Source organism: Limosilactobacillus reuteri (assembly GCF_002254085.1).
Classification (GTDB): domain Bacteria; phylum Bacillota; class Bacilli; order Lactobacillales; family Lactobacillaceae; genus Limosilactobacillus; species Limosilactobacillus reuteri_K.
Genome location: NZ_NGPY01000022.1, coordinates 1 through 57671, shown reverse-complemented (window position 1 = coordinate 57671; position 57671 = coordinate 1). Strand labels below are relative to the sequence as shown.

42 protein-coding genes, 1 tRNA gene and 8 pseudogenes (1 of these 51 running past the window's edge) are annotated in these 57671 nt (G+C 40.9%); 35 read left to right on the top strand and 16 right to left on the bottom strand.

The genetic code is table 11. The features are described 5' to 3' along the window. Window positions 1-102 carry the start of an HAD family hydrolase gene (locus CBG10_RS05305; RefSeq protein WP_094511900.1) on the bottom strand. Its footprint begins 555 nt before the window's first position, so only the first 102 of its 657 coding nucleotides appear in the window; the start codon lies at window positions 100-102; its stop codon lies beyond the left edge, outside the window. A 131-nt stretch (window positions 103-233) separates the two neighbouring features. On the opposite strand from CBG10_RS05305, the gene CBG10_RS05300 reads away from it, so the two are divergent. Then, a complete protein-coding gene (locus CBG10_RS05300) occupies window positions 234-1661 on the top strand; it encodes an APC family permease (RefSeq protein ID WP_094503849.1) in 1428 nt (475 codons plus the stop codon). Window positions 1662-1719: 58 nt separating this feature from the next. Here CBG10_RS05300 and CBG10_RS05295 read toward each other — a convergent pair whose 3' ends face one another. The 4 genes from CBG10_RS05295 to CBG10_RS05280 form a co-directional block, all read right to left on the bottom strand. Further along, the gene (locus CBG10_RS05295; protein WP_094511898.1) at window positions 1720-2187 is read right to left on the bottom strand and encodes a Dps family protein; all 468 of its coding nucleotides are present in this window, start codon (window positions 2185-2187) and stop codon (window positions 1720-1722) included. A gap of 145 nt (window positions 2188-2332) precedes the next feature. After that, entirely contained in the window at window positions 2333-4996 is a 2664-nt protein-coding gene (locus CBG10_RS05290; protein WP_094511896.1) for an HAD-IC family P-type ATPase, read from the bottom strand. A 235-nt stretch (window positions 4997-5231) separates the two neighbouring features. Beyond that, window positions 5232-6143, bottom strand: coding sequence for a proline-specific peptidase family protein (locus CBG10_RS05285; RefSeq protein ID WP_003669047.1), 912 nt, complete (start codon window positions 6141-6143; stop codon window positions 5232-5234). A gap of 100 nt (window positions 6144-6243) precedes the next feature. Then, window positions 6244-8646: a Xaa-Pro dipeptidyl-peptidase gene (locus tag CBG10_RS05280; RefSeq protein ID WP_094502175.1), complete on the bottom strand. Its 2403-nt coding sequence runs from the start codon at window positions 8644-8646 to the stop codon at window positions 6244-6246. A gap of 139 nt (window positions 8647-8785) precedes the next feature. On the opposite strand from CBG10_RS05280, the gene CBG10_RS05275 reads away from it, so the two are divergent. From CBG10_RS05275 to CBG10_RS05255, 5 genes are all read left to right on the top strand, one after another. Continuing rightward, window positions 8786-9877 carry an ABC transporter ATP-binding protein gene (locus tag CBG10_RS05275; RefSeq protein ID WP_094502177.1) on the top strand — a complete coding sequence of 364 codons (1092 nt, stop codon included), beginning with the start codon at window positions 8786-8788 and terminating at the stop codon, window positions 9875-9877. Continuing rightward, a complete protein-coding gene (locus CBG10_RS05270) occupies window positions 9877-10683 on the top strand; it encodes an ABC transporter permease (protein WP_003669044.1) in 807 nt (268 codons plus the stop codon). The genes CBG10_RS05275 and CBG10_RS05270 overlap by 1 nt, the downstream gene beginning before the upstream one ends. Next, complete coding sequence (locus CBG10_RS05265; RefSeq protein ID WP_094502179.1) at window positions 10683-11501, top strand: ABC transporter permease; 819 nt, start codon at window positions 10683-10685, stop codon at window positions 11499-11501. The genes CBG10_RS05270 and CBG10_RS05265 overlap by 1 nt, the downstream gene beginning before the upstream one ends. Next, window positions 11498-12571, top strand: coding sequence for an ABC transporter substrate-binding protein (locus CBG10_RS05260; RefSeq protein ID WP_035153646.1), 1074 nt, complete (start codon window positions 11498-11500; stop codon window positions 12569-12571). Before CBG10_RS05265 ends, CBG10_RS05260 begins: the two co-directional genes overlap by 4 nt. Before the next feature lie 112 nt (window positions 12572-12683). After that, window positions 12684-13976 (top strand): hypothetical protein, encoded by a 1293-nt coding sequence (locus CBG10_RS05255; RefSeq protein ID WP_019251536.1) that lies wholly within the window; start codon window positions 12684-12686, stop codon window positions 13974-13976. Window positions 13977-14056: 80 nt separating this feature from the next. Here CBG10_RS05255 and CBG10_RS05250 read toward each other — a convergent pair whose 3' ends face one another. Together CBG10_RS05250 and CBG10_RS05245 are read right to left on the bottom strand one after the other, a co-directional pair. Then, the gene (locus tag CBG10_RS05250) at window positions 14057-15361 is read right to left on the bottom strand and encodes an MFS transporter (RefSeq protein ID WP_019254197.1); all 1305 of its coding nucleotides are present in this window, start codon (window positions 15359-15361) and stop codon (window positions 14057-14059) included. Window positions 15362-15542: 181 nt separating this feature from the next. Then, a complete protein-coding gene (locus CBG10_RS05245) occupies window positions 15543-16934 on the bottom strand; it encodes an APC family permease (RefSeq protein WP_094511894.1) in 1392 nt (463 codons plus the stop codon). Between the two features lie 128 nt (window positions 16935-17062). Here CBG10_RS05245 and CBG10_RS05240 point away from each other — a divergent pair, with 128 nt between their 5' ends. The 5 genes from CBG10_RS05240 to CBG10_RS05220 are packed head-to-tail and all read left to right on the top strand — an operon-like array spanning window position 17063 to window position 19930. Next, the gene (locus CBG10_RS05240) at window positions 17063-17473 is read left to right on the top strand and encodes a bis(5'-nucleosyl)-tetraphosphatase (RefSeq protein ID WP_003664837.1); all 411 of its coding nucleotides are present in this window, start codon (window positions 17063-17065) and stop codon (window positions 17471-17473) included. Between the two features lie 6 nt (window positions 17474-17479). After that, the gene (locus tag CBG10_RS05235) at window positions 17480-18052 is read left to right on the top strand and encodes a guanylate kinase (protein WP_094501340.1); all 573 of its coding nucleotides are present in this window, start codon (window positions 17480-17482) and stop codon (window positions 18050-18052) included. Window positions 18053-18092: 40 nt separating this feature from the next. Beyond that, window positions 18093-18530: a Fur family transcriptional regulator gene (locus CBG10_RS05230; protein WP_003664834.1), complete on the top strand. Its 438-nt coding sequence runs from the start codon at window positions 18093-18095 to the stop codon at window positions 18528-18530. A gap of 59 nt (window positions 18531-18589) precedes the next feature. After that, a complete protein-coding gene (locus tag CBG10_RS05225; RefSeq protein WP_094511892.1) occupies window positions 18590-19072 on the top strand; it encodes a hypothetical protein in 483 nt (160 codons plus the stop codon). Window positions 19073-19090: 18 nt separating this feature from the next. Further along, window positions 19091-19930: a DUF6681 family protein gene (locus CBG10_RS05220; RefSeq protein WP_019251542.1), complete on the top strand. Its 840-nt coding sequence runs from the start codon at window positions 19091-19093 to the stop codon at window positions 19928-19930. Window positions 19931-19984: 54 nt separating this feature from the next. Here CBG10_RS05220 and CBG10_RS05215 read toward each other — a convergent pair whose 3' ends face one another. Then, window positions 19985-20236 carry a PspC domain-containing protein gene (locus CBG10_RS05215; protein WP_094511891.1) on the bottom strand — a complete coding sequence of 84 codons (252 nt, stop codon included), beginning with the start codon at window positions 20234-20236 and terminating at the stop codon, window positions 19985-19987. A 308-nt stretch (window positions 20237-20544) separates the two neighbouring features. Between CBG10_RS05215 and CBG10_RS05210 the strand changes: the two genes are divergently transcribed. The 5 genes from CBG10_RS05210 (at window position 20545) to CBG10_RS05190 (ending at window position 25901) form a co-directional block, all read left to right on the top strand. Further along, window positions 20545-21081, top strand: coding sequence for a TetR/AcrR family transcriptional regulator (locus CBG10_RS05210; protein ID WP_003664827.1), 537 nt, complete (start codon window positions 20545-20547; stop codon window positions 21079-21081). Between the two features lie 36 nt (window positions 21082-21117). Next, window positions 21118-23985 carry a YhgE/Pip domain-containing protein gene (locus CBG10_RS05205; RefSeq protein ID WP_094511889.1) on the top strand — a complete coding sequence of 956 codons (2868 nt, stop codon included), beginning with the start codon at window positions 21118-21120 and terminating at the stop codon, window positions 23983-23985. A 253-nt stretch (window positions 23986-24238) separates the two neighbouring features. Then, on the top strand, window positions 24239-25231 hold the full coding sequence (locus CBG10_RS05200; RefSeq protein ID WP_094508338.1) for a D-2-hydroxyacid dehydrogenase: 993 nt from the start codon (window positions 24239-24241) through the stop codon (window positions 25229-25231). Between the two features lie 218 nt (window positions 25232-25449). Continuing rightward, window positions 25450-25647 carry a CsbD family protein gene (locus tag CBG10_RS05195; RefSeq protein WP_003675030.1) on the top strand — a complete coding sequence of 66 codons (198 nt, stop codon included), beginning with the start codon at window positions 25450-25452 and terminating at the stop codon, window positions 25645-25647. A gap of 2 nt (window positions 25648-25649) precedes the next feature. Then, complete coding sequence (locus tag CBG10_RS05190) at window positions 25650-25901, top strand: GlsB/YeaQ/YmgE family stress response membrane protein (protein WP_003664819.1); 252 nt, start codon at window positions 25650-25652, stop codon at window positions 25899-25901. Between the two features lie 46 nt (window positions 25902-25947). On the opposite strand, the gene hflX is transcribed toward CBG10_RS05190, so the two are convergent. The 3 genes from hflX to CBG10_RS05175 form a co-directional block, all read right to left on the bottom strand. Beyond that, on the bottom strand, window positions 25948-27225 hold the full coding sequence (gene hflX, locus CBG10_RS05185) for a GTPase HflX (RefSeq protein WP_094501324.1): 1278 nt from the start codon (window positions 27223-27225) through the stop codon (window positions 25948-25950). Window positions 27226-27255: 30 nt separating this feature from the next. Continuing rightward, window positions 27256-27909 carry a histidine phosphatase family protein gene (locus tag CBG10_RS05180; RefSeq protein WP_019251547.1) on the bottom strand — a complete coding sequence of 218 codons (654 nt, stop codon included), beginning with the start codon at window positions 27907-27909 and terminating at the stop codon, window positions 27256-27258. A 72-nt stretch (window positions 27910-27981) separates the two neighbouring features. Then, window positions 27982-28632 carry a DedA family protein gene (locus CBG10_RS05175; RefSeq protein ID WP_094511887.1) on the bottom strand — a complete coding sequence of 217 codons (651 nt, stop codon included), beginning with the start codon at window positions 28630-28632 and terminating at the stop codon, window positions 27982-27984. Between the two features lie 220 nt (window positions 28633-28852). Between CBG10_RS05175 and helD the strand changes: the two genes are divergently transcribed. From helD to CBG10_RS05160, 3 genes are all read left to right on the top strand, one after another. Beyond that, window positions 28853-31159, top strand: a complete 2307-nt coding sequence (gene helD, locus CBG10_RS05170) for an RNA polymerase recycling motor HelD (RefSeq protein ID WP_094511885.1) — start codon at window positions 28853-28855, stop codon at window positions 31157-31159. Window positions 31160-31252: 93 nt separating this feature from the next. Next, on the top strand, window positions 31253-32596 hold the full coding sequence (locus CBG10_RS05165; protein ID WP_094511883.1) for an FAD-dependent oxidoreductase: 1344 nt from the start codon (window positions 31253-31255) through the stop codon (window positions 32594-32596). 96 nt (window positions 32597-32692) lie between these two features. Next, window positions 32693-34051, top strand: a complete 1359-nt coding sequence (locus tag CBG10_RS05160) for an FAD-dependent oxidoreductase (RefSeq protein WP_094511881.1) — start codon at window positions 32693-32695, stop codon at window positions 34049-34051. Window positions 34052-34087: 36 nt separating this feature from the next. Here the strand turns inward: CBG10_RS05160 and CBG10_RS05155 are convergent, their stop codons facing one another. Further along, on the bottom strand, window positions 34088-34957 hold the full coding sequence (locus CBG10_RS05155) for a DMT family transporter (RefSeq protein ID WP_094511879.1): 870 nt from the start codon (window positions 34955-34957) through the stop codon (window positions 34088-34090). Window positions 34958-35167: 210 nt separating this feature from the next. On the opposite strand from CBG10_RS05155, the gene CBG10_RS05150 reads away from it, so the two are divergent. Continuing rightward, window positions 35168-37264, top strand: a complete 2097-nt coding sequence (locus CBG10_RS05150; RefSeq protein ID WP_094501308.1) for an LTA synthase family protein — start codon at window positions 35168-35170, stop codon at window positions 37262-37264. Window positions 37265-37454: 190 nt separating this feature from the next. Beyond that, window positions 37455-38378, top strand: coding sequence for a type I pantothenate kinase (gene coaA / locus CBG10_RS05145; RefSeq protein WP_094508348.1), 924 nt, complete (start codon window positions 37455-37457; stop codon window positions 38376-38378). Here coaA and CBG10_RS05140 read toward each other — a convergent pair. Further along, window positions 38375-39565 carry an ATP-binding protein gene (locus tag CBG10_RS05140; RefSeq protein WP_094508350.1) on the bottom strand — a complete coding sequence of 397 codons (1191 nt, stop codon included), beginning with the start codon at window positions 39563-39565 and terminating at the stop codon, window positions 38375-38377. The genes coaA and CBG10_RS05140 overlap by 4 nt on opposite strands. A 513-nt stretch (window positions 39566-40078) precedes the next feature. Between CBG10_RS05140 and guaA the strand changes: the two genes are divergently transcribed. From guaA to CBG10_RS05120, 3 genes and pseudogenes are all read left to right on the top strand, one after another. Further along, window positions 40079-41632 (top strand): glutamine-hydrolyzing GMP synthase, encoded by a 1554-nt coding sequence (gene guaA, locus CBG10_RS05135; protein WP_094511878.1) that lies wholly within the window; start codon window positions 40079-40081, stop codon window positions 41630-41632. Window positions 41633-42110: 478 nt separating this feature from the next. Continuing rightward, window positions 42111-42611 carry a thiol peroxidase gene (tpx, locus tag CBG10_RS05130; protein WP_094508354.1) on the top strand — a complete coding sequence of 167 codons (501 nt, stop codon included), beginning with the start codon at window positions 42111-42113 and terminating at the stop codon, window positions 42609-42611. Window positions 42612-43166: 555 nt separating this feature from the next. After that, window positions 43167-43885: pseudogene (locus tag CBG10_RS05120) on the top strand (reverse transcriptase domain-containing protein); the annotation flags it as partial. A gap of 178 nt (window positions 43886-44063) precedes the next feature. Here CBG10_RS05120 and CBG10_RS05115 read toward each other — a convergent pair. Then, window positions 44064-45002: a LysR family transcriptional regulator gene (locus CBG10_RS05115; protein ID WP_094511876.1), complete on the bottom strand. Its 939-nt coding sequence runs from the start codon at window positions 45000-45002 to the stop codon at window positions 44064-44066. Window positions 45003-45131: 129 nt separating this feature from the next. Between CBG10_RS05115 and metE the strand changes: the two genes are divergently transcribed. From metE to CBG10_RS11815, 6 genes and pseudogenes are all read left to right on the top strand, one after another. Next, complete coding sequence (metE, locus tag CBG10_RS05110; protein ID WP_094501810.1) at window positions 45132-47396, top strand: 5-methyltetrahydropteroyltriglutamate--homocysteine S-methyltransferase; 2265 nt, start codon at window positions 45132-45134, stop codon at window positions 47394-47396. After that, complete coding sequence (gene metF, locus CBG10_RS05105; RefSeq protein ID WP_094501812.1) at window positions 47397-48242, top strand: methylenetetrahydrofolate reductase [NAD(P)H]; 846 nt, start codon at window positions 47397-47399, stop codon at window positions 48240-48242. It abuts the gene before it with no gap. Between the two features lie 11 nt (window positions 48243-48253). Beyond that, window positions 48254-49088: pseudogene (locus CBG10_RS05100) on the top strand (bifunctional 5,10-methylenetetrahydrofolate dehydrogenase/5,10-methenyltetrahydrofolate cyclohydrolase). Between the two features lie 209 nt (window positions 49089-49297). Beyond that, window positions 49298-49370 (top strand) — tRNA-Asn (locus tag CBG10_RS05095). A 254-nt stretch (window positions 49371-49624) separates the two neighbouring features. Further along, window positions 49625-50845 carry an IS110 family RNA-guided transposase gene (locus CBG10_RS05090; protein WP_094501814.1) on the top strand — a complete coding sequence of 407 codons (1221 nt, stop codon included), beginning with the start codon at window positions 49625-49627 and terminating at the stop codon, window positions 50843-50845. 252 nt (window positions 50846-51097) lie between these two features. After that, a pseudogene (locus CBG10_RS11815) lies at window positions 51098-52729 on the top strand (IS1182 family transposase). Between the two features lie 91 nt (window positions 52730-52820). On the opposite strand, the pseudogene CBG10_RS05080 reads toward CBG10_RS11815, so the two are convergent. Continuing rightward, window positions 52821-52973, bottom strand: a pseudogene (locus tag CBG10_RS05080) (IS200/IS605 family transposase); the annotation flags it as partial. Between the two features lie 275 nt (window positions 52974-53248). Between CBG10_RS05080 and CBG10_RS05075 the strand changes: the two are divergent. From CBG10_RS05075 to CBG10_RS05060, 5 genes and pseudogenes are all read left to right on the top strand, one after another. Then, a pseudogene (locus CBG10_RS05075) lies at window positions 53249-53470 on the top strand (IS30 family transposase); the annotation flags it as partial. 138 nt (window positions 53471-53608) lie between these two features. Next, complete coding sequence (locus CBG10_RS05070; RefSeq protein ID WP_094511874.1) at window positions 53609-54481, top strand: TrmH family RNA methyltransferase; 873 nt, start codon at window positions 53609-53611, stop codon at window positions 54479-54481. Window positions 54482-54642: 161 nt separating this feature from the next. Then, window positions 54643-54930, top strand: a pseudogene (locus tag CBG10_RS11180) (phosphorylase family protein); the annotation flags it as partial. Beyond that, window positions 54925-55369, top strand: a pseudogene (gene pnuC / locus CBG10_RS05065) (nicotinamide riboside transporter PnuC); the annotation flags it as partial. The pseudogenes CBG10_RS11180 and pnuC, both read left to right, overlap by 6 nt. After that, window positions 55369-56568 (top strand): annotated as a pseudogene (locus CBG10_RS05060) (phosphopentomutase). The pseudogenes pnuC and CBG10_RS05060, both read left to right, overlap by 1 nt. Before the next feature lie 38 nt (window positions 56569-56606). Here CBG10_RS05060 and CBG10_RS05055 read toward each other — a convergent pair. Beyond that, the gene (locus CBG10_RS05055; protein WP_094501818.1) at window positions 56607-57185 is read right to left on the bottom strand and encodes a TIGR01440 family protein; all 579 of its coding nucleotides are present in this window, start codon (window positions 57183-57185) and stop codon (window positions 56607-56609) included. Between the last annotated feature and the right edge of the window lie 486 nt (window positions 57186-57671).

Here is a 57671-nt window from a genome sequence, read left to right as displayed (position 1 = left end):
TAACGTATCAATCATTGCTGGCATATACATATCAATAGTATCAATTAAAGTACCGTCAATATCAAAAATAAAATTCTCAATCTTCTGTGCCATTTTATTCATCCTTTATAAAATATAAGTACGTTCTTAATTGTATAACAATTTCAGAAAAGATTGAGATTAGAATAGCTGATAATTTACCTTTTTATTTGAAAAAGACTATAATATAAATGGAATTATAAAATTTATGTGGGGTGGTCATTATCAGTAATCAAAAATCAGTACCTAAAAAGCTGTCTTTCATCTCAATTTACTTTTTAGGGATTAATGGAGTAATTGGCTCAGGAACATTTTTACTGCCATCTGTTATTTATCGGTACATGAACTTATCGGCTGTAGCAGTTTTGCTATGTACAGCAATAACCGTCTCATTGATCGCCCTATGTTATGCCGATCTTTCTAGTCGTTTTACCGGCTCAGGGGCAGCATGGCTTTATTCTTATCATGCATTTGGAAGATTCACCGGTTATGAGCTAGGAATTTTTACCTGGTTCTTAGGCTGCTGTACTCTTTCAGCGGAAATTGTTGCTTTATTAACTACCCTCAAGAGTTTTTTGCCAATCTTTAATCGGCCGCTTATCTATGGGGTTGCTGCTTTTGGCTTAATTGTACTCTTTGCGGTTATTAATTTCTTCGGCCGCGGTCTTGTTAAACTGGTTAATAATGTATCAGCGGCTGCGAAGATTCTTACGCTGATCATCTTTATTGTCGTTGGGGTCTTCTTCATCCATAAAGCTAACTTCTCACCAGTGATTCCCCAAGCAGCTTTAAAGGGACCGATGCCATTTATTCATCATTTTGGTGAAGCCTTTACCCCGATCTTTTATCTTTTTACTGGTTTTTCATTTTTACCAATTGCTGCTAAGCAAATGAAGAATCCAGAAAAGAATATTCCTCGGGTGTTAATTGCAGTCATGGTTAGTGTAACTATTTTGGATGCATTGATGATGACCGTTGCCGTTGGACTTTCCGGGACTAAATTAGGCGGGTACTCGACACCACTAGCTAATGCGTTGGGAGGTGCCCTTGCGAAGGGACTCGGAACCACTATTGGTAAGTGGGGATATGCCTTTATTATTTTTGGGATGCTTGTAAGTATCTTTGGGGTTGCCTTTTCAGCTTCGTTTAACACGCCATCGTTAATTGCTTCAATGGCCAATGAGCACGGGATGTTGCCAAAGTTTATTGGGAAGAAGAATAAGCATGATGCCCCATGGGTCGGAATTTTATTAACATCCATCCTTTCTGCTTTATTCGCTACCCAGAGTTATCTCTTCTTGGTTAGTTGTACAGTCTTGGCCTCATTCATTCAATATGTTCCCTCGATTCTTGCCGTCATTAAATTTGAACATAGTAACGAATATCCAACACACGGTTTCAAATTACCCGGGAAATATCTTATCCCCAGCTTTGCATTGTTAGTTTCTTGTTATATGGTTACCAATTTTACGGCTAAGACCCTGCTTGTCGGAACTGTCATCGCCATTCTTGCCGCGGCGGCATACTTCTTTATCAAGAAAGATCGTAGTTATGAAGAAAAGCATATGAAATGGCTTGAGGATTTAAGAAATCGGGATAAGAAAGAAGAGCAACTTAATAAGTCATCGGTCCAGAAAAATTAACTGTTTAAAAATATGGGAGGCTGAGAGAAAATAAAAGTTTTCTCTTAGCCTCCTAGTATTAATTATCAATTTCTGGTGCCTGATCTAATTCTGCTTGCAGCATCCAGATTTTCTTTTCAATTGCTGTCTTAAACCCAATGAAGATATCTTGGGTCGAATAATCTTTTTCAATATCAGTCACTTCAATTCCATGCTGATAAAGGTCCTCAAGATAACGATAACCAGTGACTAAATGCGCAAGCCGTTCTGGCGTTGTTTTATCAAAGTTTCCTGGCCAGTCTTTAATTTTCGTATGGGTTGCGATTTCTTTAAGGGTCGAATAAGGTTCACCGTCGAGAGTTAATAATCGTTCAGATATTACATCAAGTTGATCGTTGATTTCATCCATAAATTGGTCCATTAATGGGTGAAGCTTTAGAAAGTTAGTGCCACGCATATACCAGTGAGTTTGATGAATTATCATTGCCATTTGACTCAGATCAGCAACTAATTGATTAAGTGTTTCTTTGGTTTCTTGATATTTCATGATATGAGACTCCTTTTCTATGTGTTAGGTGTATCATATCAAATTGCGGAATGCGCTTACATAGATTTGATCAAAACATTACGAAAACTTACGAAATAGAAAAACGACACTGAAGAAGATGAAATCTAATTCAGTGTCGTTAATTTTACCGTCGATTTAGACGGAAACGAATCATTTTATCGGATTCAGTACATAAGAAGATTAAGCAAGAGAAGACAATTACTGCTAGCCATTCCAGCAAACTAATTCCGGTCACGTGGAAGGCCGCCTGCATAAATGGAACGTAGGTAAAGATCAATTGGAAAAGAATCATCAATCCAATAACGCCCCAGGCTTTCTTGCCAATATTTCCAACTTCTTTTAGTCCATATCGTTCAGTTCGAATGCTGAAGAAGTAGAAGGCCTTACTAATAACAATGGTATTAACCATCATTGTTGTAGCATTGACAACGTCTGCCCCAGCACTGATGAACCATTCGTAACCAATTAAGGTGAACAGCGCCATTAAGGCTGAGACATAACCCATCTGGATTAAATCATGCCGATTCATTAATCGTTGGGTCACTGGACGAGGATTGCGATCCATGATGCCCTTTTCTGCTTTTTCAAAGACGAACGCAAACTGGATAGTGATTGCGGCGATTAAGTTAATCCACAATAACTGCGCCGGTTGGAGGGGAACTTGCTGGCCGGTAAGAATGGAGAAGGCAACCACTAATCCTTCCGCAAAGGAGGTTGGTAATAAGAATAAGATACTCTTTTTGATATTATCGTAAATTCGCCGACCTTCTTTGATAACAGCCGCCATTACCGCAAAGTTATCATTTCCTAAGATCATGTCAGCAGCATCTTTAGCGACGTCCGTTCCCTTGATCCCCATTGAAATCCCAATATCGGCTTTCTTTAAGGCGGGGGCATCGTTAACTCCATCCCCAACCATCGCGGTGATCTTTTGCCGGTTTTGGAGCGCTTCAATAATTTCAAGCTTGTTTTGTGGAGTTGTCCGCGCAAAGACTTGGTTGTTTAAAGCAGCCTCTTCTCGTTCACTGGCAGAAAGTTTATCCCATTCTGCACCTGTGATTGCGTTGATTGGACCGGTTGATAAGCCTAGTTGTTTACCGATTGCACGGGCAGTTTGCGGGTCATCCCCTGTTATCATCTTAACGGAAACACCAGCACGGTTCATTTGCTTTAATGCAACGATCACTTCTTCACGCGGGGCGTCTTGAAGAGCAGCTAAGCCAAGTAAGTGAATTCCTTTGTAGAGGTGGTCATGTTCGACTTCCATTAGGTTTTCGCCATTAACTGGTTGGTAACCGACAGCAATAACTCGTTTTCCGGCTTTGGACCAGTCATCTACCCGTTGTTGCCACTTAGCAGTATCAAATTGTGGATCTTCCTTTGTGGCCATTTCAAAGAGCTTATCTGGCGATCCCTTAACAAAGATAACTTGCTGCTTATCTTCCGGATCACGAGTTAATTCAGCGATATAACGGTAATCAGAATCAAATGGAAGGAGGTCAACTGCTTTATATGGCGATTGATATTTAGCCCCAAACGCTTTGTGGTAAAGAGTTAAGAAAGCTCCATCAGTTGGTTCACCATTAATATGCCAGGTGCCGTTTTCATCAGTTAAAACCGTATCATTTGCTTGGTATCCAGCTTCTAAGAAAAGTTTGAGTTGATCTGTCAGTTGAGCTGGTTTACCATCTAAGAGAATCTCACCATTAGGAGCATAACCAGTTCCGGTAACCGTGTAGTGTTTATCGCCCACCCATAACTCAATGGCGGTCATTTCGTTTTTGGTAAGAGTTCCTGTTTTATCAGTAGCAATAACATCGACCGAGCCTAATGTTTCAACAGCAGGCATTGATTTGATAATCGTCTGATGCTCTTTTGCCATTTTGCTAATACCAAAGGCTAAGATAACAGAGGTGATTGCAGGCAAACCTTCTGGGATCGCACCAACCAACATTGCCACGACTGCGAGCGCAAGGGCAGGCAAGGAGTAAATTTCGAGGAAGAAGCCGACAATGAAAACAATCACTGAAGCAGTAATCGTAATATAAGAAACGACCTTTCCAACATGGTCAATTTCTTTAGTTAATGGGGTCTTCTTTGGCTTGATTTGCGCAACTTCTTGGGAAATCTTACCAATTTCGGTTTGTTCACCAGTTGCGACTACAACTCCTAGGCCACTTCCGCTTGTAACTGAAGTGGAAGCATATGCCATATCAACACGATCAGCGAGAGGAACGTCTTGGTCGGTAATTGCTTCATCAGTTTTGATAACTGAATTGGTTTCACCGGTTAAAGCCGATTCCTCAATTCGTAAGTTATCAGCTGAGACGATCCGTAAGTCAGCTGGTACATTATCACCGGCTTCGAGGAAAACAACATCCCCACGGACAAGATCCGCGGCATCAATATCTTGTCGTTTCCCATCACGGTAGACGGTGGCATGTTGCGCCATCATCTCTTTAATTTTGGCGAGGGCATTTGCTGCACTTGATTCTTGGAAATAACCAATGAGCGCGTTTAGAATGACAACCGCACCGATAACAATCGCATCAGTATAGTGACCGATTAAAATGGTCAATAAAGTAGCGGCTAATAAAATGTAGATAACAATATTGTTAAACTGGCGTAAGAAGAGTTTCCACTTTGGCGTTGGTTTTACTTCAATGATATTACGTCCTTCATCAGCAAGCCGTTTTTCGACAGCTTGGGTTGATAAACCTTGAGTAAAATCAGTTAATTGGTATTCTTTCTTTATTTCGTCAGTTGTTAGTTGATAATTTTCTTTCATTTTTCCCCTTAAATATATAAATTGAGTAAAGTAACTAATGCTTAAAGGTCCCACACCTTAAGCGAACAACATCAGTGAAGCCGTATTAAGTTTTTGCTTTAATCATTCCTTCGTATTTATCGTATAAATATCGTACCATATTCATTTAATATTTTAGTTCTAGTTAAGATATTTTTAAAATATGATTCATGAATTATTAATAAAAAGACCGAGAAACATTTCCCCGGTCTTTTTATTAATTATTAAACGTATTATTTTCAACATTCCGAATAAAGTCAGCGAGGTGCTTGTAATATACATCGGGGTTATCTACCATGTGGTGGTGACCACCATCGGGAGTAGTAACTAGCTGTGAATTTGGAATGAGACTATTCATTGTCTTAGCAGTTTCGATTGGCATCGTTTCGTGTTCACCAAATGTAATTAAAGTTGGCACCTTAATGTTCTTCAATTGGTCACGGAAATGCCAGTCTTTAAGCTTACCGGTAATCACAAATTCGTTATCACCTTGGAAGACGTTGTAAACCGCTGTACCGCCAAGGTCTTTAAGATGATAAAGCTTGGATGGTTGCTTCCGGTCAACGTATTGTTCATTCATTACTTGAACGTATTCTTGATACTTAGGATTACTGTAATCGTTCTTGGCTTCGCATTCTTTCATAAAGGCAACTGCTTCTGGAGAAAGAGTCTTTTCCCGTAATTCATTAACTCGGTCGACATATTCGTCAATCTCGTCAACCATTGAAGAAATAATTGCGCCTTTAAGATGTTGACCATACTTAACAGCGTATTCTTGAACTAAAAGGCCACCCCAACTTTGACCGATAAGATAGAAATTGTCTAAGCCAAGCTTTTCTCGTACTTCATCTACTTCATCAAGGAAATATTCGTAAGTAAGGTACTTCTTCGCAATCTCAGGGTCAGAAAAATCAGGTTGATCAGAATAGAGTGAACCTAATTGATCGTACATTGTTACTTGAACGTTAAGACCTTGCTTCTTTAATTGTTCAGCAGCGTCTTCCCAGTATTCATGATTGCCACCAGGACCCCCATGTAAAGCCAATAAATGAATATCACCTTCACCTTGGGTATTCGTCCATAGATGATAGCCGTTATCAAGGGTAATAATTTTAGTGCCTTGTTTCATTCTCGAATCTCTCCTTTTTATTGGTAATACTAACTATTTTACCGCAATTAGCTGAATTCTGCTAAAACTAGTTTCTATCCGCTGTCTTTTTAGTGAGCATTTAGTTCAAAATAGTAACACCTGGAATACTAAGATGACAGCCACTCAGCGCTAATTGATACTCAATCCGTTCGTTGCCACGAAGCGTGTATTCGTAATCAGTACTATAAATAATGATCCCTAATTGATGGCCAGCTACAATTCGGTGGAAAATTGGTTGAAGATCAAACTTAACAGTGACAAATTGATTAACGGCTAATTCTTCAACTTGTGCTGGATTATTTCGATTTTGCAAATTAATATGTCCACTTGCGATTACCTTATAATTAGTTGCTTCTTTTGCTAATTTAAATTCACGAAGGTCATCTGTCTTCCAGTGATAGCCTAGCTCAAGACCATTACGATTAAACAGAACAGGCGACATTGTAAGGCGTTTGCTGCTGCCAAGATCAACAAGCCGGGCGCTAATCATTCCATAATTTTTCGAAGAAGCTACTTTTAATGTGACAGCCGGTGTTCCGCGGAGAAGCGTATCATCATTAAATACAGCAGTTACAAAGCGCCGACTAAATTGCCCGTTATCATTCACGAGTGCCTTTGCCCATGCTTCGGGGTGTTTACACCATTGAAGGTACTTTTCTTCTGGTTGTTGGTCATTAAAGCTTTGGATTCCTAGTCCGGGCAAATTCGTTAGGCGATGGTCGTTAAATTGGTACTGTTTCTGCTCGCCCGCAGTCCATTGGTCATATGCGGTCCAAGTTTCAGGGGTGGTATTGTCTTGCACAAGAACGCTTGGTAACGTATCATCAGCCTGATTTTCTTGTCCCCAGAGCTTATTAGCAAGCCAGAGATTAACCATGTCAGAGAAATCTAATGAACGAAAGGCATTGATATAAATATGTTGTCCCTGGTGAAGGATGAGTTTACTTGTAATCGGCAGACTTTGAATGCCGTCATAAAGCGCTTTAACGTTACTAGGACGGACATTGGTATCATTAAGGCCATGCACCATCATCACGGCAGCTTTGATATTTTCGAGATCATGCCGGTAATTGCGGTGGTCCCAGAACTCATTATAATTACCAGTCGTCCGATCCATTGCTCCTTGCATTTTAGCAATATATTTATCATTTACTTTTTCAATTCGGCGATAGTCTGCGGGGCGCTTAGTTCGACTAAATGTTTCGTCAGCTAAAACATCGGCGTCTTCTCCTTGAAAGCCACCCGGTGCGCGGACAAGGCCATTTTCTCGGTAATAGTCATACCAACTAGAAATGGCCGCTTCACTAATAATTGCTTCGAGGCCTGGTACACCAGTGGTTGCGACAGCGGTGGCTAGCGTACCGAGATATGAACGCCCAGTCATTGCGACTTTACCATTACACCAGGTCGCCTTGATTGTGGTACCGCTATGACGGTCAGTAAAGGCTTGGCGATCACCATGAAGCCACTCGACGACCGCCTTCATCGCATCAGTCTGTTCTGGAGAACCACACGTTTGCAGGCCATCCGAATCTTTAGTACCGATTCCGGCTGAATAAACAACCGCATAACCACGAACAGCGAGGTAATTATTTAGCGTGTATGCTGGCGTGGTGCTAAATGTTTCTGTTGCATGTTGGCTTTCACCAGTAACCTTTTGTCGGGAAAAATTAGTCGGGAATGTGTCTTCAGTTGGGGCCTGATAATCAGGATCCTTATGCTTCAAAGGAAGGTTGACGTTATGTGTTGCTTTTTCGCCCCATTCGTCGTTTGTTCCTTGATTATAAGGACTGGCAGTAAAGACAACGGGAACTTTTAAGCCATGGTCTGACTCAATTGGCCGCATGATTTCCGCTTTAACTAAATCTGCTTTACCATCAAAATCGGTATCCATATCGGTCTCAATATAAACAACCTCACGAATGAATTTGGCAGGATCAAAACTGGCAAGCGGCTTCCCGTTGAAAAAGAGTGGTTTTTGTTCAGCTGGAAGCTGGTAACTCCAAGCCATAAAGCCCTCTGCCGTTAAATGATCAATAAGCGATTGACCGGTTTTGTTGTGAGTATTTAAAAGAAGGTAAAAAGCATCGATAACGTTGGCGGTTGTCCATTTTTGATGTGATTCGACTGGCAAACCAATTTTCTTAACTGTAGCAAGGGGATCTGTAATATCAAAATCAACTGCGGCCTCAAAATCGAGTAGTTGGAGGACGACGAGGTAAAATACTTCATCAGTTAATATCTGATTCTGGTCAAACCAATCATCAAGAGCAAGGTCAGGAGTAGCTAAGAGGTCATGAAGCCACTGTTTAGTGACGATCGGCTGGGCACTTGCCATATGAATGCGTGCTAAGAAGGTTTCAAACATTGCGTTTGGTGTTAAAGTTTGTTCTTCGTTTTTCCGCAGCAAGTGAATCTGCATTAATTCTTGGCGCCGTGCTTGTGGTGTAGTTGAAGTAATACTAAATTGATTGATTTTCATCTGGAACACCTCGTATAAAATTTGATATATTAATTATCGCACTTTTATTATAATTTGCTTAGGATAAACAGTGTTGCGATTTAAGGCGTATACTTTATACTAAGACTTAGTTTAAAAAATGATGATTGGGGAAACGCTGATGGTAAAAAACATAATGGAATTTCAGCATGTAAGCAAACAGTATGATGATAACGTTGTGTTGCGTGATATAAGCTTTGAAATTGAGACCGGTAAATTCTATACCTTATTAGGACCATCGGGATCAGGAAAGACAACAATTTTACGCTTGATTGCTGGCTTTGATCATCCTAGTAGTGGGAAAATTTATTTTGATGGAAATCAAATCAATGATATTCCAGCCAATCAACGGCAAGTCAATACCGTCTTTCAAGATTACGCCCTTTTCCCTCATATGAATGTGGCAGAAAACGTTGCCTTTGGATTACAAATTAAGGGTGTCAAAAAAGCAGAAATTAAACAACGCGTAAAAGAAGCTTTGCACCTGGTTCAATTAGATGGCTATGATGATCGGGAAATCACCGCAATGTCTGGTGGACAACGACAGCGAGTTGCCATTGCCCGGGCAATAGTTAATAAGCCGAAAGTACTATTGTTGGATGAAGCCTTGTCTGCGTTGGACCATAAGTTACGAGTTCAAATGCAGACTGAATTGCGGCAATTGCAACGGCGACTGGGGATTACTTTTATCTTTGTTACCCATGACCAAGAAGAAGCACTAGCGATGAGTGACCAAATTATGATCATTAATGACGGTAAGATCCAGCAAAGTGGGACTCCCGTTGATATTTACGATGAACCGCTTAACCATTTTGTGGCTGATTTTATCGGCGAAAGCAACATTGTCCCGGGCATTATGAAAAAAGACTATGTAGTTTCAATCAATGGTCAAGATTTTGATTGTGTTGACGCGGGGATGAAACCAAACGAAAAGGTTGAAGTTGTCATCCGACCAGAAGACCTTGACATTACGACAGTTGAAAAAGGAAAATTAGTCGGCACTGTTGAAACCCAGCTTTTCCGTGGCGTTGATTATCAAATTACGGTGATTGACCAACGTAACCATAAGTGGAAGATCAATTCTATTCATAAAACAAAAGTCGGAGCTAAAGTAGGGATTACATTTGATCCCGAAGATATTCACGTTATGCGGTATAACGAAAGTGAAGAAGATTTTGATGCTCGCCTTGATAGCTACGAGGAGGGGGACTAATGCGGCAAAAAGCGATGTTTATCGTCCCATATGCATTATGGATTATCCTATTTGTGATTGCGCCATTGGTATTGATCCTTTATCAATCATTTTTTAATATCAATGGTCAGCTGACCCTTAATAACTATGCTGAATACCTGACATCAGGTGTTTATCTTAAGATGACGCTTAATTCGGTCTGGTATGCCTTTTTGATTACCCTTGTGACATTGGTGATTAGTTATCCGACAGCCTATGTTTTGAATAGATTGCCTAATAAGCAGTTTTGGCTATTGCTGGTGATTTTGCCAACATGGATCAACTTGTTATTAAAGACGTATGCGTTTATCGGCTTGTTTAGTCGAACGGGGACAATTAACGGTTTCCTCCAGTTTATGGGTCTTGGGAGCCACCAGCTTTTGTTCACGGATGCTAGTTTTATGTTTGTGGCTGCTTATATTGAAATTCCGTTTATGGTTTTGCCCATTTTTAATAACTTGGCCGAAATTAATCCATCCCTAATAAATGCCAGCTATGACTTAGGCGCTACTCATTGGCAAACCTTTCGCCGTGTGATTTGGCCTCTTTCTATGCCAGGAGTAAAAGCTGGGATTCAAGCAGTCTTCATCCCATCACTTTCACTCTTTATGATTACCCGCTTGATTGGTGGAAATCGCGTAATTACTTTAGGGACTGCAATTGAAGAACATTTCCTCACAACGCAAAATTGGGGAATGGGTTCAACGATTGGGGTCGTTCTGATTATCGCAATGTTTATTATTATGTTTATGACTGGTGATAAGAAACAGAAAGGAGGACGCCATTAATGAAAAAGCAACGATGGTCATGGGGAAAAGCATACCTCGCGTTAGTTTTTGTGATCTTATATGCGCCAATTTTGTATTTAGTTATTTTTTCCTTTAGCAGTGGCCAAACAATGGAAAAATACCATGGCTTTTCTTGGCAACACTATGCGGATTTGCTTGCGGATACGCGAATAATTACCATTGTTATCAATACCTTGTTAGTAGCATTTTTGGCGTCACTATTAGCAACGATTATCGGTACATTAGGAGCCTTAGCAATTAAGGATGCACGACGCCCATGGAAGAATAGTTTGTTATCCTTGAATAATGTTTTAATGGTTTCGCCCGATGTAATTATTGGGGCAAGCTTTTTAATCTTTTTCACCATGCTGGGGGTAAGACTAGGCTTTGTCTCAGTCCTCTTAAGCCATATTGCCTTTTGTATCCCGATTGTTGTTTTAATGGTGTTGCCAAAATTAAATGAAATGTCCCCAACATTAGTAGATGCTGCCTATGATTTAGGAGCCAGTCGCTGGCAAGTCCTTTCCCAGGTAATCCTTCCATCAATTGCCCCGGGTATTTTTGCGGGCTATTTTATGGCTTTTACTTATTCACTTGATGACTTTGCTGTGACCTTCTTTGTTACTGGAAATGGCTTCTCAACGTTATCGGTGGAAATATATTCCCGGGCACGACAAGGAATTAACCTTGAAATCAATGCCCTCTCTACGTTGATGTTTATTGTTTCGCTTCTGTTAGTAATTGGCTATTACCTTATTAGTAAACGGGGCGGTCGACGGACACGGATTGTGGCTGTTAAAGAGGGGGATGCTCAATGAAAAAGATATTTACTGCATTCCTCGCAATTGTCGTTATTTGTATCTTGTTAGCGCTTGGGGACGTCGCTCTCAACCAGCAAAAAACTGGTGGTGGTAAACAAACACTGACCATTTACAATTGGGGAGACTACATTGATCCAGCATTGATAACGAAATTTGAACATCAAACAGGCTACCATGTTGATTATGAAACCTTTGATAGCAACGAATCAATGTTAACCAAGATTCGGCAAGGTGGGACTAATTATGATGTCGTTGTGCCAAGTGAATACACCGTTCAACGGATGAAAAAGGAGCATTTAATTGCACCCCTTAACCATCGAAAATTACCTAACCTTAAGTATATTGATCCGCAATTCTTAAATCGTTCTTTTGACCCTGATAATCATTATTCTGTGCCATACTTTTGGGGAACGTTAGGTATTATCTATAATGACCAAAAAGTAAATGGCAAAGACGTCCAACATTGGGAACAACTTTGGAATCCGCGTTTAAAGAATAATGTCATGCTGATTGATAGTGCGCGGGATGTGTTTGCGGTTGCCCTTATTACCCAGCATCATTCTGTTAATACGACTAACTACCATCAATTGAAGCTTGCGCAGGCCCATTTAAAGCAGTTGACGCCCAATGTAAAAGCGATTATTGCTGATGAGATGAAGATGTATATGGAGCAAAACGAAGCAGCAGTGGGTGTGACCTATTCTGGTGACGCGCGCGAAATGATGAATATTAATCCGCACCTTCACTATGTTGTGCCAAGCGAAGGAAGCAATATATGGTTTGATAACATGGTGATTCCTAAAGCAGCGCGTAATAAAAAGGCGGCTTACGAATTTATTAACTTTATGTTAGACCCCCAAAATGCGGCTCAAAATGCTCAATACGTTGGATACGCGACACCAAATAAAGCGGCTAAAAAAGAATTACCCAAAAAAATTACCGATGATAAAGCTTTCTATCCTCCTGAAACAACGATGAAGCATTTGCAAGTATATCGTGATTTGCCATTACGCGTTTTAGGTGAATACAATGATTTATTTTTAGAATTTAAGATGTTTGCTAAATAAAAAGCTACTAGGACTTCTAGCATTAAAAATCATGTTAGGAGTCCTATTCTTTTTCTTTTATAAGGGGATGTGGTTTACTAAAAATAAAAGGCAAAGTGATCGGAGGCTGCTTATGAAGAAAATTTTAGCAATTAACCATGAATTTGTTGCTCGAAGCTATATTCTATTTCCAACGTTGCTATTTGCATTCTCTATCATTGCCCATGCAAATATAATTACATTTGTTTGGCCGTTCATTTTTGTTTACACCGTTGAAAAAGTAATGCCCTTTATTCTCGATGGGCGCCTAAATTTAGCTTCTTGGTCAGGTGTTACTAAGTTTTGTTCAATCATTGCTTTTGTTGGGGGAGTCCTTGCTTCGATTGGAATTTATTTTCGCTTTGAGTGGCTTGCTAGCTTGGCGGCGATCTTGATCGGTTTTGGTGTGACGGGGTTAAAATTGCTCGGTGATCCTAATAAGGAAATTTCTGGGATTGATTTGAAGCGAGTAAATGTTATCGCGGGCTTTAGTGTAATTATTGGACTGATTGCCCTTGGAATTTTGCTGATGAAGTTGCCGTTAGTTGTCGGTTTTGTTTTTTATACTTTTTTCCTGGGCCTTGAGGTTATTTACGCTTACGTTGTTGTTAAACGAGATAAGACACCGCTGGATTTAAAATTCTCTTTTAATTTAAAAACGGCTTTCCCTGCCATCGCCGTGCTTACCGTGGTTTTTATTATTAGTTTCTTTAAGAAGACGGGGCGAATTTCTGATTTTAGCTGGGCCCTAATCGTGCTCGCAATTATTGGGATTATTCTTGAACTACGAAATATTCTGGGACAACCCTTTAAACTATTTCGTATTTGGCTCGGAGCGATCAAGAATTATGTCATTATCTATACTTTACTATTTGCTTTTCAACAGAATAAAGCTTATTGGATTTTCATTGTTTTTATCGAATTGATGCTATCGGGAATGTTAGTGGGTGCATTGAGTGCTAAATTGCAAAAGATTCCATTAACTACTCGCTATAAAACTACCCTTATCTTTCTTACTCTTGGCTTATTCTTAACGTATACCGACTACCTATATTTGCTTGGGACCGCTATAACAGTCTTTTGCGCTATCTTATTAGGGAAGTGGGCACGAGAACAAGTTCCCGATAAATATAGCAGCATTGATCAAAAACTATCCGTATTTGGTTCGCTTTGTAATCAAATTATTTTATTTGGTGCTTTGGAATTAATTTCATATTTTCAACTTGATAATAAGAGTGCGCTCCTTATCCCGTATATCGATCACCAACAGGAGCTGCAATATAGTCGCGAGATGTTTTACTTGCGAGTTAGCATGATTACTTTATTTGTTATTACTGGTATTTTTGTGATTTATCATGACCGCAAGTATTTATTTGTTAAAAATTGATTAGTCTATTGGATTGATGTTTAAAACTAAAAATGGTCGGTGAAAAATTTGAAATTTTCCCGACCATTCTATTATTAATGTTAAATATATTTTGGTGAAGTTTCAGGTGCCCATAAAAGACAGATAGTACCACCTATAAGTAAAACAAGAGTACAAATTAGCATTGCTAAAATTGGACCACCAAGATGAGTTAAGATTGGTAATAAGAATGTTCCACTAGCAGCCCCAAAACGACTGATAGTGATACAAGTACCAACCCCACTAGCGCGAACCTTAACATCAAATAGTTCTGTTGGATATGGATAATCAAGGACAAGTCCTGAGGATAAGACTATCGCAAAGATCGCAAAAACGCTAATTTGGAAGAAAGGTGAAAAGTTATTGCCAATTATTAATAAAATAAGGGCTGCTGCTGAAAGGAAAAATGTTCTTACCAAAAACATCCGCCTACTAAGAATCTTGAAGATTAAACTACCGAAAATTACACCGATAAGGACGCAACTATTATAGATAATCCCAGAGAGGTTGTTATTACCAAGATTCATACTTTTTAGGAGAATTGGTAAGAAGATACTGATACCGAAAAATGAAAATGCCTGACAAGCATAGAATAGTCCACCAACAATGGTTTTTCGGCGATAAGGGGGATTAAAGAGGGTCTTAAGAGAGACAGCTTTTGGTTTTTTACTACGAATTTGTTTTAATGATAATCCCCATTTTTTCCCAAGGTGTTTTTGAATTAGTTTTTGAGCAGTTTTATTCTTACCTTGACTTGCTAACCAGCTCGGGGATGCCGGAATCCGGAAGATTGACCGATAGATTGCAGCCATCAGTCCTGGAACGACACTTGATGCAAGGATAACTTGCCAATTATGAGCGCCAAATCCCGTTATTAGAATTCCAGCAATATATGAAGTAATAAAGCCAATTGTCCAGTAAACGATTAGTTGGCTCTGTAGGCGGCCGCTTTCTTTTGCTGGTAACCATTCTACCAATAGAGCATTCCCTACAGTATAGTCAATAGCAATCATTAAACCGATTAAAATCCGTAAGCTAAACAGGATAACAAGATTCATTGTTGCTAATTGCAAAAGAGAAAATATAGAAAAAAGATACATATCGAGCATCAACATTCTTCGTCGGCCAAATTGGTCAGCGATTTTACCCATTAAAGCACTCCCAGCAAGTCCAATTAAACTCCCAGCACCAATTAGGCCAACCCAAAAGTCGGGGATATTGATATAATCAGTTGCTTGGGAAAGGGCGGTTCCACTAATTCCAAGAGCAAAACCACAAGCAATTTGTCCAAGAGCGAGGGCAAAATATATTCGAAAGTGAATTGATGATAAAGGTGCTTTTTTGTAATTCTTCTTTGTATATTCCATAAAAAATTAGGCATATGTGATCAAAATTTGGCCTAACTAATTGATTCCTCCTTGTGAATAAAAAAGTAAGTAATACTACCTTAACAAAAAAATGGTATTTAATGCAAATTGCTATCTTAAATAAAAAGGGAGTGGAAAAATAATTTTCTCACTCTCTACATAACTCTTAAATTTTTTGCTATTAATTTTTCTCTGCTAACTTACTGTGCCAGTAGCCGTAAGTGAAGTAGATGATAATTCCGATTCCAAACCAAATCGCTGCTCCAATGTATGTTTCTTTTTGCAGTTGGGTCATCATGCCAAGGCAGGCAAGACCAGAAAGAATTGGAAGGACCGGATAAAGAGGGACCTTAAAGCCACCGCGATTACCAATATCCTTGCGCTTACGAAGAGGAATAATCCCAAATGAAACAAGCATGAAGGCAAACAAGGTTCCAATGTTAACTAAACTTGTAAGTTGATCAAGAGAAACAAGTCCGCCCATGATAGCGATAATAATTGCCACAATCCATAATGCTACTTGTGGCGAGTGACTCTTTTCATCAAGCTTGCCTAAGAATGAAGGAAGCAGACCATCACGACCAATTGCATAGATCAAACGAGAACTAGAATAGATCATTGAAACCATCATTGTGAACATTCCGATCAAAGCCCCAATTGATAATAATTCTGCCAACCAGTCTTGATGAACCATCTGTAAGGCAAACGCCACTGGATTAGCAACATCAAGCTTGGTGTACTTAACCATTCCAGTTAGGACTACGGCAACACCAGTATATAAGATTGTTGCAACAGCAAGTGTTCCGATAATTCCCAGAGGCATATTTCGTTTAGGATTCTTAACTTCGGCAGCCGAACTGGAAACACAGTCGAAACCAAGGTAAGCAAAGAAACCGATTGTTGCCCCGTGAATAACACCCTTCATGTGGTATGGAAGGAATGGATGGTAATTTTTTGGCTTAATGAAGAAGAAACCAACAATAATAAAGATCAAGATAATTGCAATTTTAAGGAAAACAGCAATGTTATTGATACGCAGTGAGGATTGCATCCCCCGTGCAAGCATTACTGTAATCAAAAGAACAATTACAACCGCCACGATATTTATGTAGGTGCCATGAGCTGGATCAAAGGGACCCGATAGTACTTTAGGAAGGTGAATACCAACTCCTTCAAGCAATGTATTGAAGTAGGCTGCCCAACCTGTTGAAACAGACGCAACAGCTAACATGTATTCAAGAACCAACGCCCAGCCCAGCAACCAGCCAAGGAATTCACCAAACACTACATTTCCGTACGAGTATGCACTCCCAGCAACTGGTAATGCAGAAGCAAACTCGGCATAACACATTGCAGCTAGTGCACAGACAATCGCTGAAAACAGAAATGACAATGACACTCCTGGTCCAGCTGAATTTGCGGCAATTGTTCCAGGGAGAATGAAAATCCCGGTACCAATAACAGTACCGATCCCAATTGCCATGAGATCACGAGCATTCATTGATTTAACGAAAAGCTTGTCTTCACCAAGATACCGATCAAGACTCTCTTTTCGCATAATGTTTAAGCTCATCTTTAACCCACCTTTGCTATAATAAATTGTACGTGCCGAAATGGTTCGTCACGTTTATAATTAATAATAATACCTTAGTTAATATTAAAAGTAAATTAGAGGAATTTAATTACAAAAGAGGGATAAAAATGGCAATAGAAGTTACTAGTGGAGCAGTTGTATATCGTCAAGGCGAAAACGGGATCGAGTATTTACTCTTAGAAAGTCAAAATAAGGGACACTTCTGGGGCTTTCCTAAAGGTCACGTTGAAGGCAATGAATCATTAGAGGAAACAGCGATTCGTGAAATAAAGGAAGAAACGCAATTAGAATTACCGATTGATACCAGTTTTAAGGTGTATACCGAATACGACTTACCAAATGGCAATCATAAGCAAATGACCCTTTATACTGCCGAGTTAGATAATAAGGAAGACATTCACCTGCAAGCAGAAGAGATTAAGAACTGTGGATGGTTCAATTATCAAGATGCTCGTGAACGGTTAACCTACGAGAATTTAAAAGAACTGTTAGATCAAGTTAACGATCATTTAAAATAAACAATGATGAAAAATAATAAGTATGTGTTTATTGTGACAGGGGCAACGGGGTCCGGCAAAACAACGGTCGCTAATTACCTTCAAGATCATTATGATATGCACCGGGTAGTCACCCATACGACCCGACTGCCACGTCCGGGAGAACAAGATGGGGTAGATTATCATTTTGAAACACCAACTTCCTTGAAGAAACTCCATTTGCTTGAGCAAGTCACTTATGATCAATTTCAATATGGTTCTTCATTAGAAGGCTTAGCAGAAGGATGGGAACAAGGAAAGAATGACGTGATTGTTCTTGACACAGCTGGCGCGATTACTTACCATCAACAACTTGGTGCCCAAGCAGTAATTATTTTCTTGACTGTTACCCATATGGCTTCTTTAGCAAAGCGAATGACACTGCGGGGCGATAAATTGAGTGCAATTCGTTCCCGTTTACATAGCAAAGAGTACCACCGTGATCTTGCCCTACCAGCGGCTTTAAAAGGGATCGCGCATGTCGTAGTTAATGACCAGTGGAAAAATACCAAACAACAAATAGATATAATTGTTAGGCAGATATTATCCAAAAAGAACTAAAATATGTTACAATATCATCTCTAATCGGGAGGGAAAAATATTGGAGAAATTAATTGATCAAGCACAGACCATTATTAAAGACCATCATTTGCGGTGGACTAAGCAACGTAAAATGATGATTGAATCAGTTGCACGGCATCCTGATCGTTACTTTAATATTGTAGAAATTGACCAATATCTTCGAGAACAATTCCCTGGATTAAGTCATGATACTATTTATCGAAATTTCAAAGAATTTGAGAAACTGGGTATTGTCGAATTGCGTCAACATCATGATCAGATGCAGGTTAAATATTCATGTGATTTTACCCATCATCATCATTTTATTTGTGATATTTGCGGACGAGTTCAAGAGATTCAAATGCCACCAATTGATAAGGAATTCTTTGAAAAGCAGTTGCCAGGAGTTAAAATCACTGGGCATCGTTTTGAATTGCACGGAATATGTGCCCAATGTCAGAAAAAATCTTTACAATAAATTCATATTTATTGGGCCGGTTTTCGTGTATTATATACTCTGGAAAAGGAGAATGAGACATGGGAGCAAAGATACCGCCATTAGTAACCCCCTTTGCACTTGTATCATTGGTACTTGCGTTGGGTGCCACCAATGTAGTGGTTAATAAGGCAACGCATACTTCTGAAGGTGCAAAAGTAACATCAGTATCAACAAGTCGCCAATTTCAGCAATCGGGTGATGACGAAAGCAATCAATCAAGTCGGACTTCACAAAGCGATCGTGATGATGATAATGATGAAAGTGCAAGTAGCTCTTCAACTACCCGGACGAGTAATAACAATGATACAACAGATAATGATACTGGGGATACTAATCAAACTACACGGTCAGCAGGAAACACTGGCACAGAAACATCGACAAATCGATCAGCAAATACAAATGAAAGTACAAGTGCTAATCGAAACAGTACCTCACAATCAACGGGTACAACTACTAACAATAATACAACGACACAGGACACGATTGGTGGTAATACTACCGGAACAACTACGACTGAATGATAAGGAGGCGGGTTATTAATGTTTAGTTTTCTTGATATGATTAACTCGTCATTGAGTTACTTTAACCTTGATGTAAAGTTAAAGAGTCGTATTTATATCATTATTGCTTCACTAGGCGATATTTATTTAGTTTATGTTACGTTCCGACTCTTTATGAATCATGTTTGGCTACGGGCATTGTTATATTGCTTAGCAGTGATTGGATTAACATATTTTATCTATCTTAATTTCGTCTTTTACTTTCTTGAAAAGACTTCACGATTTGATTTTATTTCACCGCGTGTCGCAAAGATTACTGGTCAAAAATTTGAGGACGGCAAGGCTAAGACCCCTCTTGATGCACAGCAACGACTAGCAGCAGAATTGGCAAACCGGTCGAATGGCTTGTTTGCTAATGCCGACACGATTCCAGCAGCAGTAGCAATTGACGAACATGAACAGCATAATTTACAACGTGTTGTTGACCAACTATTAATGGAGGGTGTGTTTGTTAACGGCTATGATGGCCTGAGTGAAAAAGAAATTGTTGAACAATATCAGGCAACTGAAAAACCAGTTACAGCTTTGAATTCACAATCTGTTCCACCGTACTTTGAATTAGTTCATGATGAATTGCAACGCCGTCTTGAAATCTACATCGGGATGAACCAAATGGAACGGCGCCCAGTTGGCCATATTACCAAAATTGGCTTAACGGATGTCCATACTGCGCATGATAAGTATCAATTATATCTTGCGACAGTAGTTGTTACTGGGGGCCCGAATAAGATTGCTGGACGAAGTGGTTCAACAATTTTAACGGAAGAAGATTATGGACTACAGGTTCAAGTAGCTTATAAACAACGAAATAATGCTTAAAAAAAGCTGAGATAGGAATTTCTACCAACCTCAGCTTTTTTGCTGCAATCAATATTATTTTTCTCTGAATTCACCGTCGACGATATTATCATCATTATTAGTCTTATTATCATCGTATTCAGGCATTACGAGGGCAGCTAAGAGGTAGAAGACTCCGAGCGGGAAAAAGCCGGTAAAGACGAAAATAAGAATACCGATTACTCGGACGAGAGTTTCATCCAGACCAAAGTAATCAGCGATACCCCCAAAGACACCAAGAAATACTTGATCTTTTGATTTAGTTAAATGCTTTTTATTTTTTGCCATTATGAAGCCTCCAATCACATAGCTTTGATACTTTTATTATACCGTATTTTAGAGAAGAGATTTAGCAAGTTAATAATTATTTTATTTATGAAAGACCCATAAAGTTATTGACAACACGCTTGACCAGTTAAATTTAGGAGCATATTATAGTTTTCGTTTGATTAAGGGACAAACAAGAGTCTATTTATGAACTAATAACCATTTTTGTCTTATTTTGAAATGATTATCTTTAATTACCCCTGTTGTACTGAATTGCAACAAGTTAGAATAATCATGTTAAATTTGTATTATTTGGGGAGGGAAGAGTTATGCGTGTTACGAGAACTATTCGTGACTTTGAAAATGCATTGATAACGTTATTAGAGAAAAATTCTTTTGAAAGTTTGACGGTTGATCAAATTTGTAAAGAAGCATTGATGCACCGGAGCAGTTTTTATCGCTATTTTAGTGATAAATATGACCTCTTGGAGCAAACGTTAAATGCACAAATTAATAAATTGACGGAGAATACAGATTCTGAAGATGACATTATTAAGCAATTATTATCATACATTGATAAAAATAAGGATGTTATCCGTCATTTAGCACCTAATAGTGCACGAAGCTCTTTGTATACCGAAATTTTAAATATTTTAAGTCAGGTTCTTTTAGAGCGGCGTAATCTTGAGACTAATGATCCAATTGTAACGGCGCTGCAAAAGTCTGATAATCCTGAGATGCTTGCTTATGTATTGAGTGGGGCTATTATCGGGACCTTTTACTGGTGGCAAGGCAATAATTATGACGTACCAACTGAGGACGTTATTAAGTTTGCAAGAGCAGCTACCAAATCACTAACAAACTAAAATTATGAAAGGATAAATTTTGAGGTGAAGTATTAAATGTGGAGCATGATTAAAGGCGAATTTCGTCATATTATTCATAACCGATTACTGCTTTTATCAGTAACGGTTATTTGCTTCATACCTTTCCTATATAGTATTTTCTTCTTAAAATCAGTATGGGACCCGTATGGAAGTACACGTAACTTACCAGTTGCGGTGGTAAACAAGGACATTCCGGTTGAATACCAAGGTCGGAAAATGGATGTTGGGAAACAGACCGTTAATGAATTGAAGAAAAATCATCAATTAAAGTGGGAATTCGTATCCGCTAAAGAAGCAAAGTATGGGATGAGCCATCGTAAGTACTATGCGGTGGTTACGATTCCTAAGGATTTCTCTGAAAATGCAACGACTGTTTTGCAAAAGCATCCTAAGACGATGCAGTTACATTACCAAACTAATGGTTCCTTGAACTACATTGGACAGGTAATTGCCCAAACAGGGATGACACGGCTAAATGAAAAAATTCGTGCCCAGGTTACTAATGCTTACGCAACGGTAATGTTTAAGCAATTACATGTTGTAGGTAAGGGGATGAACAAGGCCGCTGATGGTGCCCAACAAATTGGTACCGGAATGGTGACCTTGAGTGATGGTGTAAACCGTTATGTTGCAGGAGTTTCCCAAGTAAATAACGGGGTTCAAACCTTGCGTGTTAGCGTTGCACCATTAGCTTCTGGGGCGCAACAACTTGCTACCGGGAGCCAAACCTTAGCAAATGGGATCATGCAATATACCGGTGGTGTTAGCCTCCTCGGCAATGGTGTTGGTCAATTAATGGCTAATTCCGGTGCACTTAATTCCGGAGCTAACCAGTTGAGCAGTGGATTAAGTACTTTGATGGCTAACTCTGGTGCGTTAAATTCAGGGGCTAGTCAGTTGAATGCTGGGTTAAATACTTTAATGGCTAATTCTGGTACGTTGAGCTCAGGGGCTAACCAATTAAGTAGTGGTTTGAATACGTTAAGTGGTAATTCGGCTAACTTAAGAAATGGTTCAGGTCAATTAGCATCGGGTGCTAATCAGTTGAATTCAACCGTTAACAGTCAATTAGGAAACATTAACTTTAACGGGATTATGGGGGCCATGGATCAAGCACAAAATCTTCAGCAAGGACTAGGTCAACTCCAGACCGGTTTGGCAACTGCCAAGAATGCTCTTGCTGGTGTTCAAAGTAGTGCGGCTAGTCTTCAACAGGCTTCCGGAGCGTTATCTGGTGCTGCTGGTGCTGGTGACAAGCTTAAAGGCGTTGCCGCTAATGATGGTCAAATTGCTGGATTGGCACAACAAATTCTTAGCGATGATAAAGCTAGTGAACAATCCAAGCAGGCGGCTCAACAAATTGCGCAAAAAGCCGGTGCTAATGTTTCTACTATTCAAGGATTAAGTGGAACCCTTGGTCAATTGAGCAAACTTCAAGGAAGCTTGAGTGGTATGCAACAACAATTAGGTCAGCTTTCACAAATGTCTGCTGTGTTAGATAATGCAGATGGAACTATTCGTCAAGCTAACTCATTATTAGCAACCTTAAATGGCTATAAAGGGACATTAGCTGCAATGCCAGGTGCTGTCGATCAACTTAAACAAGCCACAAGTCAAATTTCCACTGGAGCAAGTACGCTTAATAGTGGTGTAAATCAATACACTAATGGTGTTGATAGTGCTGCCGCCGGTGCTGGTACGCTTAATTCAGGAATCGGTCAATACACAGCTGGAGTCGCTCAAGCTGGAGCTGGTGCTAATCAACTAGCTAGTGGAATCGGTCAATACACAGCTGGGGTCGCCCAAGCTGGAGCCGGAGCTGGTCAATTAGCTAGTGGAGTCGGTCAATATACAGCTGGTGTTGGTCAACTAGGCAGCGGAATTGCCCAGCTTAACGCTAATAGCGGGGCCTTAAACTCTGGCGCAGCTCAATTAGCTGGGGCGCTTGGTCAACTAAACGGTCAAGTTCCTGCTCTTGTTGCCGGTGTAAACCAATTAGCTGCTGGGACTCAACAACTTCAAGACAATTCTCCTGCTCTTATTTCAGGAATTGCGCGGTTGAATGCTGGTGCTTCTCAACTGGCCACATCTCTTGAAGGTGGTGCAAAGCAAATCAATGGTATTAAGACTTCACCTCGGACTGCCAAGATGTTTGCAGAACCAACTGCTCTTAAGCACACAGATTACAGTTATGTACCAAACTATGGTCACGCCTTAGCACCATACGTTCTGTCATTAGCAATCTATGTTGGGGCACTTGTATTTAACTTTGTTTACCCAATTCGCCGGGTTGCTGAATTTGGTAAAGCCCCAATCGCTTGGTGGGCAAGTAAGGTAACAGTTGGATCACTGGTAGTAACTGCAATGGCAATCGCCGAAGATGCAATTATGATGGCTTGTGGACTTACAGTTATTCACCCAGTTGCATTCTTTGCGACAACCATATGCTTTGGGTTAGCTTCAATGGCAATTGTTATGTTCCTTTCAATGCTCTTTGATAATCCTGGTCGATTCTTTGCCATGGTTCTCTTGATGCTTCAATTAGGTGGATCTGGTGGTACCTTCCCAATGGAAATTACAATGAAGTTCTATAACGTAATTCACTGGTACTTACCAATGACTTACTCAATCTTAGGACTCCGTGATTCAATTTCTGGTGGTTTGGGAGCACATTACACGATGTTCTGTAACACTGTTCTTATCATAATCGCAATTGTCTTCTATGCATTGTTACTAGTCGGTATGATTTGGTTACAACATCATCACTATGCTGGTCGCTCAGAATTGGATAATAACCAAGAACTGCTTGGACCAGAAGGCGATTATGACGGTATGCACCTTCAACAACGTCGCCCAAACCAAGGAGATAACGGTGAACAATAATTAAAGATAACAGAGGGAGCGAGACAGAAGTCACTCGTGACTTCGTTTTCGAGCCCCCGCAAGCAATAATAGGCCTCTAACGTTCGGTTTTACCGGGCGTTGGAGGCCATTGTTGTACTGCGCCATTTGTCTTTTATGAAAGTAACTTGGCTTAAGTCACAGACCATTTTTTGTTACTAAAATACTGATGATTAAGTAAAGGAGTGCTAAGCTATTAATGTAAGCAGTTTTTAGGAAAGGAATGGGAAAACTGATGAAATTAATTATGTATAGCGTTCGTGACGCTGAAAAACCTTATGTTGAGGCATGGACGAAGAAGACAGGCAATGACGTCAAGATGGTCACTGAACCATTAAATGCTGATACAGTTAAGCTTGCAGAAGGATATGATGGGGTATCTCTTCAACAGACAACAAAATTGGGGGATAAAAAACTATATGAGCAATTAGCCGCCATGGGAATTAAGCAATTAGCTGCTCGAATGGTTGGCGTTGATATTTTTGATTTAGATGCTTGTAAAGCAAATGGCATCATTGTAACGAATGTTCCTATCTATTCACCACGAGCAATTGCAGAAATGGGTGTCACACAGGCGATGTACTTGTTACGACGAATTGGTGAATTCGAACAACGTATGAGTCATGGTGACTTTCGGTGGAGCGATGATTTAATTAGCAATGAAATTTACAATTTAACCGTGGGAATTATCGGCCTTGGTAACATTGGTGGGGCCACTGCTCAGATTTATAAGGCACTGGGGGCAAAAGTTCTTGCATATGACCCGTCTTACAATGTCGAATATGAACCATACGTTGAATATACCGATTTCGATACTGTTGTTAAGAATGCGGATATTTTATCCTTACATACGCCGTTATTACCAAGTACCGAAAATATAATTGCAGCACCACAATTTAAGATGATGAAGGATAGTGCTTACTTGATTAATATGGCTCGTGGAAAATTGGTAAATACCGCGGACTTAATTTCTGCCTTGGAAAATAAAGAAATTGCAGGTGCTGGCCTAGATACATTAGCTGACGAAACTTCTTTCTTTGGGAAGCAAGTTACACCAGATCAAATTCCAGATGATTACAAGAAATTAGCGGCAATGCCAAATGTTCTTGTTACACCCCACGTTGCGTTCCTAACCGAAACATCTATTCGCAATATGGTCGAGATTAGTTTGAATGATGCTGTTACGATTTTAGAAGGCAAGCATTCACGAAATGAAATAAGAATGTAATTAAGTTCAAGAATAAAAAGAAACTCTACCAATTTATGAAGGTAGAGTTTCTTTTTAATTAAGACATAAATAAAATTATTAAAGAAAACGTAAGTAACCTATTAAGATATCGCTTTCTTGTTGGGAGACTGTTAAACTTAAAACTGTTGAAAGCACTAGTCATTATAGAAGGGAGCGAAGTTAATAAAATGTTGTCAGCCACTAGTAGCCAAGAATAGATGAAAGGACTGATGATATTGGCTAGCGATAAACATGGAATTAAAGATAAAGTAGTGGGTAAATTAAAAGAGGTTGAAGGTAAAATAACCAACGACAAGACCCGCGAAACTGAGGGAAAGTTGCAGAAAGCTAAAGGAAAAGCTAAGGATAAAGCAACTGATCTTAAAGAAACGTTGGAAGATAAAAAGGAGGGATAATTATGCATTGGATTTGGGTTTTAATTGTTGGTGGATTGATCGGTCTTGCTGCTGGTGCATTAACCCGTCGCGGTGGATCGATGGGTGTTATCAGTAATATCGTAGCTGGACTGGTTGGCTCGTCAATCGGTGAAGCAGTGTTAGGTGCATGGGGACCACAAGTAGCAGGAATGGCAATTATTCCATCTATTATTGGAGCAGTAATCTTAGTGATGATTGTCTCCTTGATTTTCGGAGTAAAAGCAGAGAGATAGACTAACATAAAAAGCAGCGGCCAAAAATTGATCGCTGCTTTTTATGTTAGTTCTTTTCATACTTTCCAAACCGATGATAATCTTGAACTGACATTTCTACTGTTAATAATGTTCCATCACTTTCATAAGTAGTATCTAAAATATTAGTGTGTTCATTGAGGTAAGAAACGACGTACCCATCAGTAAATGGAATTAAAAGCGTGGTAGTAACATAGTCTTTAAAGAGATGCTTCTTAATAACGTCAACGAGAAGATCTAATGAAGCATCCTGCTTTGCTGAAATAACAACTTGATCGTCACCTTCGAGAATAGGAAATTCTATTTCAGTTTTATCTGCTTTATTGAACACATTGATCATTGGGATATCAGTAATTCCAATTTGTTTTAAAGTCTCGTTAGTTGTTTCCATCATTTCCTTGTAATGTGGATCGGAATAATCAATAACTTGGATTAACAAGTCGGCATTAGCGGCTTCTGCAAGCGTGGATTTAAATGATTCAACAAGGTGAGTAGGCAGCTTGCTGACAAAACCGACCGTATCACTTAATAAGAAGCGTTTTTGATCTGGAAGCGTTAGTTGTCGGACACTTGTATCAAGGGTCGCGAATAACATATTCTTTTCAAAAACGGTTTTTTCTTCAGCAGCTCCGTATCTTCTCACAAGACCATTCATGATAGTTGACTTACCAGCATTGGTATAGCCAACGAGAGCTGCTGTTGGAATGGCGCTTTTTGCTCGCTGCTTTCGCTTTGTCTGTTCAGATTTATCAATGGCTGCTAATTCGTGACGAAGGTGGGAAATTTGATGTTGGATAGTTCGACGATCCATTTCAAGTTTAGTTTCCCCGGCTCCCCGGTTAGTAAAGCCGCTTCCTCCACCAGTTTGCTGGTCTAGGCGCTCACTTGCACTAGTTTGCAAACGTGGTAATCGATATTGAAGTTCAGCGATTTGCACCTGGAGTTTTGCTTCTTTAGATTGAGCACGAGTTGCGAAAATCTCTAAAATAAGAGCGGTTCGGTCGAGAATACGACATCCAGTTCCTTCTTCAAGATTACGTAATTGACTTGGTGATAATTCATCATTAGTAATAATAGTAGGAACGTGATTAGCATCAGCCACGTCGCGAATTTCTTCTACTTTACCCTTTCCAAAGTAGGTAGCGGGATTAGGACGATCGATGACTTGATCAATCCGATCGATAACCTCCATGTGATTTGCTTGTGCTAGTTCAGCGAGTTCAACCATTGAGTAGTCAAAGTCTTCTTGACCAGTATTTAATCCAGTAATAATTACTGGTTCTAAAGTTTGTATGTTAGTCTCCATTGAAGAATAGTGTTCCCCCTTTTATGGATATTATTCTGGTAATTCAAGTTTATTGTAAAAGTCAACAGTAGTATTATTTTTATCTAAAGTGAGTTTAGTGATGCTGCCATTACGTGGTGAATCACCTGGATCGTAAGCGTCAGAATACCGTTGGACAATTGAGCGAATAGTGGCTCCATGTGAAACTACTAGTACTTCTGCCCCATCTGGTAATGCCCGTAAGCGATCAAAGCCTTTATCAACCCGTTTCCAGAAAGCAACGTGGTCCTCAGCAGTACCATAATTATCCGCTGCTGCAATCTTATCTTTTAATTTGTCTGGTCCCCAACCGGCAACCATTTCTGCAAAACTGTGATAACCCTCTGGCCCACCAAGAAAGTCAGCGAAATGTTGGCCATCTTCTCCTTCAAAGTAGCCAAAGAATTCTTCACGAAATGCTGGCTCTGGAATTGGCTTGGGATTATTGCCAGGATGTTCAGCAAGCAAGAAACGGGTAGTTGAAGCTGTTCGTGCAAGGTCGCTGCAAAATACATAATCAAATTGAATAGGAGCAAGCGCCCGTCCTACTCGTTTGGCGTCTTCTTCACCCTTTGGCGTTAGCGGACCATCAGCCCAACCTTGCATACGATTGTAGAGATTAAGATAGGTTTGTCCGTGGCGTACAAAATAAACGTTGATTGCCATAGTTACAGCACTCCTTTAAGCGAAATAAAATACTTATTATATTTTAACATGATTTTGCTGAAGAAAAAGCAATTATAGCATTCGGTTTCGCTTAATAATTCGTTGACGAATCGCTTTGATAAGTGCTAACAAGCCAACTCCTAACAGTGAACACACAACAAATGCTAAGAAGATAAGTGAGAAGTGATGACGGACAAACGGAATTGTTCCAAAGTAATATCCGCATCCAGCACCAATCGCTACCCATAATGTAACGCCAATAATATTACCAATTGTGAAACGGTGAAATGGAAACTGCATTGTTCCAGCAATTAAGGGGACAAAGGTACGAATGAGCGGTACAAATCGCCCTAGTGCAACAGCTTTGATCCCATGACGGGCTAAAAATTCTTGTGCTTTCTCAAAGCGGGGACCGGCCATTCTTTTTTTGAGCCATTGCCAATGAGAAAGGGAATGACCAATATAATAATTAACTGTGTCACCAATTAGCGCCGCGAAAAAGAAGACGGGGATGACGATTTCCATTTTTAAGATCGGGTTAAAAGCGATAAAAGAACAAGTTAAAAAGACAAGTGATTCACCAGGAAGCCAAGGAAAAATTACTAATCCGGTTTCCATAAAAATTAGGATAAAAAGGAGAACGTAACTCCAAGCACCCATCCACTCAAACATGGGAATGATTGTTTCCGCAATATGAGTTAGAAAATAAAAAAGATGGCTCATTGTAGTTTTCCTCCTCCTGTATCATGGTTTCAATATATTGTAGCGTTATTATTAGTGGTTTTGATGATCTTGGGATTAAAATTAAACGACATTTAATAATTGGAAAAATAGAAGGCGGAAAGTTAACAGACTAATTAGCGAAAATGATATAATAATTGGATGATTTTAAGATAAATTATTAAACTAGGTCGACCTGAAGATGAAAGGTAGGGAGTATGGAATGTCTACAAAAACTGAAAAAGAATTAGAACAAAAGTACCTTGATAATGTGATCGATAAAGTAAAACAGGCCGAACAAAAAGCAGAAAAAAAGATTAAAACGGCTCAACATGATATTAAGGACATCAATAAGCAAATTGATGATATCCACTTAAACACTACTACTTATTCAGGCATGATGGATACGGCCATGTCTTTTCGTGCTCAACAGCAGATGTTAGATGAACGTCAAAATAGTTGGCAACATGCGGCAGACCGGCTAGCGACTTTACAGCGACTTGAAAAGAAACCTTACTTTGCCCGCATTGATTTTCGTGAAAAAGGGGCTGACGAATCTGAAAGTGTATACATTGGACTAGCTTCCTTTACCGATAAACCAGATCACTTTCTGGTTTATGACTGGCGAGCCCCGATTTCGTCTGTTTACTATGAAGGAAAGCTTGGGAAAGTTAAATATCAGACTCCGGTAGGTGAGCAAGAGGTTGATCTTACTCTTAAGCGCCAATTCCAAATTAAGGATGGGGTAATTGTAACCATCTTTGATACTGACGAACAAGTAGGTGACCAGATGCTCCTTGATGCTCTTGGCAATCATTCTAGTACCAAGATGAAGAGCATTGTAACGACAATTCAACGGAAACAAAATGAAATTATTCGTGATACGAAAAACGAGTTGTTGTTTGTTCAGGGGGCTGCTGGATCAGGTAAGACAGCGGCAGTTCTCCAACGGGTTGCCTGGCTTCTTTACCGTTACCGCGGCAATTTGACATCTTCGCAAGTTGTTCTTTTTTCACCTAACCAATTATTTAATGACTACATTGATCAAGTCTTGCCGGAATTGGGTGAGCATAACATGGTCCAGATGACTTACTTCCAGTTCGCTAATCGGCGAGTGCCAAAGCTTCATGTTCAGAACTTAGAACAACGATTTGAAAGTCACCAAGATAAAACAGCTAAGAATGCGCAACAATTATTAACTAGCTTGCAATATTTCAAAGCAACAGAGCGTTATGCCAATCATCTTGGTCATGCTAATATGCGTTTCCGCAACCTCATGTTTAATGGAAAAGTCTTTTTGAGCAAAGAGAAGATTAAGGAAATTTACTATTCATTTAATAACAACTATAACCTGGGAAATAGATTAGATGGAACCAAGGAAGAATTGATCAAATACCTTAATCACCGGGTAAGTACTGAAATGCGCAATAAATGGGTTGAAGATGAAATCCAAAGCTTAAGTAAAGAAGAAATCGATAACCTATTTAATAATCAACCACGTGAATTTGAAGATGAAGATAAAGAATATAAGTTTCTTGCACGTCAAATTGTTATGCGGGCATTTATGCCAATAAAAAAGGCCATCGATCATAACCAATGGCTTAATATCAATGGGCAATTTTTACACCTTCTCCGGGTAACTCCTAAACTTGTTAATATTGCTGAATACGGTATTTCTGCAGAGCAATGGAAAGATTACGTTGATGGGGTAAAAGAAGAATTAAAGAAGGGTAATATCAGTGCCAACGGAATCACTATTTACCTTTACCTGTATGATTTGATAACTGGGAAGCATGGTCAACGTGATATTCGCTACGTTTTTGTTGATGAAGTTCAAGATTATGACGCTTACCAGTTAGCCTACCTTAAGTATCGTTTTCCCCGTGCTAAATTCACATTGTTAGGAGACCTTAACCAGGCAATCTTCACCCATGAGAATAGTCGGTCATTACTAAAACAATTAGGCACAATGTTTGATCCTGAAAAGACGAAGGTTGTCCAATTGACTAAGTCATATCGTTCCACAAAACAAATTACCGATTTTACGAAGCATATTTTAATTGACGGAGAAGCAATTGAGGCCTTTGAGCGTGAAGGCCATAAGCCAAATGTTTATCAAACTAAGGATGAGCAAGAAGGGGTAGCGACAGTTATTGATATTCTTGGTAAATATCAAAAGGATCATGATGCCGTCGCAATTATTGGTAAGGATCTTAAAGATAGTGAAGAATTGTATCAAAAGTTAAATGCGAACAACATTAAGGCCACCCTTATTCGGACAGAAAATCAACGGTTAGTAAAAGGACCAATTGTTGTACCATCATATCTAGCAAAAGGATTGGAATTTGATGCTGTTATTGTCTGGAACGCAAATGATCAGCAATACCATGGTAACGATGAGCGACAATTGCTCTATACAATTTGTTCCCGGGCAATGCATGAGTTAAGTTTAGTATCAATTGGCAGCCCGACTAGTTTGCTAGCCCAAGTGCCGACAGATGAATATGAAAAAGTTAATGTTGACAAATAAATGGCAAGAGTAATATTGCACTTTATCATATTAGCTTTATAATTTAATTGTGTATAAAAAAGTGAAGAATAAGTTCGATGAGGAGTAGTTCATATGAGGGTTATTATTATCGGTTGTACCTTTGCGGGGATGACAGCCGCGTCGCAAATTTTAAGAAGTCATCCGGAGACAGAGGTTACGATTTATGACCGCAATGCTGTCGTTCCCTCAATAACGTATGATATTAATGACTATGATGACCAAGATGCGGAACAACCTCGTTTACGAACTGAATTAAGCTCGGATCAATTATCAATTAAGGGTGCTGATATCAGGATGGGTTCCCTTGTAATGGGTGTAGATCCGGTGCAAAAAACGGTCAAAGTTATGAGAATGCTAGATGATACTACTTCCGAAGAGCATTACGATAAGCTGATTATTGCTACCGACTCAAGAAGTGAAGCACCTGCTTTAAAGGGAATTGATAGCAGTAATGTAACCTTAATCAAGGACCAACAAGATGCTAAGGCTGCTCTTTTACTGTCTGTCATTGACCAACAAATTGCTGTAATTGGTAATGACCCCCTTAGTTTGGGACTAGTCGATGCATATCGGCAAAAGGGAAAAGAAGTGACTCTTTTTACAAACGGTGAGCCGATTTTGTACCATAATTTTGAAGAAGAGTATTCTAAACGTGCCCTTGATATTTTAACGGCAGACAATATTAAAGTGGTTACTGATGAACATGTTACCGAATTGGATGATAATGGAATAGGCATTACAGTTGCTACTGATGGTGGCTCATATAGTGTTAGTCGGGCGATTGTTGCTGCGGGTCAAAAGCCAGATACATCTATTTTTGAGGGTGTAGTGGAGATGGACGAAAATGGGGTAATTGCTGTTAATGAATTTATCCAAACATCTGATCCGGATATTTATGCAATTGGTGGATCAACGACGATTCATTATAATCCAACTGGTAAGGACATTTATAAACCTCAGCCGACTGAAGCCGTTCGTCAGGCAGTAATCGTGGCCCAGAATATTAATGGAAGACAAGTAAAAGATTCAGGAACACAGCTTAGTATGAGTCTGAATCTTGATGGAACATATATGGCTTCCCTAGGATTAACTTATGAAAGGGCTAAGGCAGCTGGTTTTGATGCTGATGTAGTGACAATTGAGGATAATTATCGTCCAGAATTTATGCCAACTACTACGCCAGTCCTGATGACATTGATTTGGGATAAGGACACCCAACGGATTTTGGGAGCACAGATGATGAGTAAGCACGATATTTCAGAAACTTTAAGTCTGATTTCATTATGTATTCAAAATCAAAATACAATTGATTTTCTCGGAATGTACGATACAATGTTCCAGCCTAATTTTGACCGTCCCTTTAATTACGTTAATATTTTGGGACAAGCAGCAATGGCTAAAGCAGGGACTGAATAATCTGTTAAAATAATTAGGTAGGCAATTGGTCGATTGATTATGGGAGTAAAAAAGCTTACCCTTATAAATAGTAAGCAAATAAAATGAGGTGTAGATATGAAAGTAGTTATTGTTGGCTGTACGCACGCGGGCACGATAGCAGCAACCCAGATTTTAAATGCACATCCAGATACTGAGGTAGTAATTTATGAACGAAATGATAGTGTTTCCTTCCTTTCTTGTGGAATTGCCGTTTATTTGAGTGGTGAAATTGGAGATCCAGACGCGATGTTCTACTCTAGCCCTAAGCAACTAGAAGAGATGGGGGCTACTGTTAAAGTTAAACATAATGTCTTAAGCGTTGACCCTGATACAAAGACCCTTGAAGTTGAAAATCAGGAAACTGGCGAACTGACTGCGGATTATTACGATAAATTGATTGTTACCACCGGATCATGGCCAGTTATTCCACCAGTTTCTGGACTGGAAAATAAGAATTTATACTTGTGTAAAACTTATTATCACGCCAAGAAACTTTTCAATGTTGCCAAGGATTCAAGAAAGATTGTTGTCGTTGGTGGAGGATATATCGGTGTTGAATTAGTCGAAGCATATCTTCGTCAGGGACGCGAAGTAACATTAATCGATAGTTCAGATCAAATGTTGATTAAGTATTTTGATAAACAGTACTCTGATCGAATTGGTCGTATTTTCAAAGATCACAACGCCCATCTTGAATTACAACAGCGAGTTACTGGATTTGAAGACGATGGCAATGGCGGTGTTAAGGTTCTTACCAACCAGGGTAAAGTTTATGATGCGGACATGGCTGTTCTTTGTGTTGGGTTCCGACCAAACAGTGACTTAGTTCGTGGAAAAATTGACCTTCATCCTGATGGGACAATTAAGACCAACTCTTATATGCAAACATCTAATCCTGATATCTATGCTGGGGGGGATGTAACCTCCGTCCACTTTAATCCTACTAATACCGATCGTTACGTTCCATTAGCTACTAATGCTGTTCGCCAAGGAACGATTGCTGGTGTTAATGTTTTTGGTAATACAATGAAGTACATGGGAACACAGTCAACAACAGGTCTCCACTTATTTGGCAATACAATGGTATGTACTGGTTTAACATTACGGCGAGCAAAAGGGATGGGGATTGAAGCTGATTCAGTTACAATCGAGGATAATTACCGTCCAGAATTTATGCCAACTACTACGCCAGTCTTTATGACCCTGGTATGGGAAAAAGGAACGCGGCGGATTCTTGGAGCACAATTTATGAGTAAGCATGATGTTTCTCAGTCTGCGAACCTTGTATCTGTATGTATTCAAAATCGTAATTCAATTGATTTCCTTGCTTACGTTGATACACTGTTCCAGCCAAACTTTGATCGACCATTTAACTATGTCAACTTGCTGGCTCAAGCAGCGGTTGCCAAGGAAGATAAGAAAGTAAGTAAATAAAAAATAGCGAGGATGAAAAAATTCGTCCTCGCTATTTTAATGTTGTTTTCTTAAAAATGGCACATCTTGGAAATTAATTTGCATAATTGCATTGGCTAAAAGTAAGATCAAACCACCCCAAATTAGTTGTGGTGTAAGAGGATCATAGCCCATGATAACTGACATGGTACTGGCAAAAAATGATTCTAACATCAATAATAATCCAGCCGATGTAGCATCAGTATATTGTTGAGCGGTAATTTGCATCCCTTGTGCTAAGAAAGTTACGACAATCGCTAAAATGGCAAGGGGAATCAAAGCTTGGACCCAATGAATTTGAGTAAGGTTGGCGCGTTCAAATAGTCCCGTCGTAATCCAGCCGAATGTGCCTTGACATAAACCAATCATGAAAATTACCACCCAGGGACTGGAAACTTTCGGTGCGTACTTTCCAAAGAAGATTAATTGTAAAGCCCAAAAAATAGCAGAAACAACAGTAAGAAAGTCGCCAAAATTTAATTGAAGCCCGGTATTAGCAACATTAGTGATGACAGCCATCCCGATAATCGCGAGGGCGACTGCAAAATATGTCTTCCGCTGTGGGCGCTCATACCAAAACAACCACAAGATCAAGGGAGCAATTGCAACGTATAGGGTTGTCAAGAAGGCATTTTTAGCCGGCGTAGTATAACGGAGGGCATCAGTCTGCAAAAAATAACCCAGGAAATTGATTGTTCCCATAAGGAGTCCTAGCTTAAAATCCAGCCAAGTCATTTGGTTGATCTGTTTATGGAAGATAATATAGCCAGCAATTACACACATTGTTCCCCGGCAAGCATTGATGACTCCAGAATGCATTCCAGCTTGAATTGTTAGTTTGGCAAATACGTAGCTGCTTCCCCATAAAATAGCAACTAGCAGTAACATTAAGTTCGCTTTTTTCTTTGAAATGGTGCTCAGTCCCTTCTGTTAATTAACGACACTCAATCATAACATTTAAGATCTATTTTCAAAAGGTTAACTACGACAGAAAAGTGACGGAATTTTTAACTTTTTGGAAAAATAAAATTGTACGGTTGCGGTTAGCTAGTTAGTGTATTATTGTTAATAATGATATTTTTTTATGGAGGAACGACTATGAAAACAGCGTTGCAGAAGCTCCGCCGTGTCTTGAATACCAAGCTCGGTTTTTTTCTGCTTGTTGTACTTTTATTTTGTTTAAAGAGCTACTGGGCTTATCAAAATGAATTTAATTTAGGTGTAAAAGGAAGTATGCAACAATTCCTTTTAGCATTTAATACGATTCCAAGTGCCCTTGTGTTTTTGGGAATTGCATTATATTTCCGTGGGCGCTTGTCCTATTGGATGATGTTGATAATTAATGCGGCATTATCGACATGGCTTTTTGCAAATATTTTGTACTATCGAGAATTTTCAGATTTCATTACCTTTAACGTAATAAAGGGGTCTGGAGCGGCTTCAAATAATCTTGGTAAAAGTTTAATGGGAATATTACGTCCCGAAGACTTTTTGGTTTACCTGGATGTTGTAATTTTAGCACTCATCTTACTTTTCCACTTTGTCCGTGTTGATATGCGGCGCTTTAAAGTTAGATATGCGATGACGATTACTGCCCTTGGCTTTGTGCTATTTGGAGTTAACTTAGGAATGGCAGAAAGTGATCGTTCACAATTACTTACGCGAACTTTTGATAATAACTATATTGTTAAGTATCTAGGGCTCGAAGCATATACAGTTTATGATGGAGTTAAGACAACTAATAACAGTGTAGTAAAAGCGCGTGCTAATCGCGACGAATTAAAGCCTGTTTTGCATTTCATCCATAGTAATTATGCTGCGCCAAATGTTGAATATTACGGTAAGGCTAAAGGAAAGAATATTTTTATCATTCACCTTGAAAGTCTCCAGCAATTCATGATCGACTATAAGCAAGATGGTCAAGAAGTTATGCCAAACCTAAATAAGCTGTACCATGCCAATGATACTTTGGCATTTGATAACTTCTTCCACCAAGTTGGTCAAGGAAAGACGGCGGATGCTGAAACAATGCTCGAAAACTCGCTATTTGGTCTTCCGGAAGGATCAGCGATGGTTACTGATGGGACGACTAATACCTTCCAGTCTGCACCAGCGCTTCTTCATCAAAAACTAGGCTATACTACGGCATCATTCCACGGGGATGTTCCTAGTTTCTGGAACCGTGATAATGCTTATAAGTCGTTTGGTTACCAATACTTCTTTAGTAAAGAGTATTATCCAAAGACTAAGGATTATGATGCTGGATATGGAATGAAGGACAAGATCTTCATGAAAGAATCAGCTCACTATATTGAGCAGCTTCCACAACCATTCTATGCAAAGATCATCACAGTTACTAACCACTATCCATATATCCTCGATAAAAAGAATAAGGATATCGAAGCGTGGAAGACTGGGGATGACACGGTCGACCCTTATATTCAGACTGCACGCTACTTAGATGAATCGCTTGGCGAATTTCTTGATTATCTTGACAAGACTGGGTTGCGGCAAAATAGTGTGTTAGTTCTTTATGGTGACCACTATGGAATCTCTAACAACCACCAACCAGCCATTGCGCAAATCTTAGGTAAGAAGAAAGTAACTAATTATGATCTAGCAATGTTCCAAAAAGTACCATTTATGATTAATATGCCTGGCCTAAAAGGTGGGATTAATCATACTTATGGTGGTGAAATTGATGTCTTACCTACTCTTGAGGACTTGTTAGGAATTAGCTCTAAGAATTACATTCAATTCGGACAAGACTTACTTTCTCCTGAAAATAAGCAAATCGTACCGTTTAGAAATGGTGATTGGGTAACGCCTAAATACACTAAGTATAATGGTGATTACTATTACACTAAGAATGGTAAGCAAATTACTCACCAAACCGCGGCTCAACGCAAAGAAATTGGTAAGATTCAAAAATATGTTACAACTGATCTTGGATTATCAGATAAAGTCGTGAATGGTGACTTGCTTCGTTTCTACAAACTACCAGGATTTAGGAAAGTTGATAAAAAACAATATACTTATAACCTTAAGAAGAGCTTGAAGAATTTACAGAAGCAACAAAAGAAACAGAAGACAAGTTTGAAGTCGGAAAATAATAACCAGAGTACCTTCGATGATTACACAACCGATGCACCTGAGTTAAAGGATTATCCGAAATTAACCTTCCCTAAACCATAATAAGAAGAAAATGGAGGCCAGTAATAGTACTAGTCTCCATTTTTATTTCAAACAGTTGCGTTGCGCTAATTATCTGGTAAAATGTTAAGGTGTTCACAAGCTAGATTGAGCTTTAATTATGTTTATAATATGTTATTATTAAACGTGAGTAACCGTTTTCATTAACGGGTGAAATAAAGGATTTTGCATAATGGATGAATGGATGAACTACGAACAATTTGATCGGCAAACATGGCACGGCTTTTTCCCAACTGATTCAGTGCGGTTAACCCAAGGAAACTTGGATGAAATTAAATCATTGAATGACCGAATTTCAATTGAGGATGTGCAGGATGTATATTTGCCGCTAATAAAATTAATTCAATTGCGCTACCAGAATTTTTTGGAATGGCAGATGCAAAAGGCAAACTTTTTACAGCGATCCACGATGCGCATTCCATATATTATTGGGATTGCGGGTTCGGTTGCAGTTGGGAAGAGCACCATCGCTCGGTTGATTAGTATTTTACTAAATAAGATGCTGCCAGATAAGCGGGTAGAATTAATGACGACGGATGGTTTCTTGTATCCTAATGCGGAATTAAAGCGGCGGGGGATCATGGACCGGAAAGGTTTTCCCGAATCATATGATATGGAAAGACTTCTAAAGTTTCTCAATGATGTCAAAGCAGGGGAACCAGTTGTTAAGGCACCTACATATTCGCACCAAATTTATGATGTTCAACTGGATAAGCCCTTGGTAATTGATCGCCCAGACATATTGATTGTAGAAGGGATTAACACGTTGCAATTGCCAAGTAACCAACAACTGTATGTCAGTGATTACTTCGATTGGTCATTGTACGTTGACGCAGAGCCGGGCTTGATTGAGCATTGGTATCTTCAACGATTTGGGATGCTGTTAGAGACAGCCTTTACTGACCCATCAAACTATTACTATCCTTATTCGAAGGGGGACCGTCAAGAAGCATTTAAAATGGCAAAAGATGTTTGGCAACGTGTCGACCTTCCTAATTTACGGGAGTTTATCCTGCCAACTAAGAGTCGTGCTGACGTAATTTTACACAAAACCACTGGCCATGTCGTGGATAAGCTTTACTTGCGACGGGGTTAATTGGTTAGCCAACTATACAAGTCAATAATTTCAATATCAGGATCTAAGCCAGCGTAATTGAGCGCTGGTTTTACTGTAATTAAAAGCTTTTTATATTTTGAGGAAAGTTGCCGTAATCCGCTGATCGCCCGACGATAGGCGCCATCATCAGCAAGAGAATAAGCAATCTGAATACAGGTAAAGATATCATTTTTAATTGCGACAAAGGTAATCTCATTATCTTTGATGCGGCCACTATATACTTGGTAGCCTTGACTCAGCAAATCAATAAAGACGATATTTTCAAGGATTCGTTGAGAAAGGACATTCTTTTTCAGCGTAAGAGCTTGCCGAATACTAGGATCTACCGGATAATAACGAATATTGGTACTTTTGACATGGCGACGAGAAAAATCATACTCTTTGCACGGGTAAAAAATAAAGGACGTCTGTAAGAACTGCAAATAGAAATCGACCGTCTTATTAGAAGTAGTGATGTGGTGACGTTTAAGGCTATCAACAATCTGAGAGATGTTTTGTGTGGTTCCAGCATGATGAGCTAGGTGGTGTGCGAGTTGTTTAGTCAGTCCTGGATTACAAAGGGTCGCTTGCTGAGTGAAATCGGTAATGATAATCGTGTTGATGATCCCATTCACATAATTACGGAGGTTGATTGGACCGTGAATTTCGTGAGTATAGGGGAAACCACCCTCATTTAAATATTGATATAACGTTTGGGAATCAGCTTCTTGTTGGTTCCTTTTTATGTATTCGCGGAAGCTGCAAGGGAAAACGGGGATGATGATGTAGGGAGTCATTTGCTGAAGATTTTCTTTTTCCAGAATAGTTTTGTTGGAACTTGTAATATAGATATCAGTATTGGAGAGTGAATTTAGGGCATTTACAACGCGGGCAAACTGGGGAACCACTTCAACTTCATCGAGAAAAATATAATTCATCTGGTGTTTACTAAGCCGATCAAGGATAAATTGTAAAAGATATTCTGGATTGCATAATTCATTTTCTAGGAGATATTCAAAGTTGATCACCTGAATTTGGCTTGGGGATATTTCTTGTCGCCGAAGAGTTGCTCGGAACTGGTCAAGAATAGTCGTTTTACCACACCGCCGAACCCCAACGAGGATCTTAATTGTTGGCTGGTCCATGTTGTTTATTAGTTGGTTAAGATATTTTGTCCGAGTAAACATATTGCACCTCAAGTAAAAATAGCTAACTAAATTTTATCAAATATAGAAAGCGCATTCAAACCAACTAAATTTGGAATGAATTACAAATCCTGCACTAGAAAATTTAGTTAAAGCCCTTAGTAAAAGTAAAAAAATGAACCTTTTTAATCCTAATACATCAAGGTTCGAAACGGTTACATATAATGTTTATGACTCATTTTTATTGACAATTACTGACAGACCACTTAAGAAGGATACAGATTAAATGAGATGAGGAGGCTGGCGAAATGGTAAAAACTGATAAAGATACTAAAACACTTGAAGCACAAGCGGTTGATGAAGAATTACGTCTATTAAATATTGACTTAGAACACTAATTAAATATCCTCAATAAAATTCCATCTAGCGAAAAAGGCGTGAGAAAATATGCTCCCGTCTTTTTTGTTATGGAATATTAAATAATCATTGACCATGCAATGCTCAGCCTGTAAACTAGCCTTTAAGAATAAAAATTTGAACAAAGGAAGTGTCATTGTGGCAAACATCAATTTAGATGCGTTTGATAAGATCATTGTCTTGGATTTTGGTAGCCAATACAATCAATTGATTACTCGTCGGCTTCGTGATTTCGGTATTTATTCCGAATTGCTTTCTCATAAGTTGACTGCGGACAAGATCAAAGAGATTAATCCTAAGGGGATCATCTTCTCTGGTGGCCCTAACAGTGTTTATGATCCAAACGCATTCAAGGTCGATCCAGAAATCTTTAAGCTTGGTATTCCGATCTTAGGTATTTGTTATGGAATGCAATTAATGTCATACGACCTTGGCGGAAAAGTTGAAAAAGCTGATAACTCCGAATATGGACGAGCAGATATTGAAGTACTTGATGACGAGGCTGTATTATTCAAAGGTTTGCCAAAGAAGCAATATGTATGGATGAGTCATGGTGATTTAGTAACGCAAGCCCCAGCTGGTTTTGAAGTTACTGCTACTAGTAAGAACTGTCCAATTGCATCGATTGCTGATAATGACCGTAAATTCTATGGTGTTCAATTCCACCCAGAAGTTCGTAATTCCGAATACGGATTAGACATTTTGCGTCGCTTTGCTTTTGATGTTTGTGGCGCTAAAGCAAACTGGACGATGGATGATTTTATTGATATGCAGATTGATGAAATCCGCAAAGAAGTCGGTGACAAGAAGGTTATCTTAGGTCTTTCTGGTGGGGTTGATTCCAGTGTTACCGCTATTTTGATCCATAAGGCAATTGGTGATCAACTTACTTGTATCTTTGTTGACCACGGACTGTTACGGAAGAACGAAGCTAACCAAGTGATGGATGCGTTGAGCCGCGACCTTGGTGTTAACATCATTAAGGTTGACGCAGCAGATCGCTTCTTAGGTAAGCTTGAAGGTGTTACTGATCCAGAACAAAAGCGGAAGATTATCGGTAAGGAATTTATCGAAGTCTTTAATGAAGAGGCCAAGAAGATTAAAGATGCTGATTTCTTAGCTCAAGGGACACTTTATACTGACGTAATTGAATCTGGAACAGACACCGCACAAACGATTAAGTCTCACCATAATGTTGGTGGTTTGCCAAAGAAGCTCGGTTTCAAGTTAATTGAACCATTACGCAAGCTCTTTAAGGATGAGACCCGTGAACTGGGTGAAAAGCTTGGGATTCCACATGAATTAGTATGGCGTCAACCATTCCCAGGTCCAGGCCTTGGAATTCGGGTTATTGGCGAAATTACTCCTGAAAAGCTTGAGATTGTTCGTGAAAGTGATGCAATCCTTCGTGAAGAAATCAAGAAAGCTGGTCTTGATGAAGAAATTTGGCAATACTTTACTGTCTTACCAGGTATTCGTTCAGTTGGTGTTATGGGTGATGGCCGGACATATGACTATGCAGTTGCTATCCGGGCCGTTACTTCAATTGATGGGATGACAGCTGATTTTGCTAAGATTCCATGGGATATTCTGCAAAAGATTTCAGTTCGAATCGTTAATGAAGTCGATCACGTTAATCGCATTCTTTACGATGTCACGAGTAAGCCACCTTCGACGATTGAATACGAATAGAATTGTAATGTAACTTAGTGTTGGAATGGCGATATAACGGCATTTTGGCAGTGTTAAAACTTGACTAACTCATAAAAAATAACATGTTTGTTTGCCATATAAAGAAAGCATCCAGTGTAAAAACCGGGTGCTTTTACTATTAGGAATGGAAGATAGTTTTATATAACTTCAAAATTTTTCAATAGCGATGTAAGGTTATTGGATATGATGAGCTATGTACTGGTAAGAATTAAAGACTGATGACGCAAGTCAGTTAAATGATCAATACAAGAATTTAACGCATTAAATTCATAACTAATTTGGAGTACTCCTTGCAATGGTATAAGGATGAAGTCGGATCTTCTAGTTGGCACTAATTTATATGGACTGGATAATTTCTGATGAGAGGAAATTATCCAGTTTTTTTAATTCGTTACTGCTTTCTAGGCGAAGTTTGTTATACTGAACATAATTCGATTGAGAAAGGAAGCTGATACGGATGGAAATTACAATCAATGGTGAGCAGCGGCAGTTGGTCGGTAACCCGCCCGCGGTTGGTGATGATTTTCCTCATTTCAAGGTTTTTGACAAGGACGGTCACAAGGTTAAGATGAAGGAGCTGCTGGGCAAGGTGACCCTGCTGAGCGTTGTCCCCGACATTAATACCCCGGTCTGCAGTCTCCAGACCAAGCGCTTTAATTCAACCATGGACCAGTTTCCAGACGTCAACTTTTTGACAATTTCGACCAATACCACGGCAGACCAGCAAAAATGGTGTGCGGATGAAGGCGTTAAGAATATGCAACTCGTTTCCGATAGTGAAGAGTCGTTTGGCTACGAATCCAAGCTACTGATCCCGGACGAGAGCTTCCTGGCCCGGTCAGTCTGGATTCTTGACGCAGCGGGGAAGGTTGTCTACCGGGAGGTCGTGGCTGAACTGACTGACGAGCCGGATTATGACCAGGCACTGGCGGCCTTGAAGGAAACACTGGCGAAGTAGCCTTAGCAATTTCAGATTAAAAACATAGACCGGCTGTCGCTAATGTCAACCGGCCTTTTAACGTTTAGTGGCGCGTGAACTACCAATTTTCGGCGGTTCACGCGCCTTTTTAGTGCGCTCGGCATGAATATTAGCTAGGCGGTGAAAGTCCGCTATGGGCCATAGTAGTTGGAACCATGAGCTGAGGACAAGGGTGTCCACTGTGAAGTGGAATCTGAAGGAAGTCTAAGGCAAAGTACTGCACCGATGAACAAGAAGTAGCTATAAGGCTGAGGGTAACTGGATAAGGTTGCAAATCAAACTGAAGTCCAATACTACTCGAAGTTACTCTTAGTAAAGCTAACGGTGACATGGTATGAAAGTTAATATCCTTACCCGGGGAGATCTGGCCTACACGTTTCCGACAAGAGGAATAAGTTTAATTTCCACAGAAACAAGCGGTGCAGTGATGCAGTGTTGAGTAAGCCAGAAGTCAGCCGAGGTCATAGTAGTTTGAATAATCAGATGAAGGACTGAACGACAATAACTTGTAACTTATATCGGAGGTGTAATCAGGTGCGACAATCGCAGAAAACAGAACAACAAGCTGACCGCTTGTCGAGGATAGGTTTGGAAAACCGAAAGTACACAAGAGCGCGTAGTACCGGTTATGGTGAAGGTAAAGGTATGAGTGTCACTATCCAAGACTTAGTCTTGAATCGCAATAACCTTAATCAGGCTTATTTACGAGTTAAGAGAAATAAAGGAGCAGCAGGCGTTGACGATATGACAGTTAATGACCTTCTGCCATATCTTAGAGAAAATAAGACGGAACTGATCGCTAGTTTGCGTGAGGGCAAGTATAAACCAGCCCCAGTAAAACGGGTAGAAATTCCGAAGCCTAATGGGAAGTAAGAAGACTTGGAATACCAACGGTGGTGGACCGAATGGTTCAACAAGCTGTAGCCCAAATTCTTACGCCTATCTTTGAGCGTGTTTTCTCTGATAATAGTTTTGGCTTCCGTCCCCACCATGGGGCCCATGACGCTATTGAAAAAGTAGTAGATCTTTATAATCAAGGTTATCGAAGAGTTGTCGACTTAGACCTAAAAGCCTATTTTGATAATGTTAATCATGACTTGATGATTAAGTATCTCCAACAATATATTGATGACCCATGGACACTAAGACTCATTCGTAAGTTTCTAACTAGCGGAGTCTTAGACCATGGGCTTTTCGCTAAGAGTGAAAAAGGAACTCCACAAGGAGGGCCATTGTCACCACTACTGGCGAACTGCACATAGTAAGACCTTGAGCTATTCTCTAACTAATAGAAAACTGGAACAACTTGGACTTATGAATATGTCCAAGACGCTCCAGTCAATTCAATGTGATTAAGTTGTCGAACCGCCGTATACGGAACCGTACGTACGGTGGTGTGAGAGGTCGATAATTGAACTAATCAATTATCTCCTACTCGATTTCATCTTCGCCAATAATTGGGAAGCCGTAATCGCGAATGTGGTTCTTTAGCAATTGGATGTATTCCTGACCCAGCTGGCTGGTGATTGTGTGCTGGTGCTGGACAATTCCCAGTGTGATCGGGTCATCCAGCTCCAAGGGAATCGCGACAATCTTGTCGTCGTTGAGCTTGCTGCTGATGATCCCCGAACTAATGGTGTAGCCGTTCAAGCCGACCATCAGGTTAAAGATGGTTGCCCGGTCGCTAACCTTAATTTCCTTCTTATGGCTGAGGGTCGACTGGATTTCTTCGGAAAGGTAAAAGGAGTTATTCTCCCCCTGCTCAAAGGACAGGTAGGGTAGCTCAGTCAGGTCGGTAAGACTAATCGAGTGACGCTCGGCAAGGGGATTATAGCGGCTCAAAAACACGTGCGGTCGGGCTGTAAAAAGCGGTGTGAACTCCAAGCCGCTTTCCGTTAGCAGTTTACTGATGATCCGGCGGTTAAAGTTGTTGATGTAGAGCACGCCCAGTTCGCTTTTAAACGTGCGCAGGTCGTTGAAGATATTTTCCGTTTCGGTTTCTCGCAGGGTGAACTTATAGCTTGGCGAGTTGATCTCCTTGATGAGTTCCACGAAGGCGTTGACCACAAAGGCGTAGTGCTGGGCCGAAACGGCAAAGGACTGGTGGAGAGGCTGCTGCTGTTTGAAGCGGTCATCGAGCAGGCGGACCTGGTCTAAGATCTGCTTGGCGTAGTTCATGAATTCGCGGCCGTCAGCAGTCAGCCGGACGCCGGAATTGCTTCGTTGCAAAATGGTGATGCTCATCTCCTTCTCCAGATCCTTAATCGCGCTCGAGAGGCTGGGCTGGGTGAGGTAGAGCCGTTTCGCCGCCTCGTTGATTGATCCGGTTTCAATCACCGCCTCTAAGTATTCCAGTTGTTTAATCCGCATCAGGACCATCCCCTTTTTTTATTAGCATTATAGTCTTTCCTTATATCGGGTTCAAATCTTTAACAGTTATTCAATAGCGAATATTCATGGTAGATTATTAGACAAATAAAAAACGAAAGAGATGACTGAATGATGACAACCACCACAATTATCGGCTTCCCCCGGATTGGCGAGAAGCGTGAACTGAAATTTGCTACCGAGAAGTACTTTAGAAACGCAATCGACCAGGAAGAGTTACGGGCGACGGCAAAGCAGCTGCGGCGCCACAACTGGGAGCTGCTCCGCCAGGCGGGCATCAGCGAAATCACTAGCAATGACTTTTCCTACTATGATCAGACCTTAGACGCCGCCTTTTTATTTAACCTGGTTCCCCAACCGGTCCAGGACCTGCCATTTTCTGAATTAGATAAGTATTTTGCCCTGGCACGGGGCTACCAGGGCCGGGAGGGCAATGTCTTAGCCTGGCCAATGAAGAAGTGGTTTAACACCAACTACCACTACCTGGTTCCCCAGCTTAACCAGGACACTCGCTTTAAGCTGACCGGGAACAAGATTTTTGCCGAGTTTGCGGAGGCCAAAGAATTAGGAATTATTACCCGGCCGGTCCTGCTTGGTCCCTTCACCCTGTTAAAGCTGAGTGAGTACCAAAATGCGGCCGCCGGCGACTTTGTAAAGGACGCCGTGACGGCCTACCAGGCGGTTTTCGCCAAGCTCAGCACGCAGGACGCCCGCTGGATTCAGCTTGATGAACCAGCGCTGGTTAAGGACCTGACCGCAGAGGACCGTCAGCTATTTAACGATCTCTACCGGCCGCTGCTGGCCGCCAAGGGAAAATTAAGGGTCCTCTTACAGACCTATTTTGGTGACGTTCGGGATGTGTATGACGACTTGGTCAAGCTGCCGTTCGATGGGCTCGGACTAGACTTTGTGGAGGGGAAGCAAACCCAGCAGCTGGTCAGCCGCGGTTTTCCCGCCGACAAGGTCCTCTTTGCCGGGGTGGTTAACGGGAAAAACATTTGGTGCAACCACTATGACCAAAGCCTGGCCCAGCTCAAAGCAGCCGGGGCCCGACAAATCGTGGTCAGCACTTCTTGTTCCCTGCTCCACGTCCCGCTGACCGTTGAAAACGAAGAATTTGCACCAGCGGTCAAGGAGCACTTCGCCTTTGCCAAGGAAAAACTGGCAGAGCTCCAAGACCTTGCGTCGATTTACGATGGCCACGGTGCCGAGAAACTGCACGCCAACCAAGCGTTATTTGCCCACCCACGGGTGCAGGAAGACGCCGCACTCCACGCCAAAATTGCTAGCCTGAAGGATGAGGACTTTACCCGCCAGCCCGTCCGTCCGGTCCGTGAACGGCTCCAAAAGGCAGCGTTCCACCTGCCGCTTTTGCCAACCACTACGATCGGCTCCTTTCCGCAGACTAAGGAAGTCCGCCAGGTTCGGCGCCAGTTCCGCCGGCACGAAATTAGCCAGGAACAGTATGATGCCTTTATTAAGGGCAAGATTGACGAGTGGCTAAAGTGGCAAGAGCAGGTCGGGCTAGACGTCCTGGTGCACGGGGAGTTTGAACGCAACGACATGGTCGAATACTTCGGACAGCACCTCTCCGGCTACCTCTTTTCCAAGAACGCCTGGGTCCAATCATACGGGACCCGCTGCGTAAAGCCGCCAATCATCTGGGGTGACGTTAAGCGCCAGCAGCCGATTACCATCAAGTGGTCTAAGTACGCCCAGAGCCAAACCAAGCAGCTGGTCAAGGGGATGCTGACGGGACCGGTGACGATTCTGAACTGGTCCTTCCCCCGGGAAGATATCAGCCTGAAAGAAGCGACCCTCCAGCTAGCCCTGGCAATTCAGGAAGAGGTCCTCGACCTGGAAGCCAACGGAATTAAGATCATCCAGATCGATGAAGCGGCTCTGCGTGAGAAGCTGCCCCTGCGAAAGTCCGACTGGTACTCCGAATATCTCGACTGGGCCATCCCAGCCTTCCGCTTGGTCCATAGTAAGGTCCAGCCGGAAACTCAGATTCACACCCATATGTGTTACAGCGAATTTACCGACATTATCCCGGCAATCGACGCCATGGACGCCGACGTGATCTCCTTTGAAGCGTCACGCTCCAACCTGGAAATCCTCGATGCGCTGAAGAAGCAGCACTTTGAAACCGAAGTCGGCCCTGGCGTTTACGATATCCACTCACCGCGGATTCCGTCAGTTGACGAGGTGCAGACGACGATTAAGCGGATCCTGACGAAGATTGCCGCGCCGAAGGTCTGGATCAATCCTGACTGTGGGCTCAAGACCCGGGGCGTGGAAGAAACCAAGGCTAGTTTAACCAACGTGCTTGCGGCGACGCGGGCAGTTCGCAGGCAGTTAGGAGAGGGTGATTAGATGACCAGTTTATCGTACGAAGTCTTCCCACCCAACTCCGCGGTCGGCATTAACCATCTGAACCAGGTACTCGCCGCCCTGCAAGATCTTGAACCGTCGTTCATCAGTGTCACTTGCAGCAGCAAAACGGCCCGCTTGGCCCAAGAGACGGTCAGGGTTGCCGATTATGTTGAAAATTGCTGTCATGTGCCGGCGATGGCCCACCTCCCGGCTTGGTACCTTAGCCGCACTGATGTTGACCGGATCATGGCGCAGCTACGGGAACGCCACGTTGGCCGGGTGCTGGTGCTGCGCGGGGACGAACGCCCTGGGCTAGCCAAAAAGGACGACTTCCCCCACGCCAGTGACCTAGTTGCCTACATCCGGCAGAATTACCCCGATTTTCAAATCACGGGTGCCTGTTACCCGGAAAAACACCCGGAGTCGCTGGATATGGTAGCCGAGCTGCAGCATTTAAAGCTGAAGGTAAACGCGGGGTGTGACCAGATTATTACCCAGCTTTTCTTGGATAACCAGAGTTACTACCGCTTTCGTGAGCTGTGTGCCATTGCCGAAATTGACGTGCCGATTATTGCTGGCATTATGCCAATTATCAACGAACGGCAGGCAAACCGGATTTTGCGGACCAGCGCGGTGACGGTCCCGGAGAAGTTTAAGGACATCCTGGCCAAGTATCATGACCATCCCGAGGCCCTGAAGCAGGCGGGAATTAGCTACGCGATTGATCAAATTGTCGATCTGGTGACCAATGACGTTGCCGGGATCCACCTGTACACAATGAATCAGGCGGACACTGCCCGTCAGGTTGAGCAAAACATCGGCGCTCTCCTCCAGGTCAGCTGTTAGGGGGCGATGCGATGATTATTGATGGTAAAAAATTGCCCGGGAAATAAATGCACAAACCCGCCAACAGGTTGCAGAATTAAAAGCGCACCAGCATACGCCAGGAATTGCGGTGATCTTGGTCGGCGATGATCCGGCTAGTCAGGTCTACACCCGCACAAAGCACCGCCTTGCTCAAAAGCTGGGGATTGCTTCGACCCGGTACCATTTCCCGGCTGATGTCGACCAGGCGACCGTCTTACAGCAGGTTCGGAAATTAAATTGGGATGACAGTGTAGACGTCATCCTGGTACAGGCGCCCCTCCCGGCTCAGCTCAATGGTGAGAAAATTGTTAACGCAATCGACCTGACAAAGGACGCCGATGGCCTTCACCCGCTCAACCAGGGCGGCCACTATCCGGTCGCCTGTACGCCCCGGGGGGTCATGGCACTATTAAAGCAGTACCAGGGGCCAACGTGGTCATTGTTGGGTGGAGCCTCCTGGTTGGCAAACCGCTCCTGGCGCTGCTGAATAATCTGAACGCGACGGTGACCTTTGTTGGCCGGCATACCAAGAAGCGGGCTACACTGACCAGGCAGGCGGACATCCTAATTGTTGCTGCCGGGGTTCCTAGCCTGGTTAAAGCGGGGGACGTCAAGGCAGGGGCGGTGGTAATAGATGTGGGAATCAACCGCCTGCCGTCTGGCAAGCTGGTCGGCGACGTTGATTTCGCCAGTGTTGTCTCCCAAGCACGGCTGATTACCCCAGTTCTCGGGGGCGTGGGCCCGTTGACGGTCGCCATGCTGATGCGTCAGACGGTTGAGCTGGCCGAATGGCGACGGGAACGAGCCGCTTTCCGTGTAGGCTAATGCCGCCGGTTCATCTTAAATATTATTAAGCATAAAGATAACGGCTAGGCCGCGGAAGTTTCCGTAGCTTAGTCGTTATTGAAGTTATAGTGGTGCCAATCAATGACGGTGTGGCGGGCGGATCTCAGCGGCGCCTAGAGGTAATAACGGTTGAAAAGCCCCTTGATGGCGCTGGCTCTCGTTCGGTATAATTATTGTGTTAAAGTTATTCCGGCATAGCTCAGTTGGTAGAGCACCTGACTGTTAATCAGGTTGTCGTCAGTTCGAGTCTGACTGCCGGAGTTGGTAAAACAACCTAAGATTAGTTCAGGACAAAAATAATTTTGTTCTGAACTTTTTTGTTACTCTAAAGATAGAGCTAAGGTCGTACATAGCCTCAGGGACTTCGAGTCCGTATTAAAAAATGATTTCCGCTATCTTTGATTTGATATTTTGCTTTTAGGTTGTGGAACTGTGAGTTCGGGTGTTTAGGAAATGAAGTACAAATCTAGGATGGTGGTAATGACTAGCTCTATTTCTAGAAAGGAAGTCTTTTTATGGCTGATATATTTGCCTTGGATGTTTCAATGGGGAAAAGTTACTGTGTCTGGTATCGAGGGAAACACTGCTTAAAAGAGTTTTCTTTAGTACACACGAAAGCGGAGTTTAATGCTCTACGAGATATGATTAATAAAGCTCAGAAGCCAATTATCTACTTTGAAGCGACTGGAATTTATTCGCGAGTAATTGAACATTTCTTTGAGACCAATGGTCTCCGCTTTTGCCGTCTTAATCCACTAGAACTTCATTTGAAGTCCGAGAGTCTACGACGAGTTAAGACCGATCAGAAAGACGCTCACCGGATTACTCTCACTGTCCAGGAAAATACTTTTCGATTAACAGTTCCTTGGAAAAAAGACTATCTTCAGCTACATGAGCTTAGTCGGTTCTATAATCAGCTCAACGCTGATTGGAACTATCGTCTAAACCATCTTCATACTGCACTTGAACAGGTTTTTCCAGAACTTAAGCAATTATTTGTAAATAAAACATCTAAATTAGCGTTGAATATCGTGGAGCTTTTCCCTCACCCAGCACTAGTTAGGCCTTATTCGAGAGTTAAATTAAAGAATATTCTAATGGCATCTACAGATAAACGAATATCTAAGATGAAAGCTTATAAGTATGCCGATCGATTAATCGATCTTGCCCAACAATCATATCCGGCTGTTTCTAGTGACGCTATTCAGGTTGATGAAGTTCGCTACTATACTCGCCAATTAATTGCCTTAGCACGTAAAAAAGAAGAGGTGATCAAGCGGATAGAATCTATTGCCCAGCTCTTGCCAAAGTATGGCCTGTACTATTCTTTTCCGGGAATTGGCAAGCAGACTGCCGCCCAACTAGTGGGAGAATTAGGTGACATTAGTCGTTTTGATAACTCTAACCAACTCAATGCCTATGTTGGGATTGATATTCGCCGTCACCACTCTGGAACTTATGCCGGTCAAGACCACATTAATAAGCGTGGAAACCCAATTGCCCGTAAACTGTTGTATTTTACCATTGGTAATATGATTCGCCAACAACACGTCAATCCTAATCACATTGTTGAATATTATTATCGTTTAAAAGAAAAACGACCTTATCCAAAACTGAATAAGGTCGCCATGGTAGCTTGTATGAATAAAACTCTGAAATGTCTCTTATCCATGATTAAGCACCATGAAAAATACCACTATCGGTATACGGACTCTATGGTCCCTGTGAGGGCATAATCGTCTCACAAATTTAATATACCACTAATTCTCGATTTTTGAAGAAGAACCGGGTTGGTTTAGTATACTCTTCTTTTCTAAATATTTTTCTTGACTAATCGTAGGAAAGAGGCTGGAAAAAAACTCCTACTCCAAAATAAAAACCGGATGATGAATTTTTTGAACAATTCATCATCCGGTTTTTATGTACACAGGAAATCGTTCCTGATATGATGTAATTACCCCTAAAAACAACTAAAGGGAGCGATTTCCATGTATCAAAATTATACCATAGGGCAAACCGAATTCGTACTAAACTATAACTATGATTTATCACAGAATCATGTTGCGCGACTAATTAGTGATTTTGTCGACTCGATTCCACAAGATGTGCTATTAGAAGATTCAGTAGCGGCTACCGGCCGCCCTTCATCGCATCCAGCAATTATGCTTAAGATTCTCTTGTTTGCCTACTCACGCCAAACTTATTCTGGAAGAAAGATTGAAATGATGTTGGATGAGAACCTGCCAATGCGTTGGTTAGCTCATGATTATACTTATAGCTACCGTACCCTCAATAATTTTCGCCGCAGTCAGCACGCTAGTAAGCTAATTAAACATGCCTTTGTATACTGTACCATGGCTTTAAAAGATCACGGACTAATTCAAAACGATGCGGTTTTTATCGATGGGACTAAGGTAGAAGCCGATGCCAATAAACATTCATTTACTTGGCGGCGAGCAGTTGAAAAGTATCACGCTAAGTTAAGAGAAAAGACAAGTAAGCTTTATGAGGAACTAGTAGAAAAACAAGTGGTGCAAGAAATAGCACCGGAGCTGGTTACTTCCGCCGAAGGCATGGAAGTAATGGAACAAGAATTGGCGGAGAAAATTACTAAATTAGATGAAGAGATTAAGCAAGAACCAAAAATCATCAAAGGTGGTTCAGCTAGAAAACGGCGCCGTCGTTTTCTAAAAAAGCTTCGTCACCAATTAAGCAACAACCTAATTCCGCGTGCCCAAAAGTATGAACGCGCCGAAAATATCTTCCAAGGCCGTAATAGCTATTCTAAGACTGATCATGATGCGACCTTTATGTGTATGAAGGAAGATCCGATGATGAATCGGTAGTTAAAGCCCGGCTATAACCTGCAAATCGCTATCCATAAGCAATTTATCCTTGATTACGAGCTGTTTTCAAATCCAACTGACATCAGGACCTTAGTGCCATTCCTTACCCAGTTTCATGCTTTAGATTTCTTTGAACATATCGTCGCCGATGCAGGCTATGGTAGTGAGTACAATTACACAACGATTCTTGATCGGTTTAAAAAGCAGCCGGTTATTCCATACACAACTTATCAAATGGAACAGAAACGTAAATTTAAAAACGATCCAACTAGGTCACAGAATTGGAAATATAACGCTAATGACGACTACTACATTGATCATCAAGGAGTTCGTTTTAGTTTTTATCGCTATAGTAAATCCACTGATAAGTATGGCTTTAAGCGTGACTTTAAAATCTATCGTGCTGATAAACATCAACTATCAGTTAAATTAGATGAACTAGCAAAGACACCAGGTGGTCGGCAACGCTATATGAAGGTTAACCCAACCTGAAATTATTATAAAGCTAAAGTTAAAGATGCCCTCTCAAGTGACGAAGGCAAAGCAATTTATCGTCGACGGAAGTTCGACGTTGAACCAGTCTTTGGTCACATGAAGAGGGATTTTGGCATACGACGAACTCATCTACGTGGACAACGGGCTGTGGAAAATGATATCGGGCTAGCCCTGATGGCATTAAATCTAACGAAATTTGGCCAATCAATTAGTCGATTGGAGACTAATTTCATAAATCATAACCACCCGTCAAACGGGTGGTTTGCACATCGGCTATAAGCCGATAATAAAAGCCGGCGTCTCAAGGCGCTGGCTTTCGCTTTGCTCAAGCCAAAATGCTCTGACTACTTCACTTACCCTTAAAAGGGTCTTAGTATTCCACACTTGTTAACTTATCCATTCCAATATCATGCTTTTCTTGATCTCGGATATACTTCTTTATTGTGGATTCGTTCAACCCTACTGTACTTACATAGTAGCCTTCGGCCCCAAAATGTCGGTTTCCATATTTATATTCGTCGTTTGTAAAATTAAGTTAGAAAAAATAAAAAGCCATTTGTGATAGACTTTTGAATATCCCTAATCAAAAGAAAGGCAATCACAAATGACCTATAAACATCTTACCACACGTGAATTAACTCTCATAGCTGATTTTTGGTATCGTATCTGTCAAGTTTTCATAGGTAGCCTTTAAATATACAGTTTTAGTGGGTTAGTGCCTTAAAAAGTTGTCCCATTGGTCTACTTGTGGCCGTGTTAATCGGAATTATTCCTTGTACTGCTCCAATTGACGACTTTGTCGGTGCTCCCAATCAACGAGGGTTAAACGAAAATAATAACGGCCTCTTGCGTCGTGATGGCCTTAGTAAAAAGCTAGATTTTCGCGATTTACCAGACGAACTAGTCACTCAGCTAATGCATCGTCGCAACAATATCCCACGAAAATCTCTTAATTATCGTACACCATTAGAAGTATTCTTGAGTCATGTCACAGAAGAACAACTTTCACCTTTTTTCTAATTTAAATTGACATTTCAGGTCTTTAATAACAATATTAATCACTAGGCACCATGGCGAAATTAAATATATTCATGTATGATTGATTGTATCAAACGCCAAAATACTTGAATCCAATGAAATAGAAAAGGTAAATTCAACATGCATAATTTAATTTTTCCTACAGACCTAACAGACCCTGATTTTGATCCTTATGTCCGGCTTAATGAAGCACAACTCTTTCATGCCCTCGAACCTAATCCAGGTTTATTTATTGCGGAAAGTCCTAAAGTAATTGAACGTGCTTTGCGAGCAGGCTATCGACCAGCTTCTCTTTTAATAGAAGAAAAGGAGCTAGATCGTGATCTGGCTGATTTGGATCATGAAATGGCAATTAACCAAACAAAGGGATTAGAACAAACGCCAATCTACGTAGTCAATAGTAAATTACTTCGGCAGTTGGCTGGTGGTGGTTATAATCTTTTGCGAGGGGCTTTAGCAGCTATGCACCGAGTCGAACGACCAAGTCTAGATAACTTTTTGGCTACTATGCCCAGTGATCATCCGCGCATCGCAATTCTGGAAAGTGTTGTTAATCCTACCAACATTGGGGCAATTTTTCGCTCAGCCGCAGCTCTCGGAATTGATGGAATAATTGTAACGAGTGACTCATCTGATCCTCTTTATCGACGAGCATCACGGGTAGCCATGGGAACGGTTTTCCAAGTACCATGGGCCTATGTTGATGCCAAGGTTTGGCAGTCAGAAGGAATTGACCTTCTTCATCGGTCTGGGTATAAAACGGCGGCGATGGCTCTCCGCCATAACACGGTTGATATTGATGCTCCTCAGTTAGCTGAGGTAGATAGATTGGCAATTATTCTTGGTTCAGAGGGGCCAGGATTAAGAGAAAAGACAATTACGCAGAGTGATTTTACAATTAAGATCCCGATGGCTGCGGGCGTTGATTCTTTAAATGTAGCTGCTGCCTCGGCCCTCGCTTTTTGGGAACTGGGTAATCGAAAAATTAAATAATCTAAAAACAACCTAGGACTACTACAATCTAGTCTTAGGTTGTTTGTGTTTAATGGTTGACCGTTAACATCAACGTTATCCTTTTTCAAAATGAAGTAAATTAATAATTGAGGGATGTCCTTATTTTGGACGCTAGTATTGGTAAAAAGTTCTAAAATAAAAAGGATGATGGATTAACTAAAAAGTATGTCCCAGAAATTTATCCTGCTGTTCCTTCATTTAAATTAATGGTCTTGGCACATAAATATGCTCCTAAAGCAGTTTATGGGATCATCCGTTCACATGATGGCTTTTATATGGATGATAATGCAGAACAAGAAGCTTTTTGGTCTGAGAAGGGGATCGTTGGCGCCGGTATGGAATCAAGTACCTTGTTAACTATTGATCGTCAACGTGGAATGGAAACTTTGTCGATCCTAAATAATGTCGTCCTATACGAAGGAGACCTTTTCTACGTGATTTCTCAACCAATTGGCTGGTTTATGTGGGGGCATGATGATGCAACTAAACGTTTTAGCCCGCAAGTACGACGTTGGGTTTTTGCAGGGGTGGTAGTTGCTTATTTCATCGGCTGGTATGTTATTGGCCTCTTCCACGGACAGCTTCCATATTTTGATTCGTTTAATTTAGTGGTTAGCTTTATTGCTCAATTGCTTTATATCCTTAAATACCAGGAAAACTGGTCACTATGGATTTGGGTTAATACAGCAAACATTATTTACTGGATTATTTTGGCAATTCGTTTCCAAATGGGTTGTTCACATTGGGACTTTCGGAGGCGACCTATCGCAAATCGCCTTACAAGCAGCCTTATTATTTAATTCCATTTATGCAACCAAAGTATGGGCTAGTGGTGAAGCTGATAATGAAGGAGGTACAACAGATTAATGAGGAATTACAAAAAATATCAACGTATCTTTGGGATTGTTTTAGATTCAGTTGGGACTGGGGCAGCAATTGATGCGGATAAATTTAATGACATGGGGGCAGATATATTAGGACATGTTGGCGCAGCTTATAATGGCACCCTGTCATTACCTAATTTAGGACGGCTCGGGCTTAGCAATTTACGTAAAGAAGAAATTTCAGGGATCCCTAACGCCCTTCATCCTTTAGCTTATTATGGCAAGATGATCGAAGTTTCGGCTGGTAAAGATAGTATGGATGGTCACTGGGAGATGATGGGATTGCCTGTTTTTTAACCGTTGTCGACATTCCCTCACGGCTTTCCCCAATCAATTATCGATCAGATTGCAGAATTTTCTGGACGTAAAGTAATTGTCAATCAACCATATTCCGGTACCGCTGTAATTCATGACTATGGCGAACAACAAATGGACACCGGTGAACTGATTGCCTATACTTCTGGCGATTCAGTAATGCAAATTGCGGCTCATGAGGATGTAATTTCTGTCGAAGAACTTTATAAAATTTGTCGCTTTGCTCGAACACTGCTGAATGGTCCAGATTATCAGGTTGGTCGGGTGATTGCACGTCCATATATTGGCCCAGATAAAGATCACTTTATTCGAACTGCTAACCGCCGTGATTTCACCTTAGAACCACCGTTACCAACAGTCATCGACCAGCTTCATCAAGCCGGCTATACGACGATTGCGATTGGTAAAACTAATGACATTTTTTCAGGACATGGTTTTACCAAAACTTATCATAATGAAAGCAATATGGATGGAATGGATCACGTTGATGAGATGATGAAACAAAATTTCACCGGTTTTTGTTTTACCAATTTAGTTGACTTTGATACGATGTATGGCCATCGTCGTGATCCGCAAGGTTTTGGACAGGCGTTAATGGATTTTGATCGGCGGCTGGGCAAAGTCTTACACAACCTTAAAAATAATGATTTATTAATTGTTACTGCTGACCATGGAAATGATCCTGGTTTTCGTGGTACAGACCATACTCGTGAAAACGTTCCATTACCGTTTTATTCACCATCAATGCAAAAAAGCGGGCCATTGGGTACTCGTCCAACATTTGCTGATTTTGGCGCAACTGTGCTGGATAATTTTAATTTGGCTCACGGTGAGTATGGAACTAGTTTTTTAGAGCAATTGGTATAAATAAAAAGCCATCCTTATTGCAGAATGGCTAATTAAAATTATTTATTGTCAAACGGATCCCACTCGTATTTTGCACGCGCACCACCAATCAATTTTGGTCGATTACGGAGATAGGTCGTATGGGCTAAACCAACTTGTTTTATAGACGTGCGAACTGGAACTTGGACAAACTTAACGTGCATGCCAATTGAGGTGTCGCCAATGTCCATACCAGCTTCAGCAGTAATGTGTTCAACTTCAATCGGATCGTTGAAGTTTTCAAAGGCCGCAATCTGTCCTGCACCACCTGCATGGAGCGAAGGGAAGACTGTAACTTGTTCAAAGCCGCGCTCCTTAGCTACACTTCGTTCGACAACAAGTGCCCGGTTAAGGTGTTCGCAACCTTGGACTGCTAAATGGAGTTGGTGTTTTCGTAAGATGTTAACAACTGTCGAAACAATCGCCCGGGCAATTTCAATATTGGAGTCCTTTCCAATCCTTCCGCCATGGACTTCACTAGTTGAAAGGCCCAACACGACGAGGTCATCTTTTTCTAACTGAGCTTGATCCAATAATTCGGTTAAACCTGTTGCTGTTTGTTCTTTAATTTTATCGAGGTTAATTCCATCTACTGTCATTAATTATCATTCCTTTATTATGAATAATATATCTAATTATCCACATTATACTAGGAAAAACCTTTGTGTAGCTAATAGTTGCCTGCTCTATTTATGAGCCTAAAAGAGATTAATGCCCAATTTCTTGACGATTATTACCAGTTAGTTCAGTTTTTATTGACATCTTTATCCTAGAAAGATGTATATTTTAGGCGATCTATGAAAATTTGACAGATACTATCTTTCAAGAAGAATTGAAACTCAAATAATCCTTTGCTATACTACATTTTGTAGATATGCCTTTTGTTTATCAGAAGGTACGTTCGAAGGTAGGTTGCTGGAAAAAATACTGATTTTATCGGTGTTTTTTCCAGCGTTTGTGCGCCCGGCATGGGTATTAGCTAGGCGGTGAAAGTCCGCTATGGGCCGTAGTAGTCGGAACCATGAGCTGAGGACAAGGGTGTCCGTCGTGAGACGGAATCTGAAGGAAGTCTAAGGCAAAATACT

Coding starts and splice junctions, on each gene's coding strand:
- CBG10_RS05280 (WP_094502175.1), bottom strand. CDS start 8,646: ATGAAAATCAATCAATTTAGTATTACTTCAACTACACCACAAGCACGG.
- CBG10_RS05155 (WP_094511879.1), bottom strand. CDS start 34,957: ATGTTACTGCTAGTTGCTATTTTATGGGGAAGCAGCTACGTATTTGCC.
- coaA (WP_094508348.1), top strand. CDS start 37,455: ATGGATGAATGGATGAACTACGAACAATTTGATCGGCAAACATGGCAC.
- CBG10_RS05270 (WP_003669044.1), top strand. CDS start 9,877: ATGCGGCAAAAAGCGATGTTTATCGTCCCATATGCATTATGGATTATC.
- CBG10_RS05190 (WP_003664819.1), top strand. CDS start 25,650: ATGCATTGGATTTGGGTTTTAATTGTTGGTGGATTGATCGGTCTTGCT.
- CBG10_RS05250 (WP_019254197.1), bottom strand. CDS start 15,361: ATGGAATATACAAAGAAGAATTACAAAAAAGCACCTTTATCATCAATT.
- CBG10_RS05180 (WP_019251547.1), bottom strand. CDS start 27,909: ATGGCAATCAACGTTTATTTTGTACGCCACGGACAAACCTATCTTAAT.
- CBG10_RS05090 (WP_094501814.1), top strand. CDS start 49,625: ATGGCTGATATATTTGCCTTGGATGTTTCAATGGGGAAAAGTTACTGT.
- CBG10_RS05140 (WP_094508350.1), bottom strand. CDS start 39,565: ATGTTTACTCGGACAAAATATCTTAACCAACTAATAAACAACATGGAC.
- CBG10_RS05265 (WP_094502179.1), top strand. CDS start 10,683: ATGAAAAAGCAACGATGGTCATGGGGAAAAGCATACCTCGCGTTAGTT.
- CBG10_RS05295 (WP_094511898.1), bottom strand. CDS start 2,187: ATGAAATATCAAGAAACCAAAGAAACACTTAATCAATTAGTTGCTGAT.
- metF (WP_094501812.1), top strand. CDS start 47,397: ATGACCAGTTTATCGTACGAAGTCTTCCCACCCAACTCCGCGGTCGGC.
- CBG10_RS05260 (WP_035153646.1), top strand. CDS start 11,498: ATGAAAAAGATATTTACTGCATTCCTCGCAATTGTCGTTATTTGTATC.
- CBG10_RS05220 (WP_019251542.1), top strand. CDS start 19,091: ATGTTTAGTTTTCTTGATATGATTAACTCGTCATTGAGTTACTTTAAC.
- CBG10_RS05055 (WP_094501818.1), bottom strand. CDS start 57,185: ATGACAGTAGATGGAATTAACCTCGATAAAATTAAAGAACAAACAGCA.
- metE (WP_094501810.1), top strand. CDS start 45,132: ATGATGACAACCACCACAATTATCGGCTTCCCCCGGATTGGCGAGAAG.
- CBG10_RS05150 (WP_094501308.1), top strand. CDS start 35,168: ATGAAAACAGCGTTGCAGAAGCTCCGCCGTGTCTTGAATACCAAGCTC.
- CBG10_RS05285 (WP_003669047.1), bottom strand. CDS start 6,143: ATGAAACAAGGCACTAAAATTATTACCCTTGATAACGGCTATCATCTA.
- CBG10_RS05205 (WP_094511889.1), top strand. CDS start 21,118: ATGTGGAGCATGATTAAAGGCGAATTTCGTCATATTATTCATAACCGA.
- CBG10_RS05195 (WP_003675030.1), top strand. CDS start 25,450: ATGAAAGGACTGATGATATTGGCTAGCGATAAACATGGAATTAAAGAT.
- CBG10_RS05165 (WP_094511883.1), top strand. CDS start 31,253: ATGAGGGTTATTATTATCGGTTGTACCTTTGCGGGGATGACAGCCGCG.
- hflX (WP_094501324.1), bottom strand. CDS start 27,225: ATGGAGACTAACATACAAACTTTAGAACCAGTAATTATTACTGGATTA.
- helD (WP_094511885.1), top strand. CDS start 28,853: ATGTCTACAAAAACTGAAAAAGAATTAGAACAAAAGTACCTTGATAAT.
- CBG10_RS05115 (WP_094511876.1), bottom strand. CDS start 45,002: ATGCGGATTAAACAACTGGAATACTTAGAGGCGGTGATTGAAACCGGA.
- CBG10_RS05255 (WP_019251536.1), top strand. CDS start 12,684: ATGAAGAAAATTTTAGCAATTAACCATGAATTTGTTGCTCGAAGCTAT.
- CBG10_RS05200 (WP_094508338.1), top strand. CDS start 24,239: ATGAAATTAATTATGTATAGCGTTCGTGACGCTGAAAAACCTTATGTT.
- CBG10_RS05225 (WP_094511892.1), top strand. CDS start 18,590: ATGGGAGCAAAGATACCGCCATTAGTAACCCCCTTTGCACTTGTATCA.
- CBG10_RS05240 (WP_003664837.1), top strand. CDS start 17,063: ATGGCAATAGAAGTTACTAGTGGAGCAGTTGTATATCGTCAAGGCGAA.
- CBG10_RS05175 (WP_094511887.1), bottom strand. CDS start 28,632: ATGAGCCATCTTTTTTATTTTCTAACTCATATTGCGGAAACAATCATT.
- CBG10_RS05160 (WP_094511881.1), top strand. CDS start 32,693: ATGAAAGTAGTTATTGTTGGCTGTACGCACGCGGGCACGATAGCAGCA.
- CBG10_RS05275 (WP_094502177.1), top strand. CDS start 8,786: ATGGTAAAAAACATAATGGAATTTCAGCATGTAAGCAAACAGTATGAT.
- tpx (WP_094508354.1), top strand. CDS start 42,111: ATGGAAATTACAATCAATGGTGAGCAGCGGCAGTTGGTCGGTAACCCG.
- CBG10_RS05245 (WP_094511894.1), bottom strand. CDS start 16,934: ATGAGCTTAAACATTATGCGAAAAGAGAGTCTTGATCGGTATCTTGGT.
- CBG10_RS05210 (WP_003664827.1), top strand. CDS start 20,545: ATGCGTGTTACGAGAACTATTCGTGACTTTGAAAATGCATTGATAACG.
- CBG10_RS05215 (WP_094511891.1), bottom strand. CDS start 20,236: ATGGCAAAAAATAAAAAGCATTTAACTAAATCAAAAGATCAAGTATTT.
- CBG10_RS05070 (WP_094511874.1), top strand. CDS start 53,609: ATGCATAATTTAATTTTTCCTACAGACCTAACAGACCCTGATTTTGAT.
- CBG10_RS05235 (WP_094501340.1), top strand. CDS start 17,480: ATGAAAAATAATAAGTATGTGTTTATTGTGACAGGGGCAACGGGGTCC.
- CBG10_RS05290 (WP_094511896.1), bottom strand. CDS start 4,996: ATGAAAGAAAATTATCAACTAACAACTGACGAAATAAAGAAAGAATAC.